Source organism: Pseudomonas sp. BN415, from assembly GCF_029871195.1.
GTDB lineage: Bacteria > Pseudomonadota > Gammaproteobacteria > Pseudomonadales > Pseudomonadaceae > Metapseudomonas > Metapseudomonas resinovorans.
On sequence record NZ_SSOK01000063.1, the window covers coordinates 125,525 to 180,789 of the forward strand.

The following is a 55,265-nucleotide window of genomic DNA, read 5'->3' on the forward strand; positions in this document are numbered from 1 at the left end:
TCGGCATCGAAGTCTACAGCCGCATCATGGCCGTCAATCCGGCCTTCATCAGCAGCTACATCTCCCCGCGGAAGGCGCACTGACATGAAACATCTGAAGCCGCTCAACAACAAAGCGCAAATGCTCGAAAAAGCCGCAGCCGAAGATCGCATCGAAGAAGTCATGGCCATGAGTGCGGTGGCCGGTTGTACCGCCACCACCGATCCGGGCTGGGAAGTGGATGCCTTCGGTGGCGTCGCCTCGCTCTGCCAGCCAATGGAAGCGGACCTCTACGGCTGCTCCGACCCTTGCTGGTGGCCGGCCCAGGTGCCCGACATGATGAGCACCTACCAGGACTGGAACGCCCAGGCGACCAATTCGCAAGAGGATTGGCGCAACCTCGGCACCGTATTCCCGAAAGACAAATGACCGGCGACAAGAACAAGAGGGGAAACCGTATGAAGCTCAACGCCATCGCCAGCCTGGCGACCGCTGTCGCCGGACTCGCACTGGGCACCAGTGCCTGGGCCGCAGATGAGGCGGGTCCTGCGCTGAAGGCCGGTCATGAATACATGATCGCCACCAACTACCCGAACAACCTGCACGTGGTGGATCTCGCCACCGATAGCCTCTACAAGACCTGCCGCCTGCCAGACGCCTTCGGGCCTGGCACCGCGATGATGGCGCCGGACAACAAGACCGCGTTCATCCTCAACAACCACTTCGGTGACCTGTACGGCATCGACCTGGACGGCTGCAAGACCGTGTTCCACGCCAAGCTGTCGCGCAATCCGGGCGAAAAGGTGCGCTCGATGTTCTCCTTCGCGCTCAGCCCCGATGGCAAGGAGCTCTACACCACGGTCAACCCGACCCAGGTGATGAACGACCACTACGTGGTCAAGCAGCCGCGCCTGGAGGTCTTCCGCACCAGCGACGGCCTGGACGCCAAGCCCGTGCGCAGCTTCCCGATGCCGCGCCAGGTCTACCTGATGCGCGCCGCCGATGATGGCTCGCTGTTCGTCGCCGGGCCGGACATCTACAAGATGGATGTGAAAACCGGCAAGTACGAAGTGGCCGTGCCCGGCCGCAACTGGCAGCGCCCGAACTACAGTGCACCGGACGTGCTGTACTTCTGGCCGCACCAGACGCCGTACCACGAGTTCTCGATGCTCTACACCACCGCCAAGTTCAAGGATGAAAAGCAGGACCTGGCCACTGCTGACTTCATCTACGGCTACGTCAGCATCGACCTGAAGACCGGCAAGGCCACCGTGCAGGACTTCGCACCCTTGACCGAGCTGTACTTCACCGGCCTGCGCTCGCCGAAAGACCCGAACCAGATGTTCGGCGTGCTCAACCGCCTGGCCAAGTACGACATCAAGGAGCAGAAGCTGATCAAGGCGGCCAACCTGGATCACTCCTACTACTGCATCGCCTTCAACACCAAGGGCAGCAAGCTGTACCTGGCCGGCACCTTCAACGACATCGCGGTGTTCGATCCGGACAGCCTGGAGAAGATCAAGAACATCAAGTTGCCGGGTGGGGACATGTCGATCACCACGACGCAGGTGTTTGTAAGGTAAGGGCAGGGCGGCTTGCCGGCTCTCCTTGTGGGGGCGACTTCAGTCGCTAAGGGCAGCGCAGCTGCCCCATCGACCTTGATGGCAGGACTGCGTCCTGCATCGCGAATGAATTCGCCCCCACAGGGCGTTCAACCAGGACAGGGAGGCCGACCACCGGCCACCTGACAACCGAACCCATATCCGACCAATGGGTCACTAGACAGCAAAACAGGCTTTATTTACCTTTCCGTTTACGTAAAGGTAAATAAAGCCGACTACGTCATTCACAGCTGTATCCCAGTACAAAGACAAGAAGGGAAAGCCATGAATCACCAGAGCTATACCCGGGGGCGGCAGGACAAGGACCTGCTCGCCATGACCATAGGCGCGGCATTCGATGCCACGGTTGCCAAGTTTCCCGAGCGCGAGGCGCTGGTGGTCAGGCATCAGGGCCTGCGCTACAGCTGGCAGGAATTGGCCGAGGCGGTGGAACGCCATGCCCGTGCCTTGCTCGCCCTGGGCCTGAACAGCGGCGACCGCCTGGGGATCTGGGCGCCCAACTGCGCCGAGTGGTGCATCACACAGTTCGCCAGCGCCAAGATCGGCGCCATCCTGGTCAACATCAACCCGGCCTACCGCAGCAGTGAATTGGAGTACGCGCTCAAGCAATCCGGCTGCCGCTGGGTGATCTGCGCCGATGCTTTCAAGACGTCCGATTACCACGCCATGTTCCTCGGCCTGGTGCCCGAGCTGGCCGCCGCCGAGCCGGGCAGCCTCAATTGCGAGCGCCTGCCGGAACTGCGCGGCGTGGTCAGCCTGGCCGCCAACCCACCGTCTGCATTCCTGCCCTGGGCCGCCCTTCAGCAGAAGGCGGGCGAGGTGAGTGACCAAGCCCTGGCCGAGCGTCAGGCCAGCCTGCAGTTCGATGACCCGATCAACATCCAGTACACCTCCGGCACCACCGGCTTCCCGAAGGGCGCCACCCTCAGCCACTACAACATCCTCAACAACGGCTACATGGTCGGCGAGAGCCTCGGCCTTACCGAGCAGGATCGCCTGGTCATCCCGGTGCCGCTGTACCACTGCTTCGGCATGGTGATGGGCAACCTGGGCTGCGTGACCCACGGCTCCACCATGATCTACCCGGGTGACACCTTCGACCCGCTGACCACCCTGCGTGCCGTGGCGGAAGAAAAGGCCACCGCCCTCTACGGCGTGCCCACCATGTTCATCGCCGAGCTGGATCATCCGCAGCGCGGCGAGTTCGATCTATCGAGCCTGCGCACCGGCATCATGGCTGGCGCTACCTGCCCGATCGAGGTGATGCGCCGGGTCATCAATGAGATGCACATGAGCGAAGTGCAGATCGCCTACGGCATGACCGAAACCAGCCCGGTGTCCCTGCAGACCGGCCCGGACGACGAACTGGAACTGCGCGTGACCACCGTCGGCCGCACCCAGCCGCACCTGGAAAGCAAGATCGTCGACGCCGAGGGCAAGATCGTCCCGCGCGGCACCATCGGCGAGCTGTGCACCCGTGGCTACAGCGTGATGCTGGGCTACTGGAACAACCCGCAGGCCACCACCGATTCCATCGATCCGGGCCGCTGGATGCACACCGGCGACCTCGCCTCCATGGACGAGAACGGTTACGTCTGCATCGTTGGCCGCAGCAAGGACATGATCATTCGTGGCGGCGAGAACGTTTACCCGCGAGAGCTGGAAGAATTCTTCTTCACCCACCCGGCGGTGGCCGATGTGCAGGTGATCGGCATTCCCTGCAGCAAGTACGGCGAGGAAATCGTTGCCTGGATCAAGTTCCACCCCGGTCACACCGCCACCGAAGACGAGCTGCGCGCCTGGGCCAAGGAACGCATCGCCCACTTCAAGGTGCCGCGCTTCTTCCGCTTCGTGGATGCCTTCCCAATGACCGTGACCGGCAAGATCCAGAAATTCCGCATGCGCGAGATCAGCATCGAGGAGCTGACGCCGACGAAGGACGACAAGGTGACGGCGATTCGGTAGGGCACAGCTCTTCGCTCTTTTGTGGGGGCGAATGAATTCGCCCCCACAGGTAAAGCCCCTACAATGCCGCATCGCCGGAAATCAACACCAAGGGAGACCATGACAGGCACGTCCGCCGAGAAAGGCACCATCTCCGTCCGCCTTGTCCACGAAGCCCTGCTGGAACTGCGCCAGCGGGGCTTTGATGATTCGGGGCTGCTGACCCAGGCCGGCATTCCCGCCGAGCTGCTGGCCAAGCCCTATGGACGGGTGTCGTCGCAACTCTATGGAGCGCTGTGGCTGCTGATCGCACGGACCATGGACGACGAGTTCTTCGGCATGAACCCGCGCCGCATGAAATCCGGCAGCTTCGCCTACATGACCCGCGCTGCCGTGAAGGAACCTACCGTGGGGGCGGCCCTGGACCTGTCGCTGCGCTTTCTCGAACTCATCTTCGACGGCCTTTCGCCACGCCTGGAGCGGCGTGGCGGCCTGGCGGAAATCACCCTTGAAGAGCCAGAAGGCCAACAAGGCCGGGCCTTCAGCTACTTCACCCTGTGGTTGATGATTCACGGCTTGCTGTGCTGGCTGGCCGGGCGGCGTATTCCTATCCTCGGTGTCGACCTGCGCTGCGCGGTGCCGGACTACATCGAGGACTACCGGGTGATGTTCAGTACCAACCTGCGCTTCTCCCGTCCCCAGAGCCGCCTGCTGTTCAATGCCGATTGCCTGGAGCTGCCGGTGCGTCGCAGCAACCGCGACCTCAAGCGCTTCCTTGGCGGGCTGCCGGCGAACATCCTGGTGCGCTACCGCGACCCGCAGAGCCTGGCGGCGCGCATCCGCGCCTACCTGCGCAGCATCAAGCCCGAGCGCTGGCCCGATGTGGAGGCGCTGTCCAGCCACTTCTACATGGCACCGTCCACCCTGCGCCGCAAGCTGGCCCTGGAGGGTCAGTCCTACCAGGGGCTGAAGGACCAGGTGCGGCGCGACCTCGCCATCGCCCGGCTGGACAACGGTGAAGGCAATTTCACCGAGCTGGCCTTCGAACTGGGGTTCGCCGACACCAGCGCCTTCTACAAGGCCTTCAAGAAATGGACCGGCTCCACGCCGGGGCAGTACCGCTCGTTGATCCACCCGGACTCACGTTGAAGCGGTTTACCGCCGCCCGATAAGAAATTGCGCCGGCCACGCCACGCACCGGGCGCTTTTCTGTGGGGGCGAATTCATTCGCGATTGAAATCGCTCCCACAAACGGGGTGGGCTCAGGCCGGCGCGTGGTGCTGCCACCACTGGTGGATGGCGCTGGCCAGCTCGCCCACGGACAGGGTGCCGTCGAGGATCAGGGTAAGGGGTTCGTCCAGCGGCTCTTCCAGGTCGGCGAATTGGCTGTCCAGCAGGCTCACCTGCATGAAGTGCCCCCGGCGCTGCGCCATGCGCTCGGCCGCGGCGGTGGGGGAGAGTTGCAGGTAGGCAAAACCCAGCGCCGGTATGGCGTGGCGCAGGCCATCGCGGTAGCTGCGCTTGAGCGCCGAGCACGTGAGGATGGGATGTTCGCCAGCGCGGTAGGTCTGGCGCAGCTGTTTCTCGAGCGCATGCAGCCAACTGGCGCGATCCTTGTCGGTCAAGGGCTGGCCAGTGCTCATCTTCTGGATGTTGCGGTCGGGGTGGAAGGCATCCCCCTCGATCAGCCGCGCCCCGCTGCGCATCTCCAGCGCCCGGGCCACGGCGGACTTCCCGCTACCGGCAACACCCATGATCACTACTGCGTTGATGGGCTCGTACATCGCGATATCTCGGCTGCTGGTACTTAAACCATAGGCAATGGCAGCGAAAAGGGGGGTTCAGCCGTTAATTCGATCACCGCGAAGAGGTATCCGTAGGATGGGTAGAGCCTGCGAAACCCATCAACTCCGGCAGCATGGGTTTCGCTCCGCTCTACCCATCCTACGCAGCAGTCAGTTCTCCGAAGTAGCTGCTGCCATAGGGCAGCAGGACGCGCTGGTACTGGTCGGCACAGCACTTCCTTCCCAACGCTAAATGCGTAACAGCCTGGCTTCGCGCTCTGGCTTTCTGGCCACCGCTGCATTGCCCGCCAGCGAATGGCTCCTTTTCGCCGGCAAGCCAGCTCCTACAAGGCTCTTGGCCCGCTGGTAAATCGCTCGCACTAGCTAATGCAGATATCGCGAATTCATTCGCCAAGCGGACCGCAGGTTCGCCCCAACGTGCCGATCAAAGCGTGTAGTTCGCCAGCTCCCGTGCAATCAGCAATCGCTGGACCTCGCTCGACCCTTCGTAGATTTGCGTGATGCGCGCGTCCCGGTAGTACTTCTCCACCGGGTAATCCTCCAGGTAGCCGTAGCCACCGTGGATCTGGATGGCGCTGGAGCACACTTGCTCGGCGATCTCCGAGGCGAACAGCTTGGCCTGGGAGGCTTCCGACAGGCAGGGCAGGCCGGCGCTCTTAAGGCGTGCGGCGTGGAGGATCATCAGGCGCGCGGCATTCAGGCGGGTCTGCATGTCCGCGAGCAGGTTGCCGATGCTCTGGTGTTCGATGATCGGCTTGCCGAACTGCACCCGCTCCCGCGCATAGCCCAAGGCTGCTTCAAAGGCCGCACGGGCAATGCCGAGGGCCTGGGCGGCGATGCCGACGCGGCCGCCCTCCAGGTTCGACAGGGCGATGGCCAGGCCCTTGCCGCGTTGGCCCAGCAGGTTTTCCGCGGGAATGCGGCAGTCGCTCAGGGTCACGGCGCAGGTGTCCGAGGCCTTGATACCCATCTTGTGCTCGCTGCGGTCGACGTTGAACCCGGGGGTGTCGGTCGGCACCAGGAAGGCGGACAGGCCTCGCTTGCCCAGTTCCGGATCGGTCACCGCGAAGACGATGGCGAGCCTGGCACGCTTGCCATTGCTGACGAATTGCTTGGCGCCATTGATTACCCACTGGCCGTCTTGCAGTTCGGCACGGGTGCGCAGGTTGTGCGCCTCCGAGCCGGCCTGGGGTTCGGTGAGGCAGAAACAGCCGATGGCGGTGCCACTGGCCAGTTCCGGCAGCCAGCGGTCTTTCTGGGCCTCGCTGCCGTAGTTGAGGATGGGGCCGCAACCGACCGAGTTGTGGATGCTCATCAGCGCGCCGAGGGCGCCGTCGCCGGCAGAGATTTCCTCCACCGCCAGGGCATAGGCCACGTAGTCGATATAGGTGCCGCCCCATGCCTCCGGCACCACCATGCCGAGCAGGCCCAGCTCGCCCATCTGCTGCACCAGCTCATCATCGATCCAGCCGGCCTTTTCCCAGGCCTGCGCGCGGGGCGCCACCTCGGCGCGGGCGAAATCCCGCGCCATGTCGCGGATCATCCGCTGCTCTTCGGAGAGTTCGAAATCCTGCATCGTGATGCTCCCGGACGGCTGTTCAGCCGTCCTGCCGGTAGAGTTTGATGATGGCGGAGAAGTCCAGGCCGCCGTGGCCCTGCAGGCTGAAGCTCTGGTAGAGCTGCTGCGCCAACGCGCCGAGGATCACCGGTTGGCGCGCCTGGCGTGCGGCTTCGGTGGCCAGGCCGAGGTCTTTGAGCATCAGGTCGCTGCCGAAGCCACCGCTGTAGCCGCGCGAGGCAGGGGCGTTTTCCAGCACGCCGGGGAAGGGGTTGTTGATTTCCGAGCTCCAGCACCGGCCGCTGGAGGTGTTGAGGATGCCGGCCAGCACCTTGGCGTCCATCCCCAGGGACACGCCCAGGGACATGGCTTCGGCGACGCCGATCATGGAGATGCCCAGCAGCATGTTGTTCGCCACTTTGGCCACCTGGCCGTTGCCCGTGTCACCGCAGTGGACGATGTTGCGGCCCATGGCGCAGAGCACCGGATGGGCACGGTCGAAGTCCGCCGCTTCGCCACCGACCATGAAGGTCAGGGTGCCGGCCGCCGCGCCACCAGTGCCGCCGGAAACCGGTGCATCGAGCATGGGGTTGCCCTGCTTGCGGGCGGCGGCGGCCACTTCGCGGGCGCTGTGCGGGTCGATGGTGGAGCTGTCGATCAGCAGCACGCCCTTGGCCACGTTGGCCAGCAGGCCGTCTTCGCCGAGGTAGACGGTTTTCACATGCTGCGCCGCCGGCAGCATGGTGATGATGACGTCGACGCCCGCGCGGGCCACGGCGGCGGGGGAGTCAACGGCGCGGGCGCCGGCCTCCACCAGTTGCGCCACCGCCAGTTGCGACAGGTCGAAGACGTGCAGCCGGTGGCCGGCCTTTGCCAGGTTGAGGGCCATGGGGCCGCCCATGTTGCCGAGTCCGATGAAGCCGATATTCATAGTCCGTTCTCTCTTGCAGGTTTTATGGGTTGGTTCGAGCTGCGCGTGGCCCAACGACCCCGGTGTCCGGGAACGTTGGGTTTGGCTTCGCTCTACGCCAACCTACGGGGCGGTGATTATTTGAGGGTGATGGTGGTGTTGACCGCGCCGCCCACTTCGTCTTCGTCGAACCAGCGCGAGGTCACGGTCTTGGTCTGGGTGTAGAACTGCACCACTTGCTTGCCGTAGGGGCCGAGGTCGCCGAGCTTGGAGGCGCGGGAACCGGTGAAGGAAAACAGCGGGACCGGTACCGGGATCGGCACGTTGATGCCCACTTGGCCGACATCGATCTCTTCCTGGAAGTGCCGCGCGGCGGCGCCGGAACGGGTGAATAGAGCGGTGCCGTTACCGTTCGGGTTGGCATTGATGAAGGCGATGGCCTCGTCCAGGGTGGCGGCGTTCACCACGCAGAGCACCGGCCCGAAGATCTCGTCGCGATAGATGCTCATCTCCGGGGTGACGCCGGCGAAGATGGTTGGACCGACGAAGTTGCCGCTGGCGTAGCCGGTCACCTGCGGGTTGCGGCCATCGAGTACCAACTGCGCGCCTTCCCGCTCGCCCGCAGCAATCAGACTGCTGACGCGGTCCAGTGCGGCGCAGGAGACTACCGGGCCTACATCCGTGCCCGGCTCGACACCGGCACCGATCTTCAGGGTCTTGGCTTTTTCAATCAGGTCCGGCAGCCACGTCTGTGCCTCGCCGACCAGGATTACCACCGAGAGCGCCATGCAGCGCTGGCCCGCCGCGCCGAAGGCCGCGCCGGCGAGGTTGTTGAGGGTCTGCTGCTTGTGGGCGTCGGGCAGGATGATGGCGTGGTTCTTGGCGCCCATCATGCACTGGGCGCGTTTGCCGTTGGCGGTGGCGCGGTTGTAGACGTGGGTGCCCACCTTGGTGGAACCGACGAAGGACACGGCCTTGATGTCCGGGTGGTCACAGAGCAGGTTCACCGCGTCGACGCCGCCGTGGATGACGTTGAGCACGCCGGCCGGAATCCCGGCTTCGATGGCCAGTTCGGCCAGGCGCATGGTCACCATCGGGTCCTGCTCGGATGGCTTGAGGACGAAGGTATTACCGGTGGCGATGGCCATCGGGAACATCCACAGCGGGATCATCGCCGGGAAGTTGAAGGGGGTGATGCCGGCGCATACGCCCAGCGGCTGGTTGAGGGTGTAGGTGTCCACGCCGTTTGCGACGTTGTTGGCCAGTTCGCCCATCTGCAGGGTGCCGATGTTGGCGGCGTGCTCCACGACTTCCAGGCCACGGAAGATGTCGCCCTCGGCGTCCGGCAGGGTCTTGCCCTGTTCGGCGGTGAGCAGCGCGGCCAGTTCCTTCATGTTCTCGCGGATCAGTTGCTGGTACTTGAGGAAAATGCGCGCGCGGGCGCCGATGGGGGTCTTGCGCCAGGTCTTGAAGGCTTCCCTGGCACTGGCCACGGCGGCGTTCATTTCGTCTTCAGTGGCGAAGGGCACGCGAGCCAGGACTTCCTGGGTCGCCGGGTTGACCACATCGCGCCATTGGCTGGTGCGGGACTCGACCAGCTTGCCGTCGATCAGCAGTTTGACGGTGGGGATGGCGGTGTTCTGGCTCATGGTTCCTATCCTGTCGTGAGTGAATCGTCAGGGCGAGGTCGCCCATGGGGCCGATGGTTCGGCCCCGGTGAATGGGGTGGGTCAGCGAGCGGTCTCGGTCCGCAGGGCCGGGAAGTCTTCTTCGAAGAACTCCAGCTCGGCTCGCGTGTGATCCTGGCGGCGCTGCAGTTCGATGCGGCGCAGCTCGACGCGGCGGATCTTCCCGGAGATGGTCTTGGGCAGTTCGCTGACGAACTCCAGGCGGCGCACCCGCTTATAAGGCGCCAGGTGTTCGCGGGCGAAGGCGAGGATCACCTCGGCCAGGGCGGGGCTTGGAACATGGCCCGGCGCAAGGATGAGGAAGGCCTTAGGCACGGCCAGGCGCACCGGGTCCGGGCTTGGCACGATGGCGACTTCCATGACGGCGTCATGCTCGATCAGGGCGCTTTCCAGCTCGAAGGGGCTGATGCGGTAGTCCGAGGACTTGAACACGTCATCGGCGCGGCCGACGAAGGTGATGTAGCCCTCGGCATCGCGGGCGGCGGTGTCACCGGTGCGGTAGTGGCCGCCACGGGTGACTTCAGCGGTTTTCTCCGGGCTGTCTTCGTAGCAGGTCATCAGGCCCAGGGGGCGCGGGTCGAACTGCAGCGCGACTTCGCCTTCCTCACGCGGGTTGCCGTCGGCATCCAGCAGCACCACGCGGTAGCCAGGGAGCGGGCGCCCCATGGAGCCGACCTTGAGCGTCTGGCCGGGGGTGTTGCCGATCAGCGCGGTGGTTTCCGATTGGCCGAAGCCGTCACGCAGGGGCAGGCCCCAGGCTTGCCGGATGTGTTCGATGATCTCCGGGTTCATCGGTTCGCCGGCGCCCACCAGCTCCCGCAGGCTGAGGCGCGAGCGGTAGGCGGCGAGGTCTTCCTGCACCAGCATGCGCCACACGGTGGGCGGTGCGCAGAGGCTGGTGACGCCGTGGCTGGCCAGGGTTTCCAGCAGGCCGCGGGCGGAAAAGCGCGGGACGTCGTAGATGAATACGCAGGCACCGGCGTTCCAGGGGGCGAAGAAGCAGCTCCAGGCGTGCTTGGCCCAGCCGGGGGAGGAAATGTTCAGGTGTACGTCGCCGGGCTGCAGGCCGATCCAGTAGAGGGTGGAGAGGTGGCCCACCGGGTAGCTCTGGTGGCTGTGCAGAACCAGCTTGGGCTTGGAGGTGGTGCCGGAGGTGAAGTAGAGCAGCAGCGGGTCGGTGGCGAGGGTGGGGCCGTCGGCCTCGAATTCGCCGGAACAGGCGAGGGCGTCGGCGTGGCTGATCCAGCCCGGTACCGGCTCGCCGACGCAGAGGCGGGTGTAGTCACCGGCCAGTCCGTCGAACTTCTGCACATTGGCGCTGCCGGCGATCACATGGCGGACCCGGCCCCGATCGAGGCGGTCGCGCAGGTCTTCCGGGGTGAGCAGCGCGGTGGCGGGGATGACCACGGCGCCGATCTTGAAGGCCGCCAGCATGATCTCCCAGAGCGCAACCTCGTTGCCGAGCATCAGCAGGATGCGCTCGCCGCGTTGCACGCCGAGCTGGCGCAAGTGGTTGGCGACGCGGTTGGAGCGGGTCGACAGGTCCTGGAAGCTGTAGCGCTGCTCGCGACCCTGGTCGCCGACTATCCAGAGCGCCGGGGCTTCGTTGCCCTTGGCCATCACATCGAAGTAGTCCAGCGCCCAGTTGAATTCCTTTAGCTCCGGCCATCTGAACTCGCGCACGGCGGTGTCGTAGTCGGTGCGATGGGCCAACAGGAAGTCGCGGGCGGTGACGAAGGGATGCCGGTTGTCGCTCATGGTCGCCTTTCCTTTGTTGTTGTCTGGCGGGCTGGCCCTGGAAGCTGGCCAAGGTGCGTTGGACCGAGTATAGGTAGGCACAAATACGCCTTGGAATAGCCAAAAAAACCGGTTCGATATGCAAAAAAATCCTACCCTGGTCGGCCGCCTGAACTGGGACGACCTCAAGTACTTCCTCGAAGTGGCGCGCGCCCGTACCGCCAGCACCGCTGCCCGGCGCCTGGATGTGGACTACACCACGGTGTCGCGGCGCATCCGTGCCCTGGAGCAGGGCATGGGCGCGCTGCTGTTCGAGAAATCACGCAATGCCGGATTTGTCCTGACGCCGGAGGGGCAGCGCCTGCTGAGCTATGCCGAGTCGCTGGAGAGCACCCTGCAGGCCGCCTGCGAGCAGGTTTCGGGCACCAGCCTGGCGTTGTCCGGGCATCTGCGCATCGGTTCCACCGAAGGTTTCGGGTCCTACTTCATCACGGCACAGATGAGCCGTTTCCAGGACCGCTATCCGCACATTTCGGTGGACATCCTGCCGGTGCCGCACTTCATCAGCCTGTCGCGCCGCGACGCGGACATCGCGATTGCCCTGGAGCGCCCGGAGCGGGGGCCTTATGTCTGCTCGCGGCTGTGCGACTACCGGCTGCGGCTATACGCGACGCCCGAATACCTGGAACGCCAGGGACCGATCGAACGCCGCGAGGACCTGGCCGGACGGGCGTTCGTCACCTATGTCGATGACCTCGCGTTCAGCCCGGAGCTGCTCTATCTGGAGGATGTGATTCCCGGCGCGGTCAGCCATCTGCGCAGCACCAGCGTGATCGCCCAGTACCACGCGGCGCTGCAGGGCCGGGCGATGGCCATCCTGCCGTGCTTCATTGCCGGGCCCGACCCGCGGCTGGTGGAAGTGCTGCCGGGGCAGGTGGAGGTCACGCGGCAGTTCTGGATGTATTACCGCGAGGACTTGCGCAAGCTGAAACGCATCGCCCTGGCGGCGGAGTACCTGCGCGAAAGCGCCGAGTACAACCGGGCGTTCCTGCTGGGCGAGAGCAAGGAGATGCGGTTTCTTCCGGCCTGACGCACCGTCCGAAATCGCCAGCAAGCGAGCTCCTACAAGGGATTCCAGGACCTTCAACACTTAACGCAGACAGAGCCATTTCAATCGCCATGCAGTTTGATGGGCTGCCCGGTCGGTAGCCCGGCTGTTTGCGACGGTGCACCCGCCTCAGGGCAGACGCATGGCACCGCGCACGCTGCCCAGGACCATCCGTTTCATCAACTCCAGCCCTTGTTCAGCCGGCAGGCCGCTGGCGTCCAGCCAGGCAGGCAACTGGTTGAGCAGTGACACGATGCCGGCTACGGCACCGCGTCCGGCGGCATCCAGGGGCTGGCCGGCCAGTTGCTGCAAGGGTTCCAGCAGGGCGGCTTCATAGGCTTGGCGAAGTGCGCGGGCCTGTTCCAGGCGCTCGCCGGAGAGGCAGCGGGCTTCCAGTTCGGCGAGGCGGAAGTGCAGGCCCATGGGCTGATGCAGGGCGAGGTGGGCGTCGATCAGCGCGGCCAGGCACGTGGCGGGGTCGCGGTGTCGGCGGGTGGCCAGGGCGGCATTGTCCAGCAACTGCTCGTAGAGCTCTTCGATGAACTCGAACAGCAGCGCTTCCTTGCTTTCCACGTGGTGGTAGATGGAGCCGGCCTTGATTCCCAGCTGTGCCGCCAGGTCGCGCATGCTCACCTGGCCGTAGCCCTGCTTGGCGAACAGGGCCAGGGCCAGGTGACGGTTCTCCAGGTAACGGGAGCGGCGGGCGGTGGTGGCGTCGAGCATGGCGGTGGCCCTCGCGAATGGCGTGCGCCAGCACTCTAGCCAGGGTGGACGGTGGGGCCTAGGTCCTGAGCGCTCCGGTACATTGGCGCTTTTTTCCATTGATCGCGCATGAAGGCCGTCAGCGGGACAAAAGTGACTCCGTATACGAATAGAAAACTTGAAATAGTTCGGATCAGTAGTAGAGTTGAGCGCATAGTCATTCACCCAGGAGACGCCATGAGCAGCCCTGCCCGCCATGCCATTCCGGACCTCCAGAGCGGCGAAGCCGGCCGCGTGGCCCTGAAGTTCTTTTTCAACCTGATGGACAAGTGGGGTTGCTCCAAGGAGCAGCAGCGCACCTTGCTCGGCTCCATCGGCAACACCACCTACTTCAGCTACAAGAAGCTGCCCAGCGTGCGCCTGCCACACGACACGCTGGAGCGCATCTCCTACCTGATGGGCATCCACAAGTCCCTGCGTATCCTCTTCAGCAACCAGGAAGCGCGTGCCTACGAATGGGTGCACAAGCCCAACAGCGCGGCACCCTTCAACGGCCGCAGCGCCCTGGAATACATGCTCGGCGGCCAGGTGGTGGATGTGGCCGATGTGCGCCGTTATCTCGATGGAGTGCGAGGCTGATGACCGAGGAGTTGCTGGTGGAACGGATTCCCGACTGGAACAAGGCCTATCGCCTGGTCAACAGCGCCTTCCCGCCCATTTCCGTATTCGAGGACACCCTCGACCCCGATGAGCTGGACCTGGCCTACGCCATCGAGGCCATGACCAACGACCGCTTGCGCGACCAGGTGGGGGAGATTTCCCGCGTTGCCCCCGAAGACCGTGTCAGTGGCAGCGGCGCTACCGTGGTGATGGCCGTGTTCACCCATATTGGTCGCGCCAGCCGCTTTACCGACGGCAGTTTCGGCGTCTACTACTGCGCAAGCTCCCTCGACGCGGCCATCGCCGAAACCCGTTACCACCAGGAGCACTTCTGGCGTGCCACCCGGGAGGCGAGCATTGAAATCACGCTACGGGCCTATGTGAACAAGGTGGTCAGCCCGATGCTCGATGTGCGCGACCGTGTCGAGCTGCATGATCCGGATATGGCCAGTTACGGCACCAGCCAGGCCTTCGCTGGGCTTCACCGCAATGCCGGCAAGTGGGGGCTGCTGTACAACAGCGTGCGCCTGCCGGGCCACGAGTGCGTGGCGGCCTTCCGCCCGCCTGCGGTCACCCTGCCGGTGCAGGGCGCGCACTTCCGCTATATCTGGGACGGCCGCACCCAGAGCATTTCCTGTGTCTTGAAGGTCAGCCCGGTCGGTTAACCACCACTGGTTTCGGCAATCAGCTCGTCGATGACGGCCACCAGCGCCTGCTGCCGGGGCAGGCCGGACTGCAGGGCTTCCCGGTAGCGCAGTAGCTGCCGGTCGGCGCTGCTGCCGTAGCGCAGCACGTGCCGGCCACGGACGAAAGCCTGGCCATCACCCTCCGACTCGGCGAGTTCGCCAAAGCAGGCGTACGCCCTTGCCAGCCAAGCCCCGGCAGAGAGGCTGGCCTCGCCCGAGCCGTCGAGGTACATGCCGTGGATGCCGAAGCGCATGGCGCGCCAGTGGTTCTCCTTCAGGACCAGGCGCTGCAAGGGGGCGTCTTGCGGGTCGCCATCGTCCTGGGCCATGGCCCAACTGACCAGGGCGCGGAACAGGGCGACGATGCACAGGGCGTCTTCCACTGAGGGGCAGGCATCGGCCGCGAGGAGTTCCAGGGTGGGAAAGCGTGGCGATGGGCGAATGCACCAGGCCAGGTCGCCTTCGCGGCGTATCGATCCCGAGGCCATCAGCCACTGCAGATAGGCGTCGAAGGCAGGCTCGTCGGGGAAGTGCTCGGGAATGCCCTTGTGCGGCCACTCGGCGCACACCGCCTGGCGATAGCTCATCAACCCGGTTGGGCGGCCGTTCCATAAAGGCGATGAGGTGCTCAGCGCCAGCAGCAGCGGAAGCCAGCCCAGTACCCGGTTCATCACCTGGATGCGGTCGATCTCCAGCGGCACTACCACATGCACGCGCATGCCGCAGACCAGGCTGCGGTGAGCGATCATCCGCTGGTCTTCGAAGAGGGGCTGGTAGTGCGGGTCATCCGACGGCACCTGCACATGCCAGTCGGCGAAGGGGTGGGAACCCGCACAAAGTGGCGCCAGCTGATGCTCCCTGGCGATGGCGGCCAGGCGGGTACGCCGTTCCAACAGGCAGGCGCGGGCCTCATTGATTTCCAGCAGGGTCGGTTGGGCCATGTCCAGGCACACGACGCTCTGGAACATTTCCTGGCTGAAGCCTTCCCTGAACGCGTCTCGCGCCGCCTCGAGAAATCCATCCGGCAGTTGCGTTGGCAGGTTGCGGCTGCGTGTGTCGACCAGGAAGAAGCTTTCCTCGACGCCGAACACGGGTGCAACAGGATCGTTGGGCATGCGGGCCGCCTCGAACTTGCCTTATGGCAAGTGACGTACCCGCTGAGGAAGGTTTCAAGGACCGTTTGTCTGCAAAGGCTCTGCAACGGGGTTGTCACTGAGTTGGAAGAAGCTTTCCGATGAATAGCCGCCCAATGACATTTACGTGGCGAGTTTCCCTGCTAGGTTTTTCAGTCCGGCCACTCGATTGGTGGGGAGGACTGAGAATGAATAATTTGATGCTTCGCCAGGTTGAGGACACCTTGAACAAAATGAGCGTCACCTTTCAGTTCGAGTGCTTGTGGGAGCCTGATGGCAGTTATTCCATCACCCTGCGCAACCAGCATCTCGCCATCCCCCGGACCAAGGTGGCCGGCATCAGCCAGCGCGAGCTGCGGGACGAATCCAGCACCCAGCGCCTGGGCCTGGAATTGATGGACCGGCTCCTGGACGACTGATGAAGCGCGCATCCCGTTCGCCGAGGCTGCAGGTCCTGCACCAGCCTTCCGGCAAGAACCCCAGGTCGATCGAGCGTGCCGCCATCTTCATGGTGATTGGCATGTTCATGTTGGGCGTGTACGGCCAGTACGCCGGCCAGGGGCCGGGTAGCGTCGCCCTCCGAAGCAAACCGGCCAAGACGCCGGTGTTCGAGTTCCAGCGCCTGAGCGCCAACCCAGCCGAACGAACGGCATCGTCCGGCCAGCGACCGCAGGAAAGCCGTACCGGCCAGGAACAGCAGTTGTAGGGGCGAGTTCATTCGCCATGTCTGCGTTTGCTGTTGCGAGAGATTGACCATCGGGCCAAGAGCCTTGTAGGTGCTGGCTTGCCAGCGAAACGGGGCAATTCGCTGGCAAGCCAACTCCTACGGGCAATGCAGATACAGCCAATTCATGCGCCGGTCGAAGGGCTGCCCTTGGGTTTTCGGGGACGCTGCGCATCCCTCGGCCAATGAATTCGCCCCCACAAAGCACGGCAGACTCCCTCAAACCACCAGGCACCCCGGCACACGCTGGGTCCAGCCACTGGCCTGCTCAAAGGCATGGGCCAGTTGCAGTACGGCGAGGTCCGCCTGGTGCGGGCCGATGATCTGCAGGCCCATGGGCAGGCCGCGGCTGTCGAAACCCACCGGCACGTTGGCCGCCGGGCAGCCGGATAGGCTGGCGGGGATCACCACTTCCATCCAGCGGTGGTAGGTGTCCATGGCGCGGCCCGCGATCTCCTTTGGCCAGTGCTGGGTCTTGTCGAAGGGGAACACCTGGGCGCTGGGCAGCAGCAGGTAGTCGTAGCGTTCGAACAGTTGGCAGATGGCGCGGTACCAGTCGGTGCGAGCGGCGGAGGCGCGGGACACGTCCATGGCCGACAGTTGCAGGCCGTTCTCCACTTCCCAGATGGCTTCCGGCTTGAGTTGCTCGCGCCTGGCCGGGTCCGCATAGTGGCCACCGAGTGAGCTGGCCACCTGCCAATGGCGCAGGGTGCGCCAGGTGCTCCAGAGCTGGGCCATGGCATAGTCAGGCCGGGCTTCGTCGACTGTGCAGCCGAGGGCTTCGAAGTCCTTGAGGGCCTTGCGGCACAGCTCCAGTACGCCGCGCTCCATGGGCAGGTAGCCGTCGAAGTCGCCCAGCCAGCCGAGACGGGTGCCCTTGAATTCACGGTCCAGGTCGCCGGCGAAGTCCTGGCTGCCGGTGGCGATGGACAGCGGCGAGCGCGCGTCCCCACCGGCCTGTACCGACAGCAGCAGGGCGACATCACGGGTATTGCGGCCCATGGGACCTTCGTAGCCCAACTGGTCGAGGAACAGGTCGGCGGCGTCGTCGAAGGGCACCCGGCCCTGGGAGGGGCGGAAGCCGATGATGTTGTTGAACGCCGCCGGGTTGCGCAGCGAACCCATCATGTCGCTGCCGTCGGCCACCGGCACCAGGCGCATGGCCAGCGCCGCCGCCGCGCCGCCGCTGCTACCACCGGCGGTGCGAGATGGGTCGTAGGCGCAGCCGGTGGCGCCGAACAGCGGGTTGTAGGTCTGCGAGCCGAGGCCGAATTCCGGGGTGTTGCTCTTGCCGATGATTAGGGCGCCGGCGGCCTTCAGGCGCTCGACCATGATGCCGTCGCGCTCGGGGATATGGTCCTTGTACAACGGTGAGCCGAAGGTGGTGCGGATGCCTTGGGTGAGGGACAGGTCCTTCACCGCATGGGGTAGGCCGTGCATCCAGCCCTTGTAGTCGCCACGGGCGAGTTCCGCGTCACGCTGGTCGGCTTCGGCCAGCAGCTGTTCGGCCGGTTGCAGGCTGACCAGGGCATTCACCCGAGGGTTGAAACGCTCGATATGGGCCAGGTAGTCCTGCATTACCTCGCGGCAGGACACCTGGCGCTGGCGGATGCGCAGGGAAAGCTGGTGGGCCGGCAGTTGCACCAGCTCACTGATGGGTTCGTTCTTGCTCATGGTTCTGCCTTGGGTAAACGGCGGATTGCGGGAGGCCCCGCCCAGGCGAGCGGGGCCAGGCGGCTCAGCGCATCAGGTTGGTCCAGACGCGGTCGGCCAGGCGGATGGCGCCTTCGCCGCAGGTCTTGCTGAAGAGCACCTTGGTGCCGTCGGGGATGTGCAGTTCCGGAGCGTCCTTCAGGCTGGCGTCCAGATAGGGTTCCACGCCTTTGACCGGGCTCTGGTGCTTGAGGAAATTCTGCGTCAGTGCGGCGTTTTCCGGCTGGCTGAGGAACGCGATGAAGCGTTTCGCGCTATCCGGGTTGCGTGCGCCCTTGGGGATCACCAGGTTGTCCACCCAGGCCATTACGCCTTCCTTCGGATAGAGGTAGCGCAGACTAGGCTTCATTTCGCGAGCACGCATGGACGAGCCGCCCCAGAACAGCGACATGTCGATCTCGCCCGAGGCGAGGTTCTCGCGGATGGAGCCGGCCTTGGAGCTGTAGGTCTTCACGAAGGGCTTCTGCGCCTTCAACAGGTTCAGCACCTGCTGCATCTGCTTGGGGTCCTCGCTGCACAGCGGGATATCCAGGTAGACGCTGGCGGCGTCGATCACTTCGCTGGCCGAGTCGAACATGTTGATTTTGCCCTGCAGTTCGGCCGGCGGCTGGAAGAGCAGCGCCAGGCTGTCGGTCGGACCCTTGTAGGTGCTGGTGTCCACCACGACGCTGGTGGTGCCCCAGATGAAGGGCACGGAGTAGGCGCCTTCCGGGTCCCATGTGCTTTTCTTCAGGTTGTCGACGATGCCGGCGTAGTAGGGCTGCTGTGCCGGGTCGAAGCGCTCCAGCAGGTTCTCCTGCACCAGGATCGGCACGAACTGGTGAGAGGGGATGGCCACGTCGTAGCCGGTGCCGCCCTGCTTGAGCTTGGCTAGCAGGGTTTCGTTGGAGTCGTAGGAGTCCACCGTGACCTTGATGCCGGTTTCCTTCTGGAACTTCTCCAGGATCTGCGGCGAGAAGTAGCCGCTCCAGCTCACTACGTTGAGTTGGCCGTCGGCCTGGGCGGACAGGCTAAGGCCCAGCGCCAGGCCGGCGCCCAGGGTTTTTATCACTGCATTCATGGGTTGGCTCTCCAGTTCAGTGTTTCTTCTTGCCGAGCAGATAGGACAGGGTCACGAACAGCACGGAGACCCCGAGGATCAAGGTGGAAACCGCATTCACGTCGGGCGTTACGCCCATTCGCAGCAGGCCGAAGATGAAGATCGGCAAGGTGGTGGTGCCAGCCTGGGAGACCATCATCGAAATCACGAAGTTATCCAGCGAGACGATGAAGGCCAGCATCAGCCCGGAGACGATCCCCGGCATCAGCAGGGGCAGGGTGACCTTGCGGAAAGTGCGCCACTGGCCGGCATAGAGGTCGGCGGCGGCCTGCTCCAGGGACAGGTCCATGTCGTCGAGCCGGGCTCGGATCGGCAGGTAGGCGAAGGGAATGCAGAACACCGTGTGGGCGATGATCAGGTTGCCGTAGCCCAGCGACAGCCCAAGGGTCGAGAACAGCGCCAGGGTAGCGACGCCGACCACGATCTCCGGGAGCACCAGTGGCAGCATGATTGCGCCGATGGATAGGCGCATGCCCTTGAACTTCGCGCCCCGCGAGGTGCCGAGCGCCGCCAGGGTGGCGATGGCGGTGGCCGCCAGGCTGGCGCACACGGCGATCAGCAGGCTGTTGCCGGCGGCTTGGCGCAGCGCCTGGTTGGCGAAGGCGGCGCGGTACCAGTCGAGGCTGAAACCGGTCCAGATGGTGGCCGACTGGTTGGCGTTGAAGGAGAAGATCACCAGCACCAGGATCGGCGCGTAGAGGTACAGGTAGAACAGGAAGCTGAAACCGCCGAAGCCGGGAAAGTCCTGGACGCCCAGACGGCGATTGCTCAACAGGTGCAACATCACATACCTCCGCGTGCAAGGCGCTGGCGCTCGGCGCGCAACGCATAGAAGGTCAGCACCAGCATCACCGCGGCCATCAGCACCAACGACAGGGCTGCGCCGAAGGGCCAGTTACGGGCGTCGCTGAACTGCCGGAAAATCAGGTTACCGAGCATCATCTTCGTCCCGCCGCCCAGCAGTTCCGGGGCGATCATGGCGCCCAGGCAGGGCACGAAGGTGAGGATGGCGCCGGCGAGGATGCCCGGCCGGGCGATGGGCAGGACGACCTTGCGCAGGGTGCGCACGCGGCCCGCATACAGGTCCTGCGCGGCTTCCAGCAGGCGCATGTCCATCTTCTCCAGGCAGGCGTAGATCGGCAGCACCACGAATGGCGCGTAGGTGTAGACCAGGCCGAGCAGCACCGCGCCGTCGGTGTAGAGCAGTTCCAGCGGCTGGTCGATCAGCCCCAGGCCCATCAGGCCGGTGTTCACCACGCCGGTGCCACGCAGCAGCAGGATCCAGGCGTAAGTGCGGATCAGCAGGTTGGCCCAGAAGGGCACGGTGATCAGGAAGATCAGCAGGCCGCGCCGGTGGGGCGGCTGCATGGACAGCCAGACCGCGACCGGGAAACCCACCAGCAGGGTGGTGAGGGTGGTGGCGGCGGCGATGCCCACCGAGCGAAGGGCGATCACCAGGTAGGAGTCGGCGAAGGCGAGGCTGTCGTCGAGTTGGCGCTCGAACAGCAACGACAGGTAGGACTCGGCGCTGAAGACGCGGTTGACCCCGCCGTAGGGGTTGGCCTCCATCAGCGAATAGGCCACCACGATCAGGATCGGCAGGATCAGAAACAGGCCAATGGCGACCAGGGCGGGCGACACGCCGAGGAAGCTCTGCATGGCCTGGCGGCGCGCAAGCATGGCACCGGGCGCAAGGGATGTCGGGTTCATGGCAGTTGACCGTTGGCAGGTGACGGGTTCAATCCAGCAGTACGCTGGCGCTGTCCGGATCGAGCAGCAGGGCGGCAGCTTCGCCGGGGCGGAAGCGCGGGCTCTGGCCGCCACGGTTTGGCGTACGCACGGTCAGGCGGCTGCCATCACCGAGGCTGACGTGGTAGTGCAGGTCGGTGCCGAGGTAGACCTGGTTGTCGACGCGGCAGGGAATTGCGCCGCTCTGGGCCGGCTCCACCAGGTGTAGGCGTTCCGGGCGAATCGACAGGCAGACGTCCTGGCCAGGCTTGACGCCTTCGCGGGCGGTGGCGCGGAACGGCTTGCCGCCCGGCCCCTGATAGATCGCCTGGGGGCCGTCTTCCTGCAGCAGCCGTGCCTCGATGAAGTTGGTTTCGCCGATGAAGTCCGCCACGAAGCGATTGCGTGGCTGCTCGTAGATTTCGTCCGGGCGCCCGACCTGTTGCACCCGGCCTTCGGAGAGCACGGCGATACGGTCGGACATGGCCAGGGCTTCTTCCTGGTCGTGTGTGACGAAGATGAAGGTGATGCCGGTGCGCGCCTGGATGCTCTTGAGCTCCTCGCGCATGGCCTGGCGCAGCTTGAGATCAAGGGCCGAGAGTGGCTCGTCCAGCAGCAGGACCTTGGGATGCGGCGCCAGGGCGCGGGCCAGTGCGACGCGTTGTTGCTGGCCGCCGGACAGCTGACTCGGACGGCGCTCGGCGAAGCGTTCCATCTGCACCATCGCGAGCATCTCGCGGACCCGCTCGGCGACCTGGGCGCGGCTCATGCGCTTGCCCATGGGGTGGGACTCCAGGCCAAAAGCGAGGTTCTCCGTGATGGTCATGTGGGGGAACAGGGCGTAGTGCTGGAACACAGTGTTGACCGGCCGCTGGAAGGGTGGCAGGTCGGCGATGTTCTCGCCGTAGAGGAGGATTTCCCCGGCGCTGGGGAACTCGAACCCGGCGATCATCCGCAGCAGGGTGGTCTTGCCGCAGCCGGATGGGCCGAGGAGGGTGAAGAACTCGTTGTCGCGGATATCCAGATCCACGCTCTTCAGGGCTACCGGCCCGTTCTGCGGGTCGCCATACACCTTGCGTACCGAACGAACCGAGACCGCCGCCGCGGGCAACGGGACATGCACAGCATTCATCACTACTTCTCCTGTTCCCCGTGGTTCGGGCGGCCGCGTATGCTGGCGGACGTTCCGGGCCTCGGGCTTTCGATTGTTGTTCTAGGCAGTCCCGGCAATGCCGGGGCAACAGGGAGTTGATCGGGCGAGGTTGTTGTTCTTCGTGCCTCGGGGCCGATCATCTGGCAGGGGATGCAGGCTATAAAGCTCAATTTTCTTACATGTGCTATTAAAAAAACTAACAGCAAAAAGGTGCCCTCGCGTCCATGCCCATTCGCCGTTTGCCCCCTCTCAACGCGGTGCGCGCCTTCGAGGCTGCCGCCCAGTTGGGCAGCTATGTCGCTGCGTCGAAGGCCCTGCATGTCACCCAGCCCGCCATCGGTCGCCATGTAAAGCTGCTGGAAGAGTGGCTGGGGGTGCAGTTGTTCAACCGTACGCCGCGTGGCGTCGAGCTTACGCCGGCTGGGCGCCAGTACTACGCGCGCATCAGCTCCGCTTTGGCGCAGATCGCCGATGCCGGCGACGAAGTGGCGAAGAAAGGTGCAGTGCGCTGGCTGAAGATCCTCGCCGTGCCGGCCTTCGCCAAGCGCTGGCTGACGCCCAAGCTAGAGGCCGTCAGCCGCATGCGGCCGGGGCTGAAGATCGTCATCGAACCCAATTCCACCTTCACCGAAGTCGACGGCAAGAGCGCAGACCTCGGCATCGTCTACGGCATGCCGGGGGATTACAGCAGCGCTAGTACGATCCTCATGCAGCCGCGGGTGTTCCCCGTGTGTTCACCGGAGTACCTGGCCCACAGCGGCTCCATCGAGCGCGCCGAGGACCTGGCCCGCCACGACCTCATCCACTACGACAGCGAATGGTGGAACCTCTGGTTCGCCCGTGTCGGCGTAGAGGTGCAGGTGAGTGCGGACGTGCTTTACGTCAGCAACGACTACGTGCTGTCCCTGGCCGAAGGCGGGCGAGGCATCGCCCTGGCCAATGAGGTGTTGGTGCGCCAGGAGCTTGAGAACGGCCGCCTGGTGAAGGCCGTCGATGTGGATGTGCCGCTGGAGAGTTACCAACTGCTGACGCCGCCAGGGCCGGTGTCGGCGGATGTGGAGTGGTTCAGCCAGTGGATTTCCGCAGCCTTGCGGGAGGATTTTCCGGAATCGTTCGCCGGGAATGCGAGGGCGAATTCCTTGTAGGATGCGGCAGTGCATCCTACGAGTCTTCACTCAACCCCTACAGGATGCCGCCGTGCCTCAGAACCGCTCGGCCTGCCCCAGGTAGCGCCATTGCCCGACCGGCACCTTGCCCATGGGCACGCCGCCGATGCGGATGCGCTTCATACCGACGACCTTCAGGCCAACGGCGCTGCAATAGGCGGCGATCAGGCCTGGTTTGGGGTTCTTCAGGGCGAAGCGCAGGTGGGTTTCGTTCTGCCAGCTGGCCTTCACCGGTGGCAGGTCCTGGCCTTTGACCTTGATGCCCCGTTTCAGGCGCTCGAGGCCCTTGTCCAGCATCGTGCCGGTGACTTCGACGACATATTCCTGTTCCAGCTTGTTCGCGTCTTCGTTGAGCTTGCGCAGGGCTCGCCAGTCCTGGGTCATCACCAATAGCCCGCTGGCGCCTGGTTGCAGCGGCAGGGTGGTGGTCAGGCGAGCGAAGTGGCTGCGCAGCAGGCGCACAGTGGCACGGTCTTCCGGCCAGCGGCTTTCAGGGTTGAGCACGCGTTGGGCGGCTTCGAAGGACAGGCCGGCGGGCTGATTCAACAAGAGCGTCACCGGCTCCTGCGGGTCGGGCGTGGCGCCAGGGAGCAGAGCGACTGTCTGGCCTTCAACCTTGAACTGCGGCTGCTCCACCACCTCGCCATCGACCGTCACCCAGCCGCCCTCGATATAGAGCTCCGCCTCCCGGCGCGAACAGCCGGTGAGTTCGATAACGCATTTGGACAAGCGGACGGGGTCGGTCATTGGGGAGCAGCCAGTGGAGAGTAAAGGGCGCAATGGTAAACCTATTGGGTCGGCTCGGCACGGGCGGCGGCTTCTCCTGTGGGGGCGAATGAAATCGCCCCCACAGGAAGCGTTCGCCCTTGTCAGGGTTTCTGGCCCGGCCAGCCCGCCTGGTGCAGCGCCTTGGTCAGGGCTTCGACGTCCAGCCCCGGCACCCTATGGCCGTTACCTTCGGTGGTGGGCGAGGCCAGCATCGCGTTGATGATGGCTTCTTCCACGGCTTCGGCGGCGGCGAGGAACAACTCGCTGATGTGGTCATTGTTGACCATGCGCAGGTTGTCGCAGGTCGGCGCACCCTTGGCCTCGTAGGCGGGGGCCGGCAGGTGCTGGTTGCCGGTGGAGAAGGCCACGAAGATGTCGCCGCTGTGATCTTCCGTTCCGCCACCGGTTCGGGCCAGGCCGATGCTGGCGCGCTGGGCGAGGCGCGTGCACTGGTGCGGCAGCAAGGGCGCGTCAGTGGCCAGGCAGACGACGATCGAGCCCATGCCAGGGTGTGGCAGACGGGCCTTGAGGAAGGGGGAGTCCACCTGCTCCATGTAGCGGCCCACCGGGTAGCCATCGACGCGCAGCTCCCGCCGGACACCGTGGTTGGCCTGTACGATGGCGCCGACCGTCCAGCCGCCTTGCTCGGCGCTCAGTCGGCGCGAGGCGGTACCGATGCCACCCTTGAACTCATGGCAGATCATGCCGCTGCCGCCGCCGACCGCGCCTTCGGTCACCGGGCCATCTACAGCATTGCCCAGGGCCTGGGCCACATGCTCGGTACGCACGTGAAAGCCGTTGATGTCGTTGAGCAGGCCATCGAAGGTTTCCAGCACCACCGGCATGTTCCAGTACAGCCGGCCATCCTGGGGTTGCTCCTCGCGGTCCAGGGCAATCAGTGCGTCCCGCACGGTGCCTACGCTGTGGGTATTGGTGAAGGCGATCGGGCTGGTCAGCAGGCCAGCCTCGCGAATCCACTCAAGGCCGGTAGCATCGCCGTTGCCGTTGAGGATGTGGACGCCTGCGAAACAGGGCTGCAGGTTGGTCGAGCCCGGGCGTGGTTCGATCACCGTGACGCCGGTCTGGATATCACGCCCTTCGGCCGAGCGGCCGCGTATATCGCAATGGCCGACCCGCACGCCGGGTACATCGGTAATGGCATTGAGGAAGCCAGGTTGCAGTTGGCCAAACTGGAGTCCGAGGTCGCGGGCACGTGGTTTCATCGTTTTTCTCATGGCAGGTGGTTACAGGAAGGATGGAGGGTTGGATCACTGGCCACTCTTCACCTTGCTCCAGACGCGCGTGCGCACGCGTTCGGCTTTCTTGGGCAGTGGCTCCAGGGTGAACAGCCTGGCCATGGCCTCGGCCGGCGGATAAACGCTGGGGTCGTTGCGGGTGGCTTCGGCGACCATCGGCGTGGCGTTGCGATTGCCGTTGGGGTAGCGGAGAAAATCGGAGATCGGTGCGATGACTTCCGGCCGCATCAGGTAGTCGATGAACGCCAGGCCCTGGTCGGGGTGCGGCGACTGCTTGAGCAGCACCAGGGTGTCGAACCACACGGGCGCGCCTTCGGTCGGCAGGCTGTATTCGATCTTCACGCCATTCGCAGCCTGCTCGGCGTTGGTCCTGGCTTCCAGCATGCCGCCGGACCAGCCCAGGGCCACGCAGATGTTGCCGTTGGCCAGGTCGCTGATGAACTTCGATGAGTTGAAATAGGCGATATGGGGGCGCAGCTTGAGCAGCAAGGCCTCGGCTTTCTTGTAGTCGTCGGGGTTGGTGCTGTTGGGTGGCAGTCCCAGGTAGTGCAGGACGATGGGCAGTACCTCGGAAGGCGAATCGAGCATCGCCACGCCACATTGGCTCAGCTTGGCCAGGTTCTCCTCCTTGAACAGCAGGTCCCAGGAGTTCACCGGGGCCTGGTCGCCCAGCGCGGCGCGGACCTTGTCGACGTTGTAGCCGATGCCGTTGGTGCCCCAGAGGTAAGGCACGGCGTAGCGATTGCCGGGATCGTTGACGGCCAGCTTGGCCAGCAGGTCCTGATCCATGTGCTTGAAGTTGGGCAGCCGGGACGGGTCCAGGGGCTCCAGTACACCGGCCTGAATGAGGGTTGGCAGACTGAAGTTGCTGGCCACCACCACGTCGTAGCCGCTGCCACCGGTGAGCAATTTGCCTTCCAGCATCTCGGCACTGTCGAAGGTGTCGTATACCGGCATGATGCCCGTATCGCGCTTGAAGTCCGCCAGCGTGGTCTGGCCGATGTAGTCGTACCAGTTGTATACGTGGACGGTGGGTGCGTCGGCTGCGGCGGTCGACAGCCACGCCGACAGGCAGGCACCGAATCCGAGGTTGAGGTACGAGCGGTGACGAAGCATGATGCGGCACTCCTGGCCCCTGGCAGGCCCTTGGTGGTCGAGGGTTCCGAGGCTAGAGGTCCGAAGCGGTGCTGGACATTCCCATCACGGGTTATGCGAAAGGGGTAGAGCGTGGAAGCCTTGTTGAGAGAACTGCCGATGCACCAGGGGCTGGCGCGCATGTTCGCCAGCCTGGGGCAGGAAGGCTTCTGGCGCAGCCTGGTGGATACGCTGCGGCTGCTGGTTCCCGTGGACAACGCGTTGGTGGCACTGATGCGTCCGGGCCGCGTGCCGCAGCTGCTGGCCGACTTCGAGTTCCGCGGCGGGCTGGACGAACGCGAGGACCTGGCCGATTACTGCGCGGGTCGCTACCTGCTCGATCCCTTCTACCTGGCCGCGTGCAACGGCATCGCCGATGGCCTGCACCGCCTTGAATCCATTGCGCCTGATCAGTTCCTGCAAAGCGAGTACTACCTGAGCTACTTCCGCGCCGTGGTCGGAGGCGGCGAACTGCAGTTCATCTGCAACCTGGACGATGCCGTGCTCAGCCTCTCGCTGGGACGCGAGCAAGCCTTCGCCGACCACGAACACGGGCGCTTGCTCTGCGTGCGTGACTGGGTGCTGGCGGCCATGCGCAGGCACGTGCAGATCATGCCTCCGGAGGGGCCGGCGAACGAAGTGATGGCCAGCGACCTGGCCACCATCCTGGGTCGATTCGACGCGCGCCTGACCGAGCGAGAAACGGACACCGCGCGGTTGATTCTCCAGGGCTTTTCCAGCAAGGCCATTGCCCAGCGCATGGGGATTTCACCAGAGACGGTGAAGGTGCACAGGCGCAACCTCTACAACAAGCTCAACGTCAGCGGCCATGCCGAGTTGTTCGCGCTGTTGCTGCATCCGCATTGAGGCCTGTGCTGGAGGGGGCGATCACACGCTTTGGCCGTAGTCGCATAGACTTCTTGGCGCAAGAATCGCCTGGCGAAGAATCTGGAGGTGAGGAAGGCTATGTCTGCGTTAGGTGTCGAAGCGCCTGGAATCCCTTGTAGGAGCTAGCTTGCTAGCGAACGCGGACATTTTCGCCAGCACGAACTCGGCGTCCCCCCGGCTCCTACAGGCGTCCGAGCTCACTTCCTTCATGACGAACACACCAATCAGATTCCAGCCGATATCAGCAACGATCTGGAAGCACTTAACTCGCCTGACCGTCGGGCCAGGATCGAACGCGCAAAGCCTCTTCCTAATCAGGCAGCCTGATCTGTTCGGAGACGATGACCTGACTCCCCGACGCTTGGAGGATCCGTAATCCCTTTGCCGGGAGGATATTTCGGGCGCTCTGGGCTTTACTTGGCAATCGTCCCCACCACAGGCTTGGAGGCCGAAATGATTCCCGCAAAAGGACTTCTATTGGCGCTCAGCGCCACCAGCCCATTGGCCATGGCCGAATCCGGTCCATCCTTCGACTGCGCCAAGGCCCAGGGCGTCGAGCAGCAGGTTTGCAAGAGCGCCGACCTGAGCCTTCTGGATCGCCAACTTTCGGATGTCTACAAGAAAACCCTGGCCGCGACCGATGCGGCGACCCAGAAGCGGCTGCGCGCAGAACAGCGCGGCTGGCTCAAGGGGCGCGATGAGTGCTGGAAGGCTGACGATCAGAACCAGTGCCTGACCCTGAGCTACCAGACGCGTCTGGTGGAGCTGCAGATCCAGTCCGGCTCAGTGATGGCGCCCAAGGCCGTGGAGTTCATCTGCGGGGATAACAGCAAACCTTTCACCGCTGCGTTCTATAACAACCTTGAGCCCACTGCAGCGGTCTTCAGCTATGGCAACGACCAGACCATCGCCATCAGCCAGCCCGCCGCCAGCGGTGCCCACTACAGCACTGACGGCATGGATTTCTGGGAGCACCAGGGCGAAGCCAAGGTGACCTGGTATGGCACCGGGATGTCCTGCAAGGCGGTGCGCTGATCGCCAGGCGCCCAGCGGTGACTCAGGCCTCCGGCGCCTTGCCGGGGCCTTCTTTTGCCAGCTTGTCCACGGCTCGTTGCAGGCGCTCCAGGTCGGAGCGCAGGTGGCTCAGGGCTTCGCGGCGGTCGTGCAGAACTTCCTTCACATAGCAGTGGCCGGTCAGTCCACGCAGCAGCAAGGCAGCGGCCAGTCCGATATCCCAGATACCCATCACTCCACCGCGCTGGAAGCCGTGCCGGGCCAGTATCAGACCGCCGACGACGGAACCGGCCCGCTCCAGTCCATGCACGTTCTGTTCATACGCGGGGCCGTTGATCTGCCATTGGTTGTCCATGATGCGAATCCTCCCGTGTGCGTTTGAAACCAGACCGGCCAATGGCCTGTTACGTTCAGGTGCCGTGATGGCCGGTCAGTTTCGAGGCTGGTCTTTCCCGGGCTTCTTGTCGGGGCTCATCAGGTACACGGTGAGGATGAAGCGCGCCGGTACCAGGGACAGCAGCCCGAGCATGCCGAATACCGCGATCAGGGTGACGCCACCGGGTGCGGAGGTGACTTCGGTGAACGCTGCCAAGCCGACGGCCAGCAGGAACATCACCACCCCGAACCATTGCAGGCCCTGGGCCCAGCGGAGGATCGGCGATTGGCGGACTTCACGCAGATACCGGTTGGATTCGTTTTCTTCAGCCATGCTCGTGTCCTCGGCAACTCGATTGACGACTGGACGGTAGGAATCCTCGTCTGATCCAGAATGCACGGGGGCGTAGCAAGGCAGGCGGATGGGGGACGAACGGTGTGCTATACCGTTCGCATGCGGCTGTAGCGAGAGCCAATTCCTGCCGGTCTGGCCGTTTGTGCGGTTTCATCTGCTAACTAAGCATCAAGCGCTTTCCAGCAATATCAGGCTCGAATCAGTTGCTCTGGGTAGGGCGTTAATCCAGCTTCACCCAGTAGAGCCGATGAGTCGTGTACGTCACTTAAATCCAATGGTAAGGGAGTACCAAAATGGCCACTGTGGAATTTGATTTCAAATCCCATCACTCATGGACGATGGGGCCCGCCTGCGGAACTGCTTTCACGCCGTCGATAAACCCCGCGCCGGCTACCACCGCCTGCATCTACATCATTCACAACACCGGCGAAAACTCGACATACGTGGGTTATGCCGATAACGCCAACGATAGGTGGAAATCGCGTGCTGAGGTATTCCATATCATGGGAATCCCGAAGAACTACGCGAAGCATATTCTCTGCGCGTATTGCCTTCCCTGTGTGTATGGCGGGCCGTCCATGTATCTGCAAGGGTTCAACAACTGCGAGCATTTGTTGATTCGTGCGGTCGTGAATGGCCTGTTGGGGAAAACTACGAATACCAACACGCAACTTGCAAGCGTGCCTTTCGCAAACCCTACCGCGACGAAAGTCAGGGTACGCCTGCCGACCGATCCGTGGGGCAATCTGGAAAGTGACAAGGAGATTTCCCTGACAGGTGTGTTTGGCTACTAGGGTTGTGCAACAAGTCGTCTGGCGCTGGCATTTTTCGTACAGAGGCCCGGTTTCGCTGCGGAGATTGCGACCGTGCAGCGGCAGGTCGTTATTGACTCAAGGCGAATGCACAAACAAGCATAAATCTGCTTTGCTTCTCCCCTGAACCTCACAAGCACGAGGCCTGGACCCGACTGAAAGGCCCCTGAGAACCCGACCATGCCCTTTATCGATGACCTGGCCTTTGTGCTCGCCTTTCTCGCCGTGATTGCCTGCGGGTTGATGGGCGGGCTGTTCTTCGCTTTCTCCAACTTCGTGATGCAGGCGCTGGCGCGCATTGCGCCGGAAGCCGGCATCGCTGCCATGCAGGCCATCAACGAGACGGTGCTCAACCGAGTCTTCCTCGCCACCTTCCTGGGCACGACTGCGGCCTGCGCACTGCTCACGCTCTACACCTTCGTGCATTGGGAGGTGCCCGGTACCTTTTTCCTGCTCGTCGGCAGCCTGATGTACCTGCTGGGTAATTTCGGCGTCACGCTGGTGTGCAACGTCCCCCGCAACAACGCCCTGGCAAAGCTGAACGCGGGCAGCCCCGATGCCGTCGCTCCGTGGCGCGATTATGTGGAGCACTGGACGCGTTGGAATCATGTTCGAGCCGGTACCGCCCTGGCGGCGTCGGCGTTGCTGATGGTGGGGCTGTTCCTGATGCTGGCGATGGATTAGGCCTTGCCCGAAGTTGTCCCTCGCTTGCTCTGATCCACCGGTTCCGCGGGCAGGCTTCGGCTAGAACCAGAACCTTGGCGGCGATGCCGTGAACGAAGGCCTGCTCCTCTGGATAGGTCGACTGCCCGCGTGGTCAAACGGATCTCGCCCATTTGCCGTGCCCCGGTATTTCTGCTGGGATGCCACCTTTATTTCTGTAGTTGAGGGACACCCCCATGGCCTCCTTTGAGCAACTCTTTGCCATCGGTGAACGCTTTGACGCGTTCGTCGGCCGCGGTCTGCCGGCAGAAATCGCCGCCGTGCAGGCGGTGCAGCGCAAACTGGCCGAACCCGGCGCGCTCAGCGAAATCACTCGGCAGCGCCTGCAGGCCGTGCAGGGTCGCTACCACCTGCTGGTGGTGGGTGAGATGTGGTGCCCGGACTGCCAGATCAACGTCACCGTCATGGACTTCCTGCATCGCCTGCAGCCGCGCGTCGATCTGGCCATCATCTCCAAGGGGCGCGCGGAGGACGATTTGCAGGAGCGCCTTGGACTGGAACGCATTCCGATCCCCCTCGTGGCGGTGCTGGACGAACGCTTCACGCTGGTTGGTCGTTTCATTGAACGGCCGCAGGATGTGATCGCCGGTGGCGATGCCATGAAGCCGGACTATCGGGCTGGGAAGTACCTGGAAAGCACAGTGCTGGATCTACTGGCGATATTCGAGTCGGCTGAGGGGCGTGCGGGCAATTAGCCCAGGGCAACGCCAACCGTGCCACGCGAACTAAAAAACCGCCCCGGCTTTCAGGCCGGGGCGGTTTTTTATGTGGCTCGCGATGCGCTAGGTGAGCGGTGCATCAATCGGCGATCACATTCAGTGCGACGTCGATGTTGCCGTGAGTGGCTTTGGAGTACGGGCAGATCTCGTGGGCTTCCTTAGCGATTGCCTCGGCGACTTCGTGCGGTACGCCCGGGAAACTGACGTTGAATCGCGCCTGAATGAAATAGGCGTTACCGGTCATGCCCAGGTCTACTTCGATCTCGACGGTCAGGTCCTTCGGCAGTACCACTTTCCGCTGCTGGGCCACGAGCCCGATCGCGGCGATGTAGCAGGCCGACCACGCACCAGCGAACAGTTGCTCGGCAGTGGGGTGGGGCAGGGTTGCGTCGAACTGGAGTTCCGAGTTCGCGCTGCCGCCACGGGGGGCCGAGAGTTTGATGTCGAGGCGGCCATGATCATTGCGCGACGCGCCTTCGCGGTGGGCTACGGTGGTATGGGTCTTGCCAGTGAAAATGACTTTATCGATCTTGGTGGTCATGGGGAGTTCCTCATCATTTCGTGTGCTTGGAGCGGGTGCCAGGTGGTGGTTTTACTTTGTGTGTCGCATGCGATGAAAGCGTATGCGATTGAATAATGTTTGCGCACAAGCAAAATGACGTCAATAGGGGGGGAGCTTGCTTCTGGACGAACGGTTGCCCTTGCGTCGCTGCGTCAGTTGGGCCGGGGTGTTCGCTGACCGCCCGTTTCGGGGCACCAGGACGAAGGCGCTCGGCGAAAAGCCCGCCATAATGGCGCCCCGTCCGTTTATCCACCTGAACAGGCTGTCCACCGATGTCATTCGCCGAGCTGTTTCTACTGGGCATTCCCGCCGTCCTGCTGACGGGCATTTCCAAAGGGGGATTCGGCGGCGCTCTGGGGGGCATTGCGGTGCCGCTGCTGGCCCTGATGATGCCGCCCACCCAGGCGGCGGCGATCATGCTGCCGATTCTCTGTATGGCGGATATCACCGGCCTGCGCCGCTTCTACGGCAAATGGGACCTGCGCAACCTGACGATCATGCTCCCTGGCGCATTGCTCGGTGTGTTGGTGGGCACCCTGAGCTTCGGTCTGCTCAGCGAGCGACTCATCGGCCTGATGATCGGCGGCATCGCCATCGTCTTCTTCCTGCTCAACGTGCTAAACGCCGCCGCGGCCCAGGCGCCCAGTACACCGAAGGTGGCCAAGGGCACATTACTGTCGGGCATCGCGGGCTTCACCAGTTTCGTCGCCCATGCGGGTGGGCCGCCGATCATGATGTATCTGCTGCCGCAGCAGATGGACAAGGTGCGCTACGTCGCCACGGTGAATTGCTTCTTCCTGCTGACCAATGCCATCAAGCTGGTGCCCTATGCGCTGCTTGGGCAGTTCACCACCACCAGCCTGACCGCAAGTCTGGCCCTGGCGCCCATCGTGGTGGTCGGGGTGTGGCTGGGCATCTGGCTGCAGGGGCGGGTGAATCACACCTGGTTCTATCGCATTGCCTGGGCCGGGCTACTGCTGACAGGCATCCAGCTGTTCGTGCAGAACTGGTAGACGGTTGCACGGTGCAGGGGTAGCGTTCCGCTCTTTTCCAGGGAAGAACGGAGTCTTGCCTCATGAGTGATTACCTCGAACTGAACAAGGTCAACTGGGATGAGCGTGCACCCTTGCATGCCGCGTCCCGTGACTACGCCGCCGAGACGTTTGCCAGCGATCCGGGTTACCTGTCGGATGTGGTGCGCTTCGACCGGCCGCGACTGGGCGATATCGCCGGCCAGAACGGCGTGCATCTGCAGTGCCATATAGGCACCGACACGCTGTCCCTTGCCCGCTTGGGCGCACGGATGAGCGGCCTCGATTTCTCCCCGGCCTCCCTTGAGCAGGCGCGCTTGCTGGCGCGTCGCTGCGAGAAGGAAATCGGCTTCGTCGAATCCGACGTCTACGCTGCCGACCAGGTGCTGCCGGCGGGTACGTTCGATCTCGTCTACACCGGCATCGGTGCGATCAACTGGCTGCCACGCATCGACGACTGGGCGCGTGTGGTGTCTGCCTTGCTCAAACCGGGCGGTCGGTTGTTCATGCGTGAGGGGCACCCGATGCTCTGTGCGGTAAATGAGGCGCGGGAAGACGGGCTGGTCATCGAGTACCCCTATTTCGAACGGGCCGAGCCCATGGAATGGGACGACGACAGCACCTACGTGCAAACCGACGCCAGACTGACCGCCACCCGGTCCTATGAATGGAACCATGGTCTGGGCGAGGTGGTTACAGCGCTGCTGCGGCATGACCTGCAGCTCACCGCCCTGGAAGAGCACGACAGCATTCCCTGGGAAGCACTGCCCGGCCGAATGGTGCTGGACGAGGCGGGCGAGTGGCGGCTGGATCGGGACCGCTGGCGGTTGCCACTGAGCTACACCCTGCAAGCGGTGAAGCGAGGGTAGGGCAGGCCTGCCCTTGAATTCGCCCCCACAAGAAAATCAGGCAAAAAAAGGCCGCCACGGTGCGGTCAACTTACGGGGGGAGGTGGCGACCGTGGCGACTTCAATTGTCCTCTGCAAGGGGACAGTTTTACGGTAGTCGATGTCAGGAAAACGTGCGTCGGTATTCCGTCGGCGTCCTGCGGTAGATGTACCGCCACTCATCAGGCTCTCAGTCGGCGCGGAACATCGCACCCCAAGCCCCGAGCCGGTTCAGCCCAGGAGTTGGCGCAGTTCCTCGGACATCGGCATCGGTTTGAGGGCGCTGACTCTGGCCCGGCCGGTGTTACCCAGGGGTACCCAGATTCGCGAGAAGAGCAGGGCGGCGGGCATGCGAAGGGCTTGGCCGGTCACCTCGCGATAATCACCCTGTTGCCAGCCTGCCTTCAGCATCAGCCAGTGGCTGCGCGTATGCAGCAGCGGCAGGCGTTGGCTGAGGATGTGGGCGCGCTCCAGCCAGGGGTAGGCGCGTTGCGGATCCCGGGTGGCGAGGGCGTCGCGGGCCTGCTGGAAGGCCTGCTCGATGGCGATGTGAAGTTCGGTTTTCATGGGGTGTTCCTGCAAGGGGAAGTGACAGCAGTGAACACCCTGTAGTTACTTCAGGGTCAAGGGGTATTCAGCGGGACGGGAGGACGGCGTGAGCTGCGCTCCGTGGTGGGATGCAATCGTAGGATGGGTGGAGGCCACGATACCCATCAATTCGCAGCCGATATCGGGGTACGGCCTGGTTCAATTCGCGGTCGTTCGTTCCTCACCCCCGTCGCGCATGACTCACCGACAGCCTCTCACACCGATGCCCGTCCAGTTCGTTGCAGTACACGACGGAGCCCCCGTGCTCAGTATCCACGTGGTGATCCGCCGGCCCGTGACCGCGCGAGAATCCCCTCGAACGCCCCCTGTCCTGCCAGCCCTTCGGACGAGGGGCGGTTAGTGCTGCTCCCCGGCACGCTTGAGCAGCTTCTTGCAGCGCTCGGACAGGTGTACGACGCGCAGGTGCTTGCCGGCCTTGGCATAGCGTTCGCGCAGGGTCTTCAGTGCGGCGATGGCCGAGTAGTCGACGAAGCTGAGATGGCGGCAGTCCAGGGTCACCTGGTGCGGGTCGCCGGCGGGGTCGAACTGGTTGAGGAAGGGGGTGGTGGACGCGAAGAACAGCGTGCCGTGCAGCCGGTAGAGCTTACTGCCGTCGGCTTCGTCGTGGCTGTCGGCATAGAGTTCACGGGCGTGGTGCCAGGCGAAGTTCAAGGCGGCAATGACGATGCCGCACAGAACGGCGGTGGCCAGGTCGGTGAAGACGGTAATGACGGTCACCGCGCCGATCACCAGCACATCGTTCAGCGGCACCTTGCCCGCCACCCGTAGCGAGCCCCAGGCGAAGGTCTGCTGGGCCACCACGAACATCACGCCCACCAGCGCTGCCAGCGGAATGTGCTCGATCAGCGGCGAGAGGAACAGCACGAACAGCAGAATCATCACCCCGGCGACCACCCCCGAGAGCCGGCCGCGGCCGCCGGAACTGAGGTTGATCACCGTCTGGCCGATCATGGCGCAACCACCCATGCCACCGAAGGCGCCGGAGACGATGTTGGCCGCACCCAGGGCCACGCACTCGCGGTCCGGGTAGCCGCGGCTCTCGGTGATCTCGTCGGTGAGGTTCAGGGTCAGCAGGGTTTCCAGCAGGCCCACCAGCGCCATCAGCACGGCGTAAGGCGCAATGATCTTGAGGGTTTCCAGGTCCCAGGGCACCTGCGGCAGGGCCAGCGTGGGCAGGCCGCCAGCAATGTGCGCCATGTCGCCGAGGGTGCGGGTCGGCAGGCCGAGCAGGTAGACCAGAAGGCCGACGCTAAGGATCGCCACCAGCGCGGGTGGCACGGCGCGGGTCAGGCGCGGCAGCAGGTAGACGATGGACATGGTCAGTGCCACCAGCCCCAGCATCAGGTACAGCGGGATGCCGCCCAGCCAGTCTTCACCCGTCTTGAAATGCTCCAGTTGGGCCAGCGCGATGATGATCGCCAGGCCATTCACGAAACCGAGCATCACCGGGTAGGGCACCATGCGTACCAGCTTGCCGAGGCGCAATACCCCGAACGCGATCATGATCACCCCGCCCAGCAAAACGGTGGCCAACAGGTACTGCACGCCGTGTTCCACCACCAGCGAGACGATCACCACCGCCATCGAGCCCGCCGCGCCGGAGACCATTGCGGGTCGACCGCCGAACAGCGCAGTCAGGGTGCAAATGATAAAGGCGCCATACAGGCCCATCAGCGGGTTGAGGTGGGCGACCAGGGCGAAGGCGATGCATTCGGGAACGAGGGCGAACGACGTCGTGAGTCCGGCCAGGACATCGGCGCGCAGACGGGCTGGTTTCATGGTGTACCTGAGCTGTGGACCGGCGGGTGCGGTCGCGAGGGATGACAAAAATAGGGGGGCGAATGTTACGGAAACAGGGACCATCCGACCAGCGATCAGGCACTCGGGGCGTTCTCTCAGTGTGGTATTGAGTGTGTGCTGTTCCGATATTATCGTATGCGATTTATGGCCGGCTCCTTTGGGGCAATGGCCATCGTCCCAGGGAGAAGCCTATGAAACCCAGCAGCAAGGCGGCATCCGCAAAGCCCGCACCACTCTCCGACTTCCTGTGCTTTGCGGTCTATTCCGCAAACCTTGCTTTCGGAAAGGCTTACAAACCCGTTCTCGAGCAGCTTGGGCTCACCTATACGCAGTTCATCACCATCGTAGCGCTGTGGGAGCAAGACAATCAGACCGTTGGCGGACTGGGCGAAAAGCTGTTTCTCGAATCGAACACGCTCACGCCCATCCTGAAGAAGCTGGAGGCGATGGGGCTCGTTCAGCGGCAGCGAGATCCTGAGGACGAACGTCAAGTGCGACTCAGTTTGACGAGCCAGGGTCGAGCACTGCGTGAGAAAGGCCTGGAAGGGAGCCTCAGCCAGGCGACCGGCCTGGAGCCGGAAGCGTTCGAGCAGATCCAGAAGGCGATCGTGGCGCTGCGCGACAATCTCATCAAAAGCGTCAAGTAAGCCCGTGCCGGCGCGCGGGACTGCTCAGCGACGCAGTCGGATACCCCCGTGGCACGTTGCTTGACGTCCATAGCCGGTCTTCGGCCCGCAATAAATCGGAAGCCCTGCTGCCAGCGTCTTGTCGCGTAGCTCAGCGGCACGTGCCGGCGGTACAGGGTGCGGGTGGATACGCCATATAGCTCCGCGATCGTGGCCACCTGGGCAGCCCGCTCCGGGCTTATCTTCGGCAAACGGTCGAGCCGTTGCCGCAATTGCATCAACGCGTCGTAAGGGATGGCGCAATGCCGGCCCGCTGGGCATTGCGTTTGCCTCGGTCAAATAGTTGTAAAGCGTCGAACGATCGATGCCCATCCGGCGAAGGATTGTGATCCACCGCGCTGATGATTCTGACCCTGCGCCTGATCTTTCGGACTTTTCCTATTTACTCGCAACGCGCCATCCGAAGAGCCTTGGACAGGCGCCTTGCTCAACACTCGACTGCGGGTGAGCCGGTGCCTCCATCAACAACGGAAAGGGTGCTCTGCCTGCGTGGAGCGCCTTGTAGAGAGGGAATGCAGTGGCTATCGGATATTTCATTCGCCTAGGCGACAAAACCACCTGCGGTGGAACGGTGTTGGAAGGGCATCCGACCTTTTCTATGCACAGCATTCCCGTAGCACGAGAGGGCGACGTTGTAACGTGCGGCAAGGACGGTAAGGTCTACTCAATTGCGGGCGGCATCCATCACTTCATGGCGGGCGTCCGTATCGCTGGCACCTTGGACAGCTTCAGCACCTGCCTATGCCGGGCTCGGCTGATCCACTCCCTGCCAAGCGCCACCTACCGCTCGGATCGAAGCGTCTCCCCGGCAACGGGCAGCCCCTCCCCGGTCATTGCCGCCATGCCGCTCGCTGCTGCTCCGTTGCAGGCCGCTCCCAAACCGACCACGAACAGCCCGCTGGAAGAGGAGGAAGAAGAGGAGGAGCTGGAGGACGCTGGCATCGTGCTGCGCCTGGGGCTGTTCTTCGACGGCACCGGTAACAACCAGGCCAACAGTGCCACCACGGAGGGCTGTTATGCGGTCAGCCTGGGCATGTCGCAGGAGGCCGGTGAGGATATTCGGCAATACTGCGCCACCTACGGCTTTGACGGCGAAGGCAACACGCCGGACAACAGCTACGGCAACGAGGCCAGCAACGTGGCGCGCCTCCATGAGCTCTATCCAGACGATGCGTTCTTGCAACTGCCGTCAGGCGCGGAAGAGGCTTATCTCAAGGTTTACCTCGAAGGCATCGGCACCCGCAGTGGCCTGGGGGACTCGATCTACAGTCAGGGCAGTGGCAAGGGAGAGACCGGCGTGGTGGCGCGGGTCGAGCAGATGCCGGCCCTGGCTCTAAAGCAGTTGGATCGTTTCAGAGCCACGAATCCCCAAGCCAAGATTCGTCGGATCGAGATTGACCTGTTCGGTTTCAGTCGTGGCGCTGCTGCTGCGCGACATTGTGCCAACGACCTGCTCAAGGGGGCGAACAGTTTGCTGGCCCGCTCGCTACCGGCAGGGTCGTCCTTGTTGGCAGCTGGTTTCACTTGGCGCCATCGCAGTGATTTCGTCCTCAACTTCATTGGGCTGTTCGACACCGTGGCCGGCATTGTCTCGCTCCTTGATGGCGACTTCAGCGCGCACGATGCCAACAACCCTGGACTTGAACTGCGACTGGCACCGGGCATGGCGCGCCAGATATTGCACTTGGTGGCCCGCGATGAGTATCGCCACAACTTCTCGCTGAGTCAGGCCGTGCAGGACATTGTGCTGCCTGGCAGCCATTCGGACATCGGTGGCGGCTACCTGCCCTTGGCCCGGGAGAAGCTGCTGTTGAGCAAGCCAGACAGCAGCTTTGAACTTGATCAGCTCGCCAACGAGCGCAGTAGTGCCTTTTCGCGCACCAAGTTGCGCTTCTATCAGGAGGCGCCCCACTGGCTGGCCTATGTGCCGCCCGAGGGGTTGGATATCGTCACCTGGTCGGTGCCCACCCGACGCCGTGCACGCGATACCCAGGCGGAAAAGCGCGTGTATGCCGCCATCGCCAGTGAGCGTGACGTGCGCGGCGAACTGTCGCTGGTGTACCTACGCATCATGCGGGAGTTGGCAGTGCGTGCCGGAGTAGCATTTAGAGCGGTACCCAGTACTCAGGCCTTTGCCTTGCCCGCCGAGCTGCAGCCCATCGCCGCAAAACTCCAGGCTTTTGCCCTGTGCGAGGCGTTCATGCCGCTGACCGCCGAGGAAGAAGCACTGCTGCGCCGCCGCTACATCCACCTCTCGGCAAACTGGAATGCCGCCAAGGGCTGGAACAACAGCGTGCTGGATGCGGTATTCATCAACCGACCGGCGGAAGGCCGGCGACGCCAGGAGCATCCTAATGAATAAGCTCAAGGCGATGCTGTCATTGGGGCTGCTGCTCTGGTTAGCCGGCTGTGCCAATGGCGCCCACCGGCTGCCCTACGACTCCTGGCGGCTGGGTTTTGGCGCTCCAAGTTACATGGAGGTGTGGATCGAGACCGCCGATGTCGTGGACGTGCAGGAGCGCGTGTTTCGTCGCGCCATGAGTGGGCTACCTGCGATTAATACGCCCAAGAATCTCAAAGGCGATCCTCGGGGCTGGCCAGAGAGGCCTGGAGCCGGCGCTGGTAAGCAGGTACTGGGGGCGGACCTGCCACGCTTGCTCTACGTGCGCTGGCAGTCGCTGGCCGAACCGCAAACTTACGAGGTTTACATCGTGATTCCCGAGGCCACCCGGCTGGCGATGGTGAAGCCTGAGAGAGGCTATTGTGCGGCCAGAGGTCAGTGGCGCGAGGATTATCGCGACATGCTGTCGATCGGCCTGGCGCCGGGTGGTATTGCCAGGGTCTGGCTTATGGGGGCCTGCCTGTCTGCTATCGACGTCGCACGGGTGCAGGGCACGGTGGTGAAGGAGGGCCCGGACGGAGGCCAAAGTGGCGGCCAATATGCCTTGCCATTGGAGCCGGAGTCCAAAGCCTATATCGAGAAGTTCGGGATTCCCTATGGCTCGTGGTAGAGCCTGCTCAAGACAAGGACGAGTCATGAAACAGTTGATTGTCTGGATCACACTCTTATTGATTTCGGGTAGCGCCAATGCTGCTCGCAGCGAGCAAGTTTCGAAATTAGTGGGGTTCTACTCGCTGCGTGGGTTGATTTCGATTGCAATCCGTCACAAATACCGCTGACTAGGCTCGGCACTCGGCACTCGGCACTCGGCACTCGGCACTCGGCACTCGGCACTCGGCAGTTGCCAGCACGACCCGGATCACCACGCGTGCCATGGGTGTCCGGGCCGGTTTTCCTTTTGTGCTCAGCGTCCGCCGGCACCGCTGCGCGAGCGCTCGGAGTTCTCCACCAGTACGGCCTCGGCCAAACGGTTGAGGCGTTGCCACAGGGCGGGGGAAACCTCCATGCCGTTTTCCAGGGCCTGCTCACCGGCCAGGGCGAAGTCTGCCGGGGAGACGCATCGGTCGTACCGGGCAGGGGCGGGCTCGGTCAGGCGCTGCGGATCGCCCGGAATACCAAGCGTCAGGCTCAGTGACTGCCGTTGCGCCAGGGCCGCGTCAGCCGCGAGTTCGTAAGTCTGGTAGGTCGGGTTTGCATCGCCGGCGCCGATCCGCGCCACATGCCGTTGAACCGGCCCGTGGCCGTTATCCCAGGAGGCCTGGGCCCACAGGCCCTGGCGCGCGCACGCTGTCAGCAGGCCGAGGACGAACTTGCGGTTGTGGCAGTGAAGGAGGTCGACGCGCACCAGTCCCTGCTCCAGGGCCTGGACGCTGGCCAGTTCCAGTAGCGCCGGCAAGCAGTTGAGGGCGCTGCGGCCATGACACTCGACGGTGAGCGTGGCCGGTCCTTCGGCGATGAGTTCGGCCATTGGACGTTCGCGGTCGGCTACCAGGTCCAGCGCCCGCTCCAGTTCGCCCAGGCCATCTTCGCCGTGCAGGTGCAGCCAGCCCACCAGGGCCGCGGCGTCTTCGTAGGTACCCAGGGCATAGCCCATGCCCTCGAACACGCGCTTGAGCAGGGCCTTGAGTTCATTGGCGGAAATCAGCATCAAGCGTTCTCCTGGGTAGGGGCGAGCGGCAGGAACCAGTCATCGTCGAAGGGCTGGCCGATGTCCTCCAGCAGGGGAGCGCCCTGGAACATGGTGTTGCGCACCCACAGGCGCGAACGCGGGTCGAACTTGCTCACCCCGAAGAACGACAGCTTGCAGCGCAGCAGGTGCATGGGCAGCACGTCACGGTCCAGCAGGTTGGCGCGGATCTCGCCGTAGTGGGTGCGGGCCATGGTCTGGATACGGCGGACGATGCCGCGTTGCTCCGGATGACGGAGCAGGAAATGGGCGACCTTGTGGGCGGGGTTTTGCGCCAGGTACTCAGCGAGTTGCTGGTGGCATTGCTGCACCAGGTAGCCGATGCCGAGGGGCATCTGCTTGTCCCGACCGTCATCGAGGCTGCAACTGCCGAGTCGCGGCTCCTGCTTTTCTTCGGAGCGGTACCAGAAGGTTTCCTGGGCACCCTCCGCGCTGAAGTCGATTGCCAGAGCCCAGTCGTAACTCGTCTCGATCAGTTCCTTCAGCCGGCTGGCGGACATTTCCGGGTTCAGTTCCAGTTGTTCGGGCAAGGCGAGACGGTCTTCCAGTTCGTCTACCAGCTCCGGGTGCAGTTCCAGGAGGATGCAGTTGATCAGCTCCTGCCCCTGCAGGCTGGCGCGCTTGTGGGCCCAGCCCTGCAGGGACTGCCAGGCCTGCAACGGTTGCAGGTCGAGCCCGGCGCGCAGGGCAAGCAGGTCGGCCAGGACGCGCTGGTTGTGGCCGGTCTGCCATTCGTCTTCGGTAAAGGTTTGCTCGAGGTGGCGGATGGCACGCTCAAGCAGTTGCGGCAGGCGGGCCAGCTGCGCGGCCGTTGGGGCGCCGGCGAGGATGCGCGCCAGCGCCAGTTCGCGCATTTCGATCCAGCGGCTGATCAGTTGCGGGTGGTTGATCAGGTAAGGCGCCATGCCAAGGCCGGTGGAATTGCCGATGCCGAAGTAGCGCTTGAGGGCCGGGGCGAAGGGCACGGCGGTTTCCGGTGAGCGGCGCCGGGCAATGTGTTCGGCCTGTTGCAGACTGAAGTTGCGCAGCATGAAACAAGTGAACATTTCGGCGGCAAACGGACGGGCGAAGTCCGGGTGCTTGCGGCTGACTTTCTCCCAGTCGGCCATACCCAGCTTGCCGCTGCCGTAGACGGCGGTGGTGCGGTAGAGGTAGCCAACCCGGGCGATCTGCGCCACATCGGGCTGGCACCCCTGGCTCAGGGCTTCCACCACGCTGTCAAAGTTGCGCACGCTGCGGTTGGCGCGGGACAGCACCATCACCTTGGCGTCGAGCCGGCCCGCTTCCTGCAGCGGCACGTTCTGGCGCAGGTAGTCGACATAGGCCTCGTCCACCTCGCCTTCGCAGAGCGCCATGGTCAGGTCCCACTCGCTGGCGATGACCCGGTCGTTGCGCTTTTCCGGCGCCAGGTACTGGGAGAACAACACGAAGCTGAACAAGTCGTTGCGGGTACGGATGCGGTAGATGACTGTGCCGTAGCCGTCGGCATCCAGTTCGAAGCGCGGCGCCTCGATCTTCCACTGTTCGCGCATGATCCGGCGGACCAGGCTGCGCATGAAGCTCAGGCGGCTCTGGTGCAGGCTGCCGAGCCGCTCAAGGTCCATGACCAGGTGGGCAGGTCGCATGTACGGAGTCGCGGCCTCGGGCAGGCTGGATTCCATGATCGAAGGGGTGCTCATTCTGGGGCCCTCAACTGGCGTTCACCGGGCACCGTTGCCTGCTGGCTTTCGGGTGGCGGCTTGTTATTGATCTGCCGCCGATGGTGGGACAGCAGGCCCCGTGGAGCAATTCAGATCGCCCTATCGTTTGATAAGGAACTCTTATTCAAATGGCTTCGTCGATCAGTCGCGTTATCGCCATTCCTCCGGGTCCAGTTCGTTGTCGCGCAGGATGAACTCGAACAGGGCCTGGGCGGCCACCGGCAGGGAGCGGTTGGCCTGGCGCACGATGCCGATGTCGCGGGTCACCAGCGGGTCGGCCAGGGGAATGAAGCGCAACTGGCCGGGCTCGGCCGGGAAGGCGAAGCGGGGCAGGGTGGTGATGCCCATGCCGGCTTCGATCATGGCCAGCAGGGAAATCATGTTGGAAATATAGAACTGCGAGTCGCTGACCAGCTCTTCGGCGCGGGTGCCCGCCAGCAGGCGCGAGGTGCCGTTGGCGATCAGGCGCTCGCCGCGCAGTTGCTGCCAGCCGAGCTGCGCTTCGCCGGCTAGCGGGTGATTCTGGTGGCAGACCACGCCGATGCTGTCTTCCCAGATGGGAATGAAGCGGATGTCGCTCTCTGCTTCCCAGAGGCTGGAGATGCCGAAGTCCACCTGCTGGCTCTCCACCATGTTCAGGACCGCCTCGGAGTTATCGTCGAACAGGCTGACGTGCAGGTCGGTGGCATCACCAATGAAGCGCGTGAGGATATCCGGCAGCAGGCGGCTGGCGATGGAGGGCACCGAGGCGATGCGCAGGTGCCCGGACTTGTACTGGGCGATCAGGCTCATGTCGCGGACCACACGGTCGTGGTGCTCGATCAGCTCCTTGGCATAAGCCAGGAACTGCACCCCGAACGGGGTCAGCTCGGGCTTGGTGACCCGCGCATTGCGCTTCTCGAACACGGCCTGGCCCAGCTTGCCTTCCAAGTCGCGGATGGACAGCGAAATCGCCGGCTGGGTGCGGTGCGCCCGTTCAGCCGCAGCGTGGAAGCCCTGCAGTTCGGCAACCCAGACGAAATGGCGCAACTGCACGATCTTCAGGTCCGGCAACATGGTAAGTTTTCCTTATCAATCAATATTCACAACTAATTTTAGTTTATCTGAGGCGGCACCTACCATGCGCTCAAAGCGAGAACGGAGGTGCACATGCCCAGCAAGGTCTTCAACAACTACATCGGTGGCGCCTGGGTCGAAGGTGTCTCGAGTGCTGCCAACCGCAGCCCCGCCAACGTCGACGACGTGATAGGCCACTACACCCAGGCCGATGCCGCTCAGGTGGATCAGGCGCTTGCCGCCGCCACGGCCGCCCAGGCCATCTGGGCCCGCAGCGGCCTGGAAGAGCGCTATCAGGTGCTCATGGCCATCGGCAACGAACTCATCGCCCGCAAGGTGGAGCTCGGTGAGCAACTGTCGCGGGAAGAGGGCAAGACCCTGGCCGAGGGTGTCGGCGAGGTCTACCGCTCCGGGCAGTTCTTTCACTACTACGCTGCCGAAGTCCTGCGGCAGATGGGCGAGACGGCCGATTCGGTGCGCCCCGGCGTGGAGATCGAAGTCCGTCGCGAGCCGGTCGGCGTAGTCGCCATCATCACCCCCTGGAACTTCCCGATGGCCACCGCCGCCTGGAAGATCGCCCCGGCCCTGGCATTTGGCAACGCCGTGGTGTTCAAACCGGCCAATGCCGTGCCGGCGAGCGCCTGGGCGCTGACCGAGATCATTGCCCGGCAGGCCCTTCCGGCGGGCACCTTCAACCTGGTGATGGGCAGCGGTGCCGAGGTCGGCGAGCGCCTGATCCACTCCAACGCGATCAATGCCCTGAGCTTCACCGGCTCGGTTGAAACCGGACGCCGGGTCGCCGCCGCAACGGCCGCCAACTTCGTCCGTTGCCAACTCGAAATGGGCAGCAAGAACGCCCTGGTGGTGCTCGATGACGCGGACCTGGGGCTGGCGGTGGAATGCGCGGTGAACGGCGCCTTCTTCGGCACCGGACAGAAGTGCACGGCATCGTCCCGATTGATCGTTACCGAGGGCATTCACGACCGCTTCGTCGAGGCGCTGATCGAGCGAATCAAACAGCTCAAGGTCGGCCACCCGCTGCACGAGGGTGTGCAGATCGGCCCGGTGATCGACGAACGCCAGCTGGCGCAGAACCTGCGCTACATCGAAGACGCCAAGGCCGAAGGCGCGCGCCTGGTCTGCGGCGGCGAGCGCATCGCCGAGGAACACGAGGGCTTCTACATGCGCCCGGCGCTATTCGTCGACACCCGCAACGACATGCGTATCAACCGCGATGAGGTGTTCGGGCCCATCGCTTGCGTCATCAAGGCGAAGGACTACGAAGAGGCCCTGGCCATCCTCAACGAAACGCGCTTCGGACTCACGGCCGGGATCATGACCCAGTCGCTGAAGTACGCCAGCGACTTCAAGCGCCGCGCCAACACCGGCTGCGTGATGGTCAACCTGCCCACCGCCGGCACCGACTATCACGTGCCTTTCGGTGGCCGCAAGGATTCCAGTTTCGGCCCACGCGAGCAGGGGCAGTACGCCCGCGACTTCTACACGGTGGTCAAGACCGTCTACGTGCGTCCCTGATGGAGAGAGCGCCATGCAAGAGCTTCTGATGATCGACGGTCTGCAGTATTCCAACTGGAGCCCTGAGCTGTTCCGGCAGATGCAGGAAGGTGGCCTGAGCGCCGTCCACGCCACCATCGCCTACCACGAAACCGCCCGCGAGACGCTCTCGCGCATCGGCGAATGGAACCGCCGCTTCGAGGCCTTTCCCGAGCTGATCCGCCCCGTTCGCCAGGCCTCGGACATCCGCTTGGCGCAGCAGGAAGGACGGGTGGGGATCTTCTTCGGCTTCCAGAACTGCTCGCCCATCGAGGACGACATCGACCTGGTGGAAGTCTTCCGTCAGCTCGGCGTCTTCATCATGCAACTGACCTACAACAACCAGAGCCTGCTGGCTTCCGGTTGCTACGAGCGCGAGGACAGCGGCATCAGCCGCTTCGGCCGCCAGGTGATCGAAGAGATGAACCGTGTCGGCATGCTCATCGACATGTCCCACAGCGCCGAGCGCAGCACCCTGGAGGCCATCGAGCTGTCGAGCCGGCCAGTGATCATCTCCCACGCCAACCCCACCAGCTTCCACGCGGCCAAGCGCAACAAGTCCGATGCGGTTCTGCGCGGTATCGCCGAGTCCGGCGGGCTGCTCGGTTTCAGCACCTATCCCTTCCACTTGCGCGGTGGTTCGGCCTGCCAGCTCGACGAGTTCTGCGACATGGTCGCGCGCACCGCCGACCTGATGGGCATCGACCACATCGGCATCGGTACCGACCTCTGCCAGCAGCAACCGTTGCACGTGCTGGAGTGGATGCGCAATGGCCGTTGGAGCAAGGCCAAGGACTACGGCGAAGGCTCGGCGGACAACGCCGACTGGCCGGCCCCGCTGCACTGGTTCCGTGACAGCCGCGACTTCCCCGTCATCGCCCAGGGCCTGCGCCAGCGCGGCTTCGCCGAGGACGAGGTGCGCAAAATCATGGGCCTGAACTGGCTGAACCTGCTGGAACGCGGCACCGCGCCACAGAACTGATCTACCCACCCCGTGAGGACGCCATGAACAAAAACAAGAACAGAGCCTCGTCCAACTCCCGCCGTGGAGCTGGCCTGTGCCCACCCGCACAACACCATCACCCGCTGCCTCCAGGGGGCGCGCGCGACATGCGCCCCTTGCGTTGACGAAACGACCCTCGTCGTTTCGAACCCCTGGTCATTCGCCCCGCGCGTCCGCATGCCGGCGGGGCCTAAGCTACAACCTGGAGGCATCATGAAAGTGTTCCCGACCCAGACCATAGGCAGCACGCCGATGAAGCACTCGGCACTGCAAGGCATCGACTGGCCGCTGTTCGTCATCAGCGGTGGCTTCCTGCTCAGTTTCCTGGTAGCGGCGCTGGTGGACATCGACGCCGTCTCGGCGCTGGTCAACGCGCTCTTTGCCTGGTCGACGAAAGTCTTCGGACTTTACTGGCAGGTGCTGATGCTGGCGACCTTCCTGGTCAGCCTTGGCATCTGCTTCAGCAAGTGCGGCCGGGTGCGCCTGGGTGGCGTCGACCGGAAGCCGGAAACCAGCACCTTCAACTGGATCGCCGTGATCATGTGCGCACTGCTGGCCGGTGGCGGCGCCTTCTGGGCAGCCGCCGAGCCGCTGATGCACTTCGCCAGTCCGCCGCCGCTGTTCCCCGGTGTGCAGCCAAACACCGAGCAGGCCGGCCACTTGGCGCTGGCCCAGTCCTTCGTGCACTGGGGCTTCCTCGCCTGGGCGGTGCTCGGCAGCCTGCTGGCGATCGTGCTGATGCACCTGCACTACGACAAGGGCTTGCCGCTGGCGCCGCGCACGCTGCTGTATCCGCTGCTGGGCGAGCGCGCACTCAAGGGCTCCATCGGCAACCTCGCCGATGCCGCTTCGATCATCGCGGTCGTCGCCGGCACCATCGGCCCGATCGGCTTCCTCGGCCTGCAGATCAGCAATGCGCTGCAAGCCGTCTGGGGCCTGCCCAATGACCTGCTGACCCAGTCCATCACCATCATCCTGGTGACGGCCATGTACACCACCTCCTGCCTGGTGGGTCTGAACGGCATCCGATTCGTCAGCGAGATCAATGTCTGGCTGATGATCGGCCTGGCACTGTTCATGATCGTCGCCGGCCCGACCCTGTTCATCCTCTCGGGCTTCCCCGTGGCGTTCGGCCTGCAACTGGAAAACTTCCTGCCGATGACCCTGTACCGCGCCGATCCGAAGTGGCTCGACTGGTGGACGGTGTTCTACTGGGGCTGGTTCATCGGCTACGCACCCATGATGGGCCTGTACGTGGCCAAGATTTCCCGGGGCCGCAGCATTCGCCAGATCATCATGACCCTGTCGATCATCGCGCCGCTGGTCACCATGTTCTGGTTCACCGTGGTCGGCGGCACCGGCATCGGCCTGGAGCTGCAAAACCCCGGCACCGTCACCGCCCACGGCACCCAACCCGAGGCCATGTTGCTGGGCGTGACCCAGAGCCTGCCGCTGGCGGGGCTGGTATCCGCGCTGTTTCTGTTCCTCAGCTTCATCTCGGTGGCTACCAACGGTGATGCCATGGCCTACACCGTGGCCATGGCGATGTCCGGCAACGACTCGCCGAAGAAGTGGTTGCGCGCCTTCTGGTGCATCGGCATGGGGCTGGCTGCCGTGGTGCTGATCACCATCGGCTCGGGTGGGGTCACGGCGTTGCAGTCCTTCATCGTCATCACCGCCGTGCCGGTGTCCCTGCTGATCCTCCCTGCGCTCTGGAACGCCCCACAGATCGCCCGCCGCCTGGCGCGCGAGCAGCAGGTCTAGTCCCTTGGGAGGGCTTGTCCCTCCCTTTTTTCTTCCTCCTGGAGAGTTCAATGAAACAGGCAGTCAGCACCCGTTTATACCCGTCCAAGGCGCCGCTGGAGTGGGCCGTGATCGGTAACGGGACCTTGTACACGGCGCAGATCCCCATCGATGTCGAAGGGCGTGTGGTGGAAGGGGGTATCGAGGTGCAGGCGCGGCAGACCCTGGACAACCTCAAGCACACCCTGGACTGCGCTGGGCTGGGGCCGGACGCGGTGACCCAGGTGCTCATCTACGTCACTGACCGCAGCTACCTGGCCACGGTGAATGCGGTCTACGCCGAATACTTCGCCGCCCCCTACCCGAACCGAGCAGCCGTGGTCGTGGCGGGCCTTGCTCGCGAGGAGATGTTGGTGGAACTGGTGGTTTACGCGGCGGCCTGATCGGGCACCGTCCTGGCCCTTGCCGGCGATCCCGGAAGGGCTGGCCTATCGCACGCGGACGCAAGGAAGAGCCGGTGAAACTGCATTAACACCACCCAGTAGGTGATTGATTGGGTGACGCCGTGCGGTTCAGGCATCGCCACGATGCCTGCCACGGCAGTGAGGGAAGGCCGGTAGCAACTCGTTGCAACGGTGCGGCTGCTATTTTCACAAACAGCGGAATTGGCTGGCACAACTTCAATGGGCACCCGGCGAGGTATGCTGCCAGCATCCCGACGGCTTGGTTGCAGAGGAGACGCAGCATGGACCGATTCACAGGCGGTTGCCTTTGCGGTGACGTCCGCATTGTGGCTGCGGGGCCCCCCTATAGGGTCGGCCTTTGTCATTGTCTCGATTGTCGCAAACATCATGGCGCCCTGTTTCACGCTTCTGCGGTGTTCCCGCAGGACGCGGTGACCATCGAGGGCGAAACACGCGACTACGCCGGGCGGTATTTCTGTTCTCGCTGCGGCTCGTCCGTTTTCGCCCGTACCGCAGATGAGATCGAAGTGAACCTGGGCACCCTGGATGCCCCTGACCAACTGAGGCCAACCTACGAAAGCTGGACCGTCCGTCGCGAGTCCTGGTTGCCGCCGTTCCCACTCACGAGGCACTACGACCACGACCGTGACCCCACGAGCCGCTTCGAAGAGTAAGGGGCACGAACGCTTGGAACGCCGTTACAAGGTGACCGGGAGGTATACCGTGATCGAGCCGCCTTCAATTGGGAGAGGCGTCGCGAAGGGCAATCGCAGAGACGGTTGCGGCACTGCCTGACAGCCCGGACTGTGCAAAGCTGTTCGCGCTGTTGTTCGATGCAGCCTTGTCGGATGGTGCCTGAGCGCCTGTGAGTCGAGAGATGAGAACGTCATTCGAGAGTGTGTTGAAGAGCAAGAACCTGGCACATCTGGATAGGGCCAGCCGTGCCGGGTTGACGACGTCGGTCCGCCGCGTGTCCTTTGTCCTGCGCGAGCATTTTTCGATGATGGCGTTCACCGGCGCCGTGGATGCCCTGGTTACCGCCAACCTGATGAGTTCGACGCCCGTGTTCGAGGTGCAGGTGGTCGGGGGTGAGAGCAATCTGGTGCTGAGCGACCTCGGAATTGCCATTGCCGCCGACTGTCCCCTGGCTGAGCTGGATGAAAAACACCAGGACATCATCGTCGTGTGTGGCGGTTTCCGTGTCCGCCTTGAGAGCGACCCCCTGCTGCGGGCGAAACTGCGCCACGCTGACGCCGCGGGTTCAGTGCTTGGAGGGCTCTGGAATGGCTGTTACTTCCTTGCCGAGGCGGGCTTGCTGGATGGCCATGACTGCGCATTCCACCCTGACGGTCGGGCAATGATGGCCGAACTCTTTCCCAAGGTGAGGGTGACCACCCATTCCCACGTACTCGACCGCAAGCGAATCAGTTGCGCCGGCGCGAACAGCTCGTTGGGCATGATGCTGGAGGTGGTCGGGCACAGTGCTGGTCAGGAGCTGCTGAATGCTGTGGAAGAGGTGCTGGGCTGCGACAAGATGCGGGAAGTCGTCGATGTGTCGGTGGTGTCGATCGACTTCGACCCGACCCTGCCGCGAACCCTCAAGCTCGCGTTGGAGCTGATGCACAGCAATATCGAAGACCCCATAGAGATCGAAGAAATCGCCCGTCATGCGGGCATTTCCAGGCGACACCTGGAGCGTCTCTTCCGGCGCTACGTCAAGGCTACCCCGCCGCGGTACTACCTGGAGTTGCGCCTCACTCACGCGCGCCAGTTGTTGCAGCACACCAACAAATCCCTCATTGAAATAGCGGTCGCCAGTGGATTCGCCACGCTCCCGCATTTCCATCGCTGCTTCCGCGAAAAATTCGATATCGCACCCGGGCAGTTTCGCAGCCGCACACAGTTCAAAGTCGGATAAGCAAAACGCCGGGTGCTCGCTGGGGGATGGGGCTTGTACAGCGCCCATCCCCCAGCTCCATTCTTAGCCGCGCTGCAAGGGTGGGGTTCGCGGCGGGATCAATCGTTTGGTCCCTGTCGACTCGAACGCCGAAGCGAAACCAAGCAGCGCCGAGTCATCGTACGCACGACCGGCGAACGTCAGCCCGACGGGCATGCCGATGTCCGACATCACGCCCATCGGCACGGTTACCGTGGGGACGCCAAGGTGCCGGATAGCGAGATTGCCATTGGCGACCCAGATACCGTTACTCCAGGCGATATCCGCAGACTCGGGATTCACATCCGCATCCGCCGGGCCCACGTCGGCCACCGTCGGGAACAGCACAGCGTCGAGCCCCAGGCGGTCCATCCAGTCTTCGAGGTCGATGCGGCGAGTCTGCTCCAGTCCGCGCAGGCCATCCGGCAACGTGGGAATCTGGTCCCATTGCTTGATGCCGCGCTGGGCCATTCGCACGTATTCGTCCATGCCTGCGGCCAGGTCGCCTTCGCGGTTTGGCAGCGTGCCCGGATCGTGCGGGAAGATCTTCGGACCGTCGACGTCGGCAAGGCGGTTCAGCTTGGGATCGCCGTTTGCCCGCAGGAAGTCGTCGAAGCCCCAGGCCGACAGGTCCCACAGTTCGTCATGGAGGAATTCCTTGGATACCAGGCCGCGGTTGAACACGGTCGGTGCCCCCGGCCGGTCGCCCTCGCAGTTGGACACCAGCGGGAAGTCGACCTCGACCACTTCGGCGCCGGCAGCTTCCAGGGCCTTGCGCGCCTCTTCCCAGAGCGCGATCACGGACGGGCGAGTGTTGATGCGTTGCCCGGTCGGGCCACCGATGCCCGGCGCCTCGCTGGTGCCGGCGTCCGGGTCCTTGTTGATGAACATGCGCGGAACGCCGAAGCGCTTGCCCGCCAAGGCTTCGGCCTGCTTGGCGAGCGCCAGGTAGGACGCGGGACGTACCGAATCAACGCTGGGGATCGGCACCCAGGGCTGCAGGCGCCACAGGTCGCCACGCGCGTCCGGGTCCTCCGCCACTACGACGTCCAGCACCTCAAGCAGGTCAGCCATGGTTCTGGCGTAGGGCACGACGACATCCATCGTCGGCGTCAACGGCCAGTTGCCGCGCACCGAGATCACCCCGCGCGAAGGCGTATAGGCGCACAGGCCATTGTTCGATGCAGGCCCGCGCCCGCTCGACCAGGTTTCTTCGGCAACGCCGAATGCCGCAAAACTGGCCGCGGTTGCGGTGCCCGCACCGTTGGACGAGCCCGATGCGAAAGGCGCGGTGAGGTAGTTCGCGTTGTACGGGCTTTCCGCGCGGCCATAGACCCCGCGTTGCATGCCGCCGTTCGCCATGGGCGGCATGTTGGTCTTGCCCAGGCAGATCGCGCCCGCAGCGCGAAGTCGTTCGATGGTGAACGCATCGCGATAGGCGATCAGATCCTTGAATGCCGGACTGCCGGAAGCCGCAGTCAGCCCTTTCACCAGGTAGCTGTCTTTGGCGGTGTAGGGGATGCCATCAAGCGGCCCCAGCGTTTCGCCCCGGGCCCGACGGGCGTCGGACGCCTCGGCTTCCTTGAGCGCATCGGGGTTGCGAACCACTACCGCGTTGAGGGCCGTGGGTGTGTCGGGGCCATCATAGGCATCGATCCTGGCGAGATAGGCCTGGACCAGCTCAACCGCAGTCGTCCGACCTGATTCGAGCGCGGCACGCAGTTCGGCAATTGAAACCTCGGTTACCTCGATCATGCTGCCACCACCGGCTTCTGGTGGGACCTGCGATGATCTCCATCACGCGGCATCTCGGGTTCAGGGGCATCAACCCGCTCAAAATCGGCTTTCATATCGGTCCTCGTTTCGCTGCATTACGCGACAGGGGCTGGACTCACAATCCAGGCTAGCAAAGTTCTTGTGGGCACTATTTTGCACCAACGCAGGGCGGAGTACTCGGTGTAACGGCTCATCCACCTATGTCGCTTCCGGCCGAAGGCGGACGCCTATTCCACCTTGCGGGTACGATCTCGACGCAACAACGGAGATGCCAACGTGCTGGCAACCACAATCCGTATGCGAGGCAAACTGCTTCAATGCCTTCGATGCAGGCGTACTGTTCGGGTGCGCGTTGATCATCATCTTCGACGGCTATGCCCTGGTCATCTACGGCGTGGTGCTGCCCGCACTGATGCAGACCTGAAACCTGACCGTGCTCCAGGCCGGGATGCTCGGTAGCCGTGCGCTGGTGGGAATGATGTTTGGCGCGTTGTTCTTCGGCCCGCTGTCCGACCGCATCGGACGGCGCAAAGCGATCATGACGCGCGTGATCGTGTTCAGCGGTTTCACCGTGATCAACGGCTTTGCGCGCACGCCGGAAGAATTCGCGATCCGTCGCTTCATTGCCGGGCTCGGCATCGGTGGCATCATGCCCAACGTAGTGGCGCTGATGAACGAATAGGCTATGTCTGCATGACGTGTTGCAAGCACCTGCATCGCCCAAGGAGCTGGCTTGCCAGCCAATGCCGCCGTTTCGCTGGCAAGCCGGCTCCTACAAGGCTCTTGGCCCGATGGTCAATCTCTAGCAACAGCTAACGCAGACACAGCGAACGAATACGCCCCCAGGAAAATCCGCAGCACCCTGGTCGCCATCATCGGCCCGCTACTGGGTGGCGCGCTACACGCGGCGCAGTTGCCGATCCAGGCGAGCTTCCTGGCTTTTGCACTGCCCGGCCTGATCGGTGCTGCGGCCATCCTGGTGTTCCTCTGGCACCGACCGGGCCAGACAGGCTGCGTGGCTGAGAAGCCGCTCGAGTCAACGCCCACCTGATCAATCCCGAACCACAGCGTCTGCCCCTGGACCGGGGCCTGTCCACTGCCGACACGGCCGCGCCTCAGGTGCGGCCGTGTCGCATCCGGGTCACTGAGCGCTCTGCACGGCCTTGATGATCACCTTGGCTACCTCACTTGGGCGTGACTGCTGCGGAACGTGGCTGGAGTCGAGTTCGGTGACGCGGGCGCCAATCTTCCTGGCGAAGTCACGCTGCAGGTCCGGTTGGATCATATGGTCCTGACTGGCCACGACGTACCAGTTCTGCTTGCCTTTCCAGGCAGCGATGCTGGTCTTCTCTTCGAACGCCGCCGCGCGGATCGGCCCCTGGGTCGCAGCCATCACGGCGGCCTGCTCGCGTGGTACGTCCTGGGCAAAGTCGGTGGCCATGCCTTGCGGCGTCAGATAGAGGAAACCGTTCTTGTCGGGCGTGATCTGGCTCACGCCGCGCGGCGAGGGGTAGCCCTCGTAGAGTTCCTTGGTGTTCTGCCCGGCGTTGGGCGCGAAGGCCGCGACATAGACCAGGCTACGCACTTTCTTGTCGGCACCGGCCTGGCTGATGACCGTGCCGCCCCAGGAGTGCCCGACCAGCACCACGTCGCCTTCCTGGTTGTTCAGCACGCGTTGGGTGGCGGCCACATCGTCGGCCAGCGAGGTCAACGGGTTCTGCACCACGGTTACCCTGATGCCTTCGGCTTGCAGCAGTGGCACGACCTTGGCCCAGTCGGAGCCGTCGGCAAATGCGCCGTGGACAATCACGACCGAGGGGGTCGCAGTGGCGGCCTGACTGCCGAGCGTGAAGAGGGAAGTGGCCATGGCGAGTGCCAGGGCGAGGGTCTTGGGTTTGGACATGGTGGGAACTCCTGTGCTTGGGAGTGCCTAGTGTCGGGATTGCCCGAGTGTGCCGGTATCGGTCGTTTATCCGAGGCGGGTCGGCGAGAATGCGAGTGAATCCGTGGAGAGCAATCTGATGGACACCGACTGCGTTGTACTGGGCGACGCCATCCTGGCCCTGGCGATGGTGGGGGATCTGAGCATGGGCCAGCCTATCGACCAATCCCGACGTACCGCACGCCTCGCCGGCCGCCTGGCGAAGTCCTGTGGTGGCGACGATGTACGGGCGGACGTCGCGCGTCAGGTGGCGCTGCTGCGCTGGTCAGGCTGCACGGCTAACGCCGAGGGCTTCATGCACCTGCTGGGGGATGATGTTGGCGGTCGCCGTGCGATGCTCAGCCAGACGCTGGGGCCGTCCGGGCTTCGCGCCATGCGCAAGTCCGCGCCCCTGGCCGAAGTGCATTGCGAGGTGTCCGGTGATATCGCCCGCACGCTGGGCTTGAACGCCGATGTCGAGCTGGGGTTGCGCCACGTATTCGAGCAGTTCGATGGCCAGGGCAATCCGCTTGGTCTGCGCCATCCCGAGGTGCCGGAGGTGGTGTATCAAGTGGTGCTGGCGGGCGACCTGGAAATTCTCTCCCGGGTTCATGGCCTCGACTCGGCGCTGGAGTGGATCGCTTCCCAGGGGGATCGCCGCTACCCGGCATCCCTGGCGTCTGAACTGCTGCGCAATGCAGCCGACTGGCTGGAGGCCCTTCAACTGCCCGAAGATTCCCCGTCAGCTGCAATGGGCGGCGACGCGCAGGTCTCGCTGACGTTGGTGGGGGACGTGATCGACCTCAAGCTGCCCTGGCTTACCGGCTATTCACGCCAGGCAGCCGATCTGGTGCGCGAAGCCGCCAGGCTGTGGGGGCTGCCGTCGGGTAGCGTCGAGCAGTTGGGACGGGCCGCCCTCATCCACGGCATCGGCCGCGCGGCGGTGCCCAACCGAATCTGGAATACGCCGGGGCCACTGCTTGCTGGCGATCAGGAACAGGTGCGGCTGGTGCCCTACTGGACCTTGCGCGCGTGCGGTCAGATCGGCGGTCTGACCGTCCCCGGCCAACTGGCTGCCCATGCCTATGAACGGCTGGATGGCAGTGGCTACTTCCGCGCCTTCAGTGGTGACTCCTTGCAGCCTGAGCACCGCCTGCTGGCTGCGGCGCTGGCCTGGCAGGCCTTGCGGGCCGAACGTCCATGGCGGCCGGCTTTCAGCGACGGCGAGGCCGCACGGCTGCTGGAGACTGAAGCGGGGCAGGGGCGTTTCGATCCGAGGGCATGCCAAGC

The 55,265-nt window shown here is 63.9% G+C and carries 54 protein-coding genes and 2 pseudogenes (2 of these 56 running past the window's edge); 31 read left to right on the top strand and 25 right to left on the bottom strand.

Going from position 1 to position 55,265, the window contains the following annotated elements:
• The 5 genes from peaB to E8F20_RS21475 all read left to right on the top strand — a co-directional run.
• A protein-coding gene (gene peaB / locus E8F20_RS21455) for a quinohemoprotein amine dehydrogenase maturation protein (protein WP_280285548.1) crosses the window boundary here: on the top strand, positions 1-83 show its 3' portion. The gene continues 1,348 nt to the left of window position 1, outside the view; 83 of the gene's 1,431 nt are visible here — the last part of the coding sequence; the start codon falls outside the window, past its left edge; its stop codon occupies positions 81-83.
• A gap of 1 nt (position 84) precedes the next feature.
• A complete protein-coding gene (gene qhpC, locus E8F20_RS21460) occupies positions 85-408 on the top strand; it encodes a quinohemoprotein amine dehydrogenase subunit gamma (RefSeq protein ID WP_028627367.1) in 324 nt (107 codons plus the stop codon).
• A 29-nt stretch (positions 409-437) separates the two neighbouring features.
• Positions 438-1,562, top strand: coding sequence for a quinohemoprotein amine dehydrogenase subunit beta (peaD, locus tag E8F20_RS21465; protein ID WP_280285549.1), 1,125 nt, complete (start codon positions 438-440; stop codon positions 1,560-1,562).
• A gap of 303 nt (positions 1,563-1,865) precedes the next feature.
• On the top strand, positions 1,866-3,566 hold the full coding sequence (locus E8F20_RS21470; RefSeq protein ID WP_280285550.1) for an AMP-binding protein: 1,701 nt from the start codon (positions 1,866-1,868) through the stop codon (positions 3,564-3,566).
• Positions 3,567-3,665: 99 nt separating this feature from the next.
• On the top strand, positions 3,666-4,694 hold the full coding sequence (locus E8F20_RS21475; RefSeq protein ID WP_280285551.1) for an AraC family transcriptional regulator: 1,029 nt from the start codon (positions 3,666-3,668) through the stop codon (positions 4,692-4,694).
• Positions 4,695-4,807: 113 nt separating this feature from the next.
• On the opposite strand, the gene E8F20_RS21480 is transcribed toward E8F20_RS21475, so the two are convergent.
• From E8F20_RS21480 to E8F20_RS21500, 5 genes are all read right to left on the bottom strand, one after another.
• Complete coding sequence (locus E8F20_RS21480; RefSeq protein ID WP_280285552.1) at positions 4,808-5,329, bottom strand: gluconokinase; 522 nt, start codon at positions 5,327-5,329, stop codon at positions 4,808-4,810.
• A 445-nt stretch (positions 5,330-5,774) separates the two neighbouring features.
• Entirely contained in the window at positions 5,775-6,926 is a 1,152-nt protein-coding gene (locus tag E8F20_RS21485; RefSeq protein ID WP_280285553.1) for an acyl-CoA dehydrogenase family protein, read from the bottom strand.
• A 22-nt stretch (positions 6,927-6,948) separates the two neighbouring features.
• Positions 6,949-7,839 carry a 3-hydroxyisobutyrate dehydrogenase gene (mmsB, locus tag E8F20_RS21490; RefSeq protein ID WP_028630202.1) on the bottom strand — a complete coding sequence of 297 codons (891 nt, stop codon included), beginning with the start codon at positions 7,837-7,839 and terminating at the stop codon, positions 6,949-6,951.
• A gap of 116 nt (positions 7,840-7,955) precedes the next feature.
• Complete coding sequence (locus tag E8F20_RS21495; protein WP_280285554.1) at positions 7,956-9,467, bottom strand: CoA-acylating methylmalonate-semialdehyde dehydrogenase; 1,512 nt, start codon at positions 9,465-9,467, stop codon at positions 7,956-7,958.
• 81 nt (positions 9,468-9,548) lie between these two features.
• A complete protein-coding gene (locus tag E8F20_RS21500) occupies positions 9,549-11,264 on the bottom strand; it encodes an AMP-binding protein (RefSeq protein ID WP_280285555.1) in 1,716 nt (571 codons plus the stop codon).
• Between the two features lie 118 nt (positions 11,265-11,382).
• Between E8F20_RS21500 and E8F20_RS21505 the strand changes: the two genes are divergently transcribed.
• Positions 11,383-12,333 (top strand): LysR family transcriptional regulator, encoded by a 951-nt coding sequence (locus E8F20_RS21505; protein ID WP_280285556.1) that lies wholly within the window; start codon positions 11,383-11,385, stop codon positions 12,331-12,333.
• Positions 12,334-12,480: 147 nt separating this feature from the next.
• Here the strand turns inward: E8F20_RS21505 and E8F20_RS21510 are convergent, their stop codons facing one another.
• Positions 12,481-13,074 carry a TetR/AcrR family transcriptional regulator gene (locus tag E8F20_RS21510; RefSeq protein ID WP_280285557.1) on the bottom strand — a complete coding sequence of 198 codons (594 nt, stop codon included), beginning with the start codon at positions 13,072-13,074 and terminating at the stop codon, positions 12,481-12,483.
• 216 nt (positions 13,075-13,290) lie between these two features.
• Between E8F20_RS21510 and E8F20_RS21515 the strand changes: the two genes are divergently transcribed.
• Positions 13,291-13,692, top strand: a complete 402-nt coding sequence (locus tag E8F20_RS21515) for an MbcA/ParS/Xre antitoxin family protein (protein ID WP_280285558.1) — start codon at positions 13,291-13,293, stop codon at positions 13,690-13,692.
• Positions 13,692-14,378, top strand: coding sequence for an RES family NAD+ phosphorylase (locus tag E8F20_RS21520; protein ID WP_280285559.1), 687 nt, complete (start codon positions 13,692-13,694; stop codon positions 14,376-14,378). Before E8F20_RS21515 ends, E8F20_RS21520 begins: the two co-directional genes overlap by 1 nt.
• Here E8F20_RS21520 and E8F20_RS21525 read toward each other — a convergent pair.
• Positions 14,375-15,514 carry a carboxylate-amine ligase gene (locus E8F20_RS21525; protein WP_280285560.1) on the bottom strand — a complete coding sequence of 380 codons (1,140 nt, stop codon included), beginning with the start codon at positions 15,512-15,514 and terminating at the stop codon, positions 14,375-14,377. The genes E8F20_RS21520 and E8F20_RS21525 overlap by 4 nt on opposite strands.
• 251 nt (positions 15,515-15,765) lie before the next feature.
• Here E8F20_RS21525 and E8F20_RS21530 point away from each other — a divergent pair, with 251 nt between their 5' ends.
• Both E8F20_RS21530 and E8F20_RS21535 read left to right on the top strand, forming a co-directional pair.
• Positions 15,766-15,951: a hypothetical protein gene (locus tag E8F20_RS21530; protein WP_280285561.1), complete on the top strand. Its 186-nt coding sequence runs from the start codon at positions 15,766-15,768 to the stop codon at positions 15,949-15,951.
• A complete protein-coding gene (locus tag E8F20_RS21535; RefSeq protein WP_280285562.1) occupies positions 15,951-16,238 on the top strand; it encodes a hypothetical protein in 288 nt (95 codons plus the stop codon). The genes E8F20_RS21530 and E8F20_RS21535 overlap by 1 nt, the downstream gene beginning before the upstream one ends.
• 237 nt (positions 16,239-16,475) lie before the next feature.
• On the opposite strand, the gene E8F20_RS21540 is transcribed toward E8F20_RS21535, so the two are convergent.
• The 5 genes from E8F20_RS21540 to E8F20_RS21560 form a co-directional block, all read right to left on the bottom strand.
• A complete protein-coding gene (locus tag E8F20_RS21540) occupies positions 16,476-17,930 on the bottom strand; it encodes an amidase (protein ID WP_280285563.1) in 1,455 nt (484 codons plus the stop codon).
• Between the two features lie 64 nt (positions 17,931-17,994).
• Positions 17,995-19,029, bottom strand: coding sequence for an extracellular solute-binding protein (locus tag E8F20_RS21545; RefSeq protein ID WP_280285564.1), 1,035 nt, complete (start codon positions 19,027-19,029; stop codon positions 17,995-17,997).
• A 16-nt stretch (positions 19,030-19,045) separates the two neighbouring features.
• Positions 19,046-19,852, bottom strand: coding sequence for an ABC transporter permease (locus E8F20_RS21550; RefSeq protein ID WP_280285565.1), 807 nt, complete (start codon positions 19,850-19,852; stop codon positions 19,046-19,048).
• Positions 19,852-20,778, bottom strand: a complete 927-nt coding sequence (locus E8F20_RS21555) for an ABC transporter permease (RefSeq protein WP_280285566.1) — start codon at positions 20,776-20,778, stop codon at positions 19,852-19,854. Before E8F20_RS21555 ends, E8F20_RS21550 begins: the two co-directional genes overlap by 1 nt.
• Before the next feature lie 28 nt (positions 20,779-20,806).
• Positions 20,807-21,928 (bottom strand): ABC transporter ATP-binding protein, encoded by a 1,122-nt coding sequence (locus E8F20_RS21560; RefSeq protein WP_280285567.1) that lies wholly within the window; start codon positions 21,926-21,928, stop codon positions 20,807-20,809.
• Positions 21,929-22,173: 245 nt separating this feature from the next.
• Here E8F20_RS21560 and E8F20_RS21565 point away from each other — a divergent pair, with 245 nt between their 5' ends.
• A complete protein-coding gene (locus E8F20_RS21565) occupies positions 22,174-23,094 on the top strand; it encodes a LysR substrate-binding domain-containing protein (RefSeq protein WP_280285568.1) in 921 nt (306 codons plus the stop codon).
• 57 nt (positions 23,095-23,151) lie between these two features.
• On the opposite strand, the gene E8F20_RS21570 is transcribed toward E8F20_RS21565, so the two are convergent.
• The 3 genes from E8F20_RS21570 to E8F20_RS21580 all read right to left on the bottom strand — a co-directional run bounded on the left by E8F20_RS21570 (position 23,152) and on the right by E8F20_RS21580 (position 26,255).
• Positions 23,152-23,862, bottom strand: coding sequence for an rRNA pseudouridine synthase (locus E8F20_RS21570; protein WP_280285569.1), 711 nt, complete (start codon positions 23,860-23,862; stop codon positions 23,152-23,154).
• Positions 23,863-23,984: 122 nt separating this feature from the next.
• The gene (locus E8F20_RS21575; RefSeq protein WP_280285570.1) at positions 23,985-25,106 is read right to left on the bottom strand and encodes a P1 family peptidase; all 1,122 of its coding nucleotides are present in this window, start codon (positions 25,104-25,106) and stop codon (positions 23,985-23,987) included.
• 45 nt (positions 25,107-25,151) lie between these two features.
• Positions 25,152-26,255: a polyamine ABC transporter substrate-binding protein gene (locus tag E8F20_RS21580; protein ID WP_280285571.1), complete on the bottom strand. Its 1,104-nt coding sequence runs from the start codon at positions 26,253-26,255 to the stop codon at positions 25,152-25,154.
• A 111-nt stretch (positions 26,256-26,366) separates the two neighbouring features.
• On the opposite strand from E8F20_RS21580, the gene E8F20_RS21585 reads away from it, so the two are divergent.
• Both E8F20_RS21585 and E8F20_RS21590 read left to right on the top strand, forming a co-directional pair.
• Positions 26,367-27,140, top strand: a complete 774-nt coding sequence (locus tag E8F20_RS21585) for a LuxR C-terminal-related transcriptional regulator (protein ID WP_280285572.1) — start codon at positions 26,367-26,369, stop codon at positions 27,138-27,140.
• Positions 27,141-27,614: 474 nt separating this feature from the next.
• Complete coding sequence (locus E8F20_RS21590; protein ID WP_280285573.1) at positions 27,615-28,196, top strand: MliC family protein; 582 nt, start codon at positions 27,615-27,617, stop codon at positions 28,194-28,196.
• Positions 28,197-28,218: 22 nt separating this feature from the next.
• Here E8F20_RS21590 and E8F20_RS21595 read toward each other — a convergent pair whose 3' ends face one another.
• Positions 28,219-28,530, bottom strand: coding sequence for a YgaP-like transmembrane domain (locus E8F20_RS21595; protein ID WP_280285574.1), 312 nt, complete (start codon positions 28,528-28,530; stop codon positions 28,219-28,221).
• 75 nt (positions 28,531-28,605) lie between these two features.
• Positions 28,606-28,884: a hypothetical protein gene (locus E8F20_RS21600; RefSeq protein WP_280285575.1), complete on the bottom strand. Its 279-nt coding sequence runs from the start codon at positions 28,882-28,884 to the stop codon at positions 28,606-28,608.
• A 314-nt stretch (positions 28,885-29,198) separates the two neighbouring features.
• Here E8F20_RS21600 and E8F20_RS21605 point away from each other — a divergent pair, with 314 nt between their 5' ends.
• From E8F20_RS21605 to E8F20_RS21615, 3 genes are all read left to right on the top strand, one after another.
• Positions 29,199-29,699, top strand: coding sequence for a hypothetical protein (locus tag E8F20_RS21605; protein WP_280285576.1), 501 nt, complete (start codon positions 29,199-29,201; stop codon positions 29,697-29,699).
• 198 nt (positions 29,700-29,897) lie between these two features.
• Positions 29,898-30,401: an anthrone oxygenase family protein gene (locus tag E8F20_RS21610; protein WP_280285577.1), complete on the top strand. Its 504-nt coding sequence runs from the start codon at positions 29,898-29,900 to the stop codon at positions 30,399-30,401.
• 215 nt (positions 30,402-30,616) lie between these two features.
• Positions 30,617-31,135 (top strand): thioredoxin family protein, encoded by a 519-nt coding sequence (locus E8F20_RS21615; RefSeq protein WP_280285578.1) that lies wholly within the window; start codon positions 30,617-30,619, stop codon positions 31,133-31,135.
• Between the two features lie 103 nt (positions 31,136-31,238).
• Here the strand turns inward: E8F20_RS21615 and E8F20_RS21620 are convergent, their stop codons facing one another.
• Positions 31,239-31,700, bottom strand: coding sequence for an Ohr family peroxiredoxin (locus E8F20_RS21620; RefSeq protein ID WP_280285579.1), 462 nt, complete (start codon positions 31,698-31,700; stop codon positions 31,239-31,241).
• A 293-nt stretch (positions 31,701-31,993) separates the two neighbouring features.
• On the opposite strand from E8F20_RS21620, the gene E8F20_RS21625 reads away from it, so the two are divergent.
• Entirely contained in the window at positions 31,994-32,734 is a 741-nt protein-coding gene (locus E8F20_RS21625; RefSeq protein ID WP_280285580.1) for a sulfite exporter TauE/SafE family protein, read from the top strand.
• A gap of 62 nt (positions 32,735-32,796) precedes the next feature.
• The gene (locus E8F20_RS21630) at positions 32,797-33,621 is read left to right on the top strand and encodes a class I SAM-dependent methyltransferase (RefSeq protein WP_280285581.1); all 825 of its coding nucleotides are present in this window, start codon (positions 32,797-32,799) and stop codon (positions 33,619-33,621) included.
• Between the two features lie 249 nt (positions 33,622-33,870).
• Here the strand turns inward: E8F20_RS21630 and E8F20_RS21635 are convergent, their stop codons facing one another.
• The gene (locus tag E8F20_RS21635) at positions 33,871-34,206 is read right to left on the bottom strand and encodes a DUF3703 domain-containing protein (protein ID WP_280285582.1); all 336 of its coding nucleotides are present in this window, start codon (positions 34,204-34,206) and stop codon (positions 33,871-33,873) included.
• A 378-nt stretch (positions 34,207-34,584) separates the two neighbouring features.
• Entirely contained in the window at positions 34,585-36,027 is a 1,443-nt protein-coding gene (locus tag E8F20_RS21640; RefSeq protein ID WP_280285583.1) for a SulP family inorganic anion transporter, read from the bottom strand.
• 212 nt (positions 36,028-36,239) lie between these two features.
• Between E8F20_RS21640 and E8F20_RS21645 the strand changes: the two genes are divergently transcribed.
• From E8F20_RS21645 to E8F20_RS21660, 4 genes are all read left to right on the top strand, one after another.
• Positions 36,240-36,695 carry a MarR family transcriptional regulator gene (locus tag E8F20_RS21645; RefSeq protein WP_280285584.1) on the top strand — a complete coding sequence of 152 codons (456 nt, stop codon included), beginning with the start codon at positions 36,240-36,242 and terminating at the stop codon, positions 36,693-36,695.
• 556 nt (positions 36,696-37,251) lie between these two features.
• A complete protein-coding gene (locus E8F20_RS21650; RefSeq protein ID WP_280285585.1) occupies positions 37,252-39,096 on the top strand; it encodes a PAAR domain-containing protein in 1,845 nt (614 codons plus the stop codon).
• Positions 39,089-39,745, top strand: a complete 657-nt coding sequence (locus E8F20_RS21655) for a DUF2931 family protein (RefSeq protein WP_280285586.1) — start codon at positions 39,089-39,091, stop codon at positions 39,743-39,745. The genes E8F20_RS21650 and E8F20_RS21655 overlap by 8 nt, the downstream gene beginning before the upstream one ends.
• 25 nt (positions 39,746-39,770) lie before the next feature.
• A complete protein-coding gene (locus tag E8F20_RS21660) occupies positions 39,771-39,914 on the top strand; it encodes a hypothetical protein (RefSeq protein ID WP_280285587.1) in 144 nt (47 codons plus the stop codon).
• Positions 39,915-40,039: 125 nt separating this feature from the next.
• On the opposite strand, the gene E8F20_RS21665 is transcribed toward E8F20_RS21660, so the two are convergent.
• The 3 genes from E8F20_RS21665 to E8F20_RS21675 all read right to left on the bottom strand — a co-directional run bounded on the left by E8F20_RS21665 (position 40,040) and on the right by E8F20_RS21675 (position 43,578).
• Complete coding sequence (locus E8F20_RS21665) at positions 40,040-40,783, bottom strand: DUF3726 domain-containing protein (RefSeq protein WP_280285588.1); 744 nt, start codon at positions 40,781-40,783, stop codon at positions 40,040-40,042.
• The gene (locus E8F20_RS21670) at positions 40,783-42,483 is read right to left on the bottom strand and encodes a hypothetical protein (protein WP_280285657.1); all 1,701 of its coding nucleotides are present in this window, start codon (positions 42,481-42,483) and stop codon (positions 40,783-40,785) included. Before E8F20_RS21670 ends, E8F20_RS21665 begins: the two co-directional genes overlap by 1 nt.
• A gap of 189 nt (positions 42,484-42,672) precedes the next feature.
• Positions 42,673-43,578 carry a LysR family transcriptional regulator gene (locus tag E8F20_RS21675; protein WP_280285589.1) on the bottom strand — a complete coding sequence of 302 codons (906 nt, stop codon included), beginning with the start codon at positions 43,576-43,578 and terminating at the stop codon, positions 42,673-42,675.
• A gap of 93 nt (positions 43,579-43,671) precedes the next feature.
• On the opposite strand from E8F20_RS21675, the gene E8F20_RS21680 reads away from it, so the two are divergent.
• The 6 genes from E8F20_RS21680 to E8F20_RS21705 all read left to right on the top strand — a co-directional run bounded on the left by E8F20_RS21680 (position 43,672) and on the right by E8F20_RS21705 (position 50,260).
• Complete coding sequence (locus E8F20_RS21680) at positions 43,672-45,114, top strand: aldehyde dehydrogenase family protein (protein WP_280285590.1); 1,443 nt, start codon at positions 43,672-43,674, stop codon at positions 45,112-45,114.
• A gap of 13 nt (positions 45,115-45,127) precedes the next feature.
• Entirely contained in the window at positions 45,128-46,114 is a 987-nt protein-coding gene (locus E8F20_RS21685) for a dipeptidase (protein ID WP_280285591.1), read from the top strand.
• A 273-nt stretch (positions 46,115-46,387) separates the two neighbouring features.
• A complete protein-coding gene (locus tag E8F20_RS21690) occupies positions 46,388-47,899 on the top strand; it encodes a BCCT family transporter (RefSeq protein WP_280285658.1) in 1,512 nt (503 codons plus the stop codon).
• A 50-nt stretch (positions 47,900-47,949) separates the two neighbouring features.
• Positions 47,950-48,321, top strand: a complete 372-nt coding sequence (locus E8F20_RS21695) for a RidA family protein (protein WP_280285592.1) — start codon at positions 47,950-47,952, stop codon at positions 48,319-48,321.
• A gap of 302 nt (positions 48,322-48,623) precedes the next feature.
• A complete protein-coding gene (locus tag E8F20_RS21700; protein ID WP_280285593.1) occupies positions 48,624-49,016 on the top strand; it encodes a GFA family protein in 393 nt (130 codons plus the stop codon).
• A 203-nt stretch (positions 49,017-49,219) separates the two neighbouring features.
• Positions 49,220-50,260 (top strand): helix-turn-helix domain-containing protein, encoded by a 1,041-nt coding sequence (locus E8F20_RS21705; RefSeq protein ID WP_280285594.1) that lies wholly within the window; start codon positions 49,220-49,222, stop codon positions 50,258-50,260.
• Positions 50,261-50,323: 63 nt separating this feature from the next.
• Here E8F20_RS21705 and E8F20_RS21710 read toward each other — a convergent pair whose 3' ends face one another.
• Positions 50,324-52,033, bottom strand: a complete 1,710-nt coding sequence (locus E8F20_RS21710; protein ID WP_280285595.1) for an amidase — start codon at positions 52,031-52,033, stop codon at positions 50,324-50,326.
• A gap of 289 nt (positions 52,034-52,322) precedes the next feature.
• Between E8F20_RS21710 and E8F20_RS21715 the strand changes: the two are divergent.
• Positions 52,323-52,848: pseudogene (locus E8F20_RS21715) on the top strand (MFS transporter); the annotation flags it as partial.
• A 68-nt stretch (positions 52,849-52,916) separates the two neighbouring features.
• A pseudogene (locus E8F20_RS21720) lies at positions 52,917-53,105 on the top strand (aromatic acid/H+ symport family MFS transporter); the annotation flags it as partial.
• 90 nt (positions 53,106-53,195) lie between these two features.
• Here E8F20_RS21720 and E8F20_RS21725 read toward each other — a convergent pair.
• Positions 53,196-53,957, bottom strand: coding sequence for an alpha/beta hydrolase (locus E8F20_RS21725; protein ID WP_280285596.1), 762 nt, complete (start codon positions 53,955-53,957; stop codon positions 53,196-53,198).
• 115 nt (positions 53,958-54,072) lie between these two features.
• On the opposite strand from E8F20_RS21725, the gene E8F20_RS21730 reads away from it, so the two are divergent.
• Positions 54,073-55,265 carry the 5' portion of an HD domain-containing phosphohydrolase gene (locus tag E8F20_RS21730; RefSeq protein ID WP_280285659.1) on the top strand. It continues 247 nt past the right edge of the window, so only the first 1,193 of its 1,440 coding nucleotides appear in the window; the start codon lies at positions 54,073-54,075; the stop codon falls past the right edge of the window.

Coding starts and splice junctions, on each gene's coding strand:
- qhpC (WP_028627367.1), top strand. CDS start 85: ATGAAACATCTGAAGCCGCTCAACAACAAAGCGCAAATGCTCGAAAAA.
- peaD (WP_280285549.1), top strand. CDS start 438: ATGAAGCTCAACGCCATCGCCAGCCTGGCGACCGCTGTCGCCGGACTC.
- E8F20_RS21470 (WP_280285550.1), top strand. CDS start 1,866: ATGAATCACCAGAGCTATACCCGGGGGCGGCAGGACAAGGACCTGCTC.
- E8F20_RS21475 (WP_280285551.1), top strand. CDS start 3,666: ATGACAGGCACGTCCGCCGAGAAAGGCACCATCTCCGTCCGCCTTGTC.
- E8F20_RS21480 (WP_280285552.1), bottom strand. CDS start 5,329: ATGTACGAGCCCATCAACGCAGTAGTGATCATGGGTGTTGCCGGTAGC.
- E8F20_RS21485 (WP_280285553.1), bottom strand. CDS start 6,926: ATGCAGGATTTCGAACTCTCCGAAGAGCAGCGGATGATCCGCGACATG.
- mmsB (WP_028630202.1), bottom strand. CDS start 7,839: ATGAATATCGGCTTCATCGGACTCGGCAACATGGGCGGCCCCATGGCC.
- E8F20_RS21495 (WP_280285554.1), bottom strand. CDS start 9,467: ATGAGCCAGAACACCGCCATCCCCACCGTCAAACTGCTGATCGACGGC.
- E8F20_RS21500 (WP_280285555.1), bottom strand. CDS start 11,264: ATGAGCGACAACCGGCATCCCTTCGTCACCGCCCGCGACTTCCTGTTG.
- E8F20_RS21505 (WP_280285556.1), top strand. CDS start 11,383: ATGCAAAAAAATCCTACCCTGGTCGGCCGCCTGAACTGGGACGACCTC.
- E8F20_RS21510 (WP_280285557.1), bottom strand. CDS start 13,074: ATGCTCGACGCCACCACCGCCCGCCGCTCCCGTTACCTGGAGAACCGT.
- E8F20_RS21515 (WP_280285558.1), top strand. CDS start 13,291: ATGAGCAGCCCTGCCCGCCATGCCATTCCGGACCTCCAGAGCGGCGAA.
- E8F20_RS21520 (WP_280285559.1), top strand. CDS start 13,692: ATGACCGAGGAGTTGCTGGTGGAACGGATTCCCGACTGGAACAAGGCC.
- E8F20_RS21525 (WP_280285560.1), bottom strand. CDS start 15,514: ATGCCCAACGATCCTGTTGCACCCGTGTTCGGCGTCGAGGAAAGCTTC.
- E8F20_RS21530 (WP_280285561.1), top strand. CDS start 15,766: ATGAGCGTCACCTTTCAGTTCGAGTGCTTGTGGGAGCCTGATGGCAGT.
- E8F20_RS21535 (WP_280285562.1), top strand. CDS start 15,951: ATGAAGCGCGCATCCCGTTCGCCGAGGCTGCAGGTCCTGCACCAGCCT.
- E8F20_RS21540 (WP_280285563.1), bottom strand. CDS start 17,930: ATGAGCAAGAACGAACCCATCAGTGAGCTGGTGCAACTGCCGGCCCAC.
- E8F20_RS21545 (WP_280285564.1), bottom strand. CDS start 19,029: ATGAATGCAGTGATAAAAACCCTGGGCGCCGGCCTGGCGCTGGGCCTT.
- E8F20_RS21550 (WP_280285565.1), bottom strand. CDS start 19,852: ATGTTGCACCTGTTGAGCAATCGCCGTCTGGGCGTCCAGGACTTTCCC.
- E8F20_RS21555 (WP_280285566.1), bottom strand. CDS start 20,778: ATGAACCCGACATCCCTTGCGCCCGGTGCCATGCTTGCGCGCCGCCAG.
- E8F20_RS21560 (WP_280285567.1), bottom strand. CDS start 21,928: ATGAATGCTGTGCATGTCCCGTTGCCCGCGGCGGCGGTCTCGGTTCGT.
- E8F20_RS21565 (WP_280285568.1), top strand. CDS start 22,174: ATGCCCATTCGCCGTTTGCCCCCTCTCAACGCGGTGCGCGCCTTCGAG.
- E8F20_RS21570 (WP_280285569.1), bottom strand. CDS start 23,862: ATGACCGACCCCGTCCGCTTGTCCAAATGCGTTATCGAACTCACCGGC.
- E8F20_RS21575 (WP_280285570.1), bottom strand. CDS start 25,106: ATGAAACCACGTGCCCGCGACCTCGGACTCCAGTTTGGCCAACTGCAA.
- E8F20_RS21580 (WP_280285571.1), bottom strand. CDS start 26,255: ATGCTTCGTCACCGCTCGTACCTCAACCTCGGATTCGGTGCCTGCCTG.
- E8F20_RS21590 (WP_280285573.1), top strand. CDS start 27,615: ATGATTCCCGCAAAAGGACTTCTATTGGCGCTCAGCGCCACCAGCCCA.
- E8F20_RS21595 (WP_280285574.1), bottom strand. CDS start 28,530: ATGGACAACCAATGGCAGATCAACGGCCCCGCGTATGAACAGAACGTG.
- E8F20_RS21600 (WP_280285575.1), bottom strand. CDS start 28,884: ATGGCTGAAGAAAACGAATCCAACCGGTATCTGCGTGAAGTCCGCCAA.
- E8F20_RS21605 (WP_280285576.1), top strand. CDS start 29,199: ATGGCCACTGTGGAATTTGATTTCAAATCCCATCACTCATGGACGATG.
- E8F20_RS21610 (WP_280285577.1), top strand. CDS start 29,898: ATGCCCTTTATCGATGACCTGGCCTTTGTGCTCGCCTTTCTCGCCGTG.
- E8F20_RS21615 (WP_280285578.1), top strand. CDS start 30,617: ATGGCCTCCTTTGAGCAACTCTTTGCCATCGGTGAACGCTTTGACGCG.
- E8F20_RS21620 (WP_280285579.1), bottom strand. CDS start 31,700: ATGACCACCAAGATCGATAAAGTCATTTTCACTGGCAAGACCCATACC.
- E8F20_RS21625 (WP_280285580.1), top strand. CDS start 31,994: ATGTCATTCGCCGAGCTGTTTCTACTGGGCATTCCCGCCGTCCTGCTG.
- E8F20_RS21630 (WP_280285581.1), top strand. CDS start 32,797: ATGAGTGATTACCTCGAACTGAACAAGGTCAACTGGGATGAGCGTGCA.
- E8F20_RS21635 (WP_280285582.1), bottom strand. CDS start 34,206: ATGAAAACCGAACTTCACATCGCCATCGAGCAGGCCTTCCAGCAGGCC.
- E8F20_RS21640 (WP_280285583.1), bottom strand. CDS start 36,027: ATGAAACCAGCCCGTCTGCGCGCCGATGTCCTGGCCGGACTCACGACG.
- E8F20_RS21645 (WP_280285584.1), top strand. CDS start 36,240: ATGAAACCCAGCAGCAAGGCGGCATCCGCAAAGCCCGCACCACTCTCC.
- E8F20_RS21655 (WP_280285586.1), top strand. CDS start 39,089: ATGAATAAGCTCAAGGCGATGCTGTCATTGGGGCTGCTGCTCTGGTTA.
- E8F20_RS21660 (WP_280285587.1), top strand. CDS start 39,771: ATGAAACAGTTGATTGTCTGGATCACACTCTTATTGATTTCGGGTAGC.
- E8F20_RS21665 (WP_280285588.1), bottom strand. CDS start 40,783: ATGCTGATTTCCGCCAATGAACTCAAGGCCCTGCTCAAGCGCGTGTTC.
- E8F20_RS21670 (WP_280285657.1), bottom strand. CDS start 42,483: ATGGAATCCAGCCTGCCCGAGGCCGCGACTCCGTACATGCGACCTGCC.
- E8F20_RS21675 (WP_280285589.1), bottom strand. CDS start 43,578: ATGTTGCCGGACCTGAAGATCGTGCAGTTGCGCCATTTCGTCTGGGTT.
- E8F20_RS21680 (WP_280285590.1), top strand. CDS start 43,672: ATGCCCAGCAAGGTCTTCAACAACTACATCGGTGGCGCCTGGGTCGAA.
- E8F20_RS21685 (WP_280285591.1), top strand. CDS start 45,128: ATGCAAGAGCTTCTGATGATCGACGGTCTGCAGTATTCCAACTGGAGC.
- E8F20_RS21690 (WP_280285658.1), top strand. CDS start 46,388: ATGAAGCACTCGGCACTGCAAGGCATCGACTGGCCGCTGTTCGTCATC.
- E8F20_RS21695 (WP_280285592.1), top strand. CDS start 47,950: ATGAAACAGGCAGTCAGCACCCGTTTATACCCGTCCAAGGCGCCGCTG.
- E8F20_RS21700 (WP_280285593.1), top strand. CDS start 48,624: ATGGACCGATTCACAGGCGGTTGCCTTTGCGGTGACGTCCGCATTGTG.
- E8F20_RS21705 (WP_280285594.1), top strand. CDS start 49,220: ATGAGAACGTCATTCGAGAGTGTGTTGAAGAGCAAGAACCTGGCACAT.
- E8F20_RS21710 (WP_280285595.1), bottom strand. CDS start 52,033: ATGATCGAGGTAACCGAGGTTTCAATTGCCGAACTGCGTGCCGCGCTC.
- E8F20_RS21725 (WP_280285596.1), bottom strand. CDS start 53,957: ATGTCCAAACCCAAGACCCTCGCCCTGGCACTCGCCATGGCCACTTCC.